Raw genomic sequence first — 47,718 nt, 5'->3', positions numbered from 1 at the left:
ACCCGCAGTCGCGTATGGCGGGAAGGGGACGTGTCGGGGGGTGTCCGCCCGCAGCGGTTGGCGCGTCGACGCCGGTCAGTTGGTGACCGACCGATTCCGCGCGGTTCCGAGGACGGACACCCCCCGGCGCGGCCCCGACCCACCACACCACGGACAGCGCTACGCGCACCCCCACCGCACCCGCACAGGCCGCCGCAGGCATCCCGCCCGAGCGCCGCAGGCACCCGCCCCCTCCCGGCACGTGAGATGGTCCGCCGACCGGTTCGCTCCCGGCGCCCCCGGGCGGTTAAGTTGCCACCATGACCGACACGACTGCTCCCCGCACCACCGGCGCCGTTGCCGCCGGCCTCGCCACGATCGCCGCCGACGGCACCGTCCTCGACACCTGGTACCCGGCCCCCGAACTCTCCGACGCGCCCGGCCCGTCCGGCACCGAGCGGCTCTCCGCCGAGCGCGCCGCGGAGCTGCTCGGCGGCGGCGCCACCGCGGCGGTCGGTCCGGACACCCGTCGCGGCGTCGAGGTGGTCGCGGTCCGTACGGTCATCGCCTCGCTCGACGAGAAGCCGGTCGACGCCCACGACGTCTACCTGCGTCTGCACCTGCTCTCCCACCGCCTGGTCAAGCCCCACGGCCAGAGCCTGGACGGCATCTTCGGCCACCTCGCCAACGTCGCCTGGACCTCGCTCGGCCCGGTCGCCGTCGACGACATCGAGAAGGTCCGCCTGAACGCCCGCGCCGAGGGCCTGCACCTCCAGGTGACCTCCATCGACAAGTTCCCGCGCATGACGGACTACGTCGCCCCCAAGGGCGTCCGCATCGCCGACGCCGACCGCGTCCGTCTCGGCGCGCACCTCGCCGAGGGCACCACCGTCATGCACGAGGGCTTCGTCAACTTCAACGCGGGCACGCTCGGCTCCTCCATGGTCGAGGGCCGCATCTCCGCGGGCGTGGTCGTCGGCGACGGTTCGGACATCGGCGGCGGCGCCTCCACCATGGGCACGCTGTCCGGCGGCGGCAACGTGATCATCTCCATCGGCGAGCGCTGCCTGATCGGCGCCGAGGCGGGCGTCGGCATCGCGCTCGGCGACGAGTGCGTCGTGGAGGCGGGCCTGTACGTGACCGCCGGCACCCGCGTGACCATGCCCGACGGGCAGATCGTCAAGGCCCGCGAGCTGTCCGGCGCCTCCAACATCCTCTTCCGCCGCAACTCGGTCACGGGCGCGGTGGAGGCCAGGCCGAACAACGCGGTGTGGGGCGGCCTGAACGAGATCCTGCACAGCCACAACTGACGGACACCGCCCCGAGTGCCCTCCCGACGGCCCGTACAGGCCCGTCGGGAGGGCACTCAGCGCTTCAGGGCCCGGTACCGCCGCAGCAACGCGGTGATCCTCGCCTGGTCGGCCGCCCCGTTCAGCTCGGTCAGGAGATCGTCGGGACACAGTTCGTAGAGGTCGCCCCACCAGCGGCGCCCCCGGTTGTCCCAGATCCGGTAACCGCCCGGTACGCCCCGGGCCACATAGCGTCTTCTGCTCACCGCAGGACCGTAGGCGGGCGCCGGCGGACCCGCCACCCCATCAGGGGGGCCGTGAGCCGCCCGCGCACGTACGGATGACTCCGCGTGACCTCGCGGTGGTCCCGGCGGATGAACAGGTGGACGCAGAGTCCGATCAGACGCCGATCCGACGAGACGAGGGGCTGGTATGACGAACGAGCGGGCGAGGGCCGTGGCGCGTTGGCTGACCGGGGCGGGCGCCGCGGTGCTGGTGTGCTGGCTTTCGGCGGGGAGCGCGCACGCCGACGAGACCACCAACGGTTCGCACAACGGCCCCCGGGTCGGTCTCCTCAACGTCAACGCGGGCCAGATCGACGACCCCATGGAGGACGTACTGGAGCACACATTGCTGCTCGGCGACGGCTACACCTGGAGCTGACAGCTGTCGGCGAGCAGATCCTCGTACGCCCTCAGCAGCCCGTCGGCCGTCTCACGGCCGGCGGGCCGCAGCGGCGCGCGGACCGGCCCCGCGGGCAGGCCCAGCGCGCCCAGCAGGGCCTTGGCGGTGACCGTGCCCGGCAGGCCCGCCGCCATCATCAGCTCGATGAGGGGCAGCGCCCGCCGCTGCAGCCGGGCCGCCCGCCCGGTGTCGCCCGCGTCGAAGGCGTCGAGGACCGCCCGGAGCCGGTCCGGTACGACGTTCGCGACCGTGCTGACGTAGCCCGCGGCACCCACCGCGTACAGGGCGAGGATCTGTTCGTCGCAGCCGGCGTAGTACGCGAGATCCGTGCGGGACAGCACCTTCTGCGTGCCGAGGAGGTCGTAGGAGCAGTCCTTGACGGCCACGATCCGCGGGTGCCCGGCCAGCCGGACGATCGTGTCGGGTTCGATCCGGGTGCCGGTGCGGCCCGGGATGTCGTAGAGCGCGAGGGGCAGTCCGCAACCGTCCGCGACCTGCCGGAAGTGCGCCTCCAGCGCGTCCTGCGGGGGCTTGCTGTAGTACGGCGCGACCACCAGCAGCCCGTCCGCGCCGGCCTTCTCGGCGGCCACGGCCAGCTCCACGGTGTGCCGGGTGTCGGACGTGCCGACCCCGGCGAGGAGCGCGGCCCGGTCCCCCACCGCCTCCCGCACCGCGGTGACCAGCGCCGCCTTCTCGGCGTCCGAGGTGGTCGGCGACTCGCCCGTCGTACCGGACAGCACCAGGCCGTCGCAGCCCCCCGAGACCAGCCGGTCCGCGAGTCGCTGGGCGCCGTCGAGGTCGAGGGCGCCGGTCTCGGTGAAGGGCGTGACCATGGCGCAGAGGGCGCGGCCGAAGGGAGGTGAGGGGCGGTCGTCCGTCGTCATGGGAGTAGTCTCGGCCGGGTGATCGTGTAGCTCCACTTAATTCTTCTACGAGGTATCCATAAGTGATGCTGAGATATGGGGGTGGCTGTGACCGGCATCGAGCGACTCGACCTCGGGGAGGTCCCGTACGAGGAGGCGGTGGAGGAGATGGCCGACTGGGTCGTCCGGCGCCGTGCGGGGCGGATCCGGGACCGGCTCGCCCTGCTCACCCACCCGCCGGTCATCACCTACGGCTCCCGCACCCCGCCCGCCGAACTCCCGGCCGGCCCGACCGTCCCCCTGGTCGCCGTCGACCGCGGCGGTCAGGCCACGTACCACGGGCCCGGCCAGCTCATCGGCTACCTGGTGCTGAACCTGCGCGAGCGCGGCCCCGGCGACATCGTGCGCTGGGTGGAGAACGGGCTGATCGACGCCTGTGCGGCGCTCGGATTCGAGACCGTGCGCCGCGACACCCCGCCCGGTGCCCAGTCACTGGTGGGGGTGTGGACGCCCGACGGCCGCAAGCTGGTCTCGATCGGCATGCGGATCCGCGGGGGCGTCACCAGCCACGGTTTCGCCCTGAACATCAACTCGGACCTCGTGGAGTTCACCCGGTTCACGGCCTGCGGCCTGCCCGACGTCGCCATGACCTCCCTCGCCGAGCTGGCGGCGGAGGCGGGCCGGCCCGCGCCCTCCGAGAAGGAGGTCAGGGACGCGGTGGCCCAGGCGCTCGGAGCGCGGTAGGCGCCGGTCCCCGGGCCGTAGGCCGCCGGCGAGGCCCTATGTCCAAGGCGGCCCCCGTGGGTCACCATGGTCTGGACGGTCATCGACACCACGTCATGGTCCACGGTCATGGGAGGCGTCATGAAGCTCGGCAAGGCACTCGCCACCGGAGTCGCCGAGGAGCGGCCCGAGGTCCGCGAGCCGGAGTTCCACGAGGAGGAACTCCGGCTTCCGCGGACCGTGGAGCCCGCGGCCTCGGTGCCCGAAGAGGTCCCGGCCGCCCGATGAGGCTGCGGCTCCCGGAGGAACGCCCGACGGAGCCGCCGACCGGTTACAAGATCGCCCACGCGGTGCTGTCCCAGGACGGCACCCGGGCCGCCTTCACCGGTGTGTCGCTGGGCGGTGCGCTGCCGTACGGGGTCCTGGCCGACGCGTCCTGCGTCTACGGCCTGCGGCACCGGCCGCCGCACCGCCGCTGCGACTGCGGCTTCCACTGCGTGCACGACCGTACGGCGGCCGAGGCGCTGCTGTGCACGGCCGAGCACCGCACGGCCGTCCTGCTGGAGGTCGCCGTCCTGGGCGCCTACATCCGCTTCGAGCACGGCTTCCGCTCCGCCCGCCAGCGGGTGCGCACCGCGACCGTCGGCCCCTGCGCCTGCGGCGCACGCGCGGCGGCGCTGGCCGACGCCGGCTGGGGAAGACCCGGCTGGCGGGCACTGGCCCCCTCCTGTACGGGCTGCCTGCGCGGCCGCACCTCCGTGCCGCTCGCCTCCTACGCGCGGCTCGCCGGGGACGGGCTGCGCGTGGTGGCCGGCGCCGGTGCGGCGGGGGCCGAGGGACTCGGGGTGCCCGAACTGGCGGCGGAGGCGGCACTGTTGCAGGCCCGCCTCGACTGGTTCCAGACCCAGCTGGTCCGGCTCGGCGACCGCGAGGGCGGCGGCGGTGCCCGCGGAGGCGGCGCAGGAGGGCAGGGGTAGCGGGGGCCGGCCAGGGGTACCCGGGGTGTTCCTGACCGAGAGGAGGCGGAACACCGTGACCGGGACCATGCACACCAGGCCCGTGCACGACGAGCACCACTCCGTGGGCCAGCTCGTCGGCCAGGCCACCGAACAGCTCTCCCGGCTCGTACGCCAGGAAGTGGCCCTCGCCAAGCTGGAGCTGGCCGAGAAGGGGCGGCGCGCCGGACGCGGCGGCGGACTGCTCGGCGCCGCCGGCGCGATCGCCTACGTCGGCGTGTTCGCGCTGGCCGGATCGGCCGCCGCGGCGCTCTCGCTGGTGCTGCCCGTCTGGGCCGCGGCGCTGATCGTGACGGCGGTGCTCTTCGTGGTCGCGGGCGTGCTGGCCGTGATCGGCCGCGCCCAGCTCCGCCGCGCCGCACCCCCCACGCCCGAGGTCACCCTCGGCAGTGTCAGGGCAGACGTGGACGCGATCAGGGAAAGGGCGCACCGATGACGAACGACGCGACGAGCGGGGACGGCACGAGGCCCGGCTCGACCGCCCGGCCGGGCGGCGGGGCCAAGGGGCCGGACGAGCTGCGGCAGCAGATCGAACAGACCCGCAGCCAACTCGGCGACACCGTGGAGGAGCTGGCGGGGAAGGCGGATGTGAAGGGGCGTGCGAAGGCCCGGGCCGCCGATCTCAGGGACAAGGCCGGTGCCATGTCCGTGCAGCTGCGCAGCTCCGCCGCCCAGGCCGGTCACACCGTGCACGACAAGGCGAGCCGGGCGGGGCACACCGCCGGGAACGGCGTGCCGGAACGGATGCGCGGCGCGGCGCGGTCGGGGCTCAGGCACCCGGGCCCGGTACTGGCCGTCGGCGCGGCGGCGAGCGCGGTGGTGGCGGCGGGCGTGCTCAGCCGCCGGAGCCACGGGCACCGCATGACGGCGGGCATGCTGCGGGGGCGGAGCCAGGGACATCGCCTGACGGCGAACGTGCTGCGCGGCCGAAGCCAGTGGCACCGTATGACGGCGGGCGTGCTGCGGGGCCGTAGCCACTGGTACCGCTGAGGCGGCCGGCCCTCGGACGGGCCTGCGGAGGGGCCCCCGACGCCGGGGGCCCCTCCGCAGGCCGAGCGCACGGCGTGCCCCCGCCGGCCGGCCTTGGGGGCGCGAGCCCGTGGGCCGACGACGCCCGCCCGAAGCCCGCGAGCCGGCGGGCGGCGACCGGCGACCACGACCGGTGTTCGCGGCCCTCTTCCACGGGCGCTCGGACAGGGGTCCGAAGAGCACTTGACCTCAATCTTGGTTGAGGTCGGAGGGTGGTGTCCGTACCCGACGCCCAGCGACAGTGGAGGCCGGCATGACCCGCCGTACCGACGCACACCCCGATCTCGTCCACCCGGACGTCCAGGCACCCTTCTTCAGCACCTGGCGGGTCGGCACCCCCGAGCGGCAGCGGCGGACCGTCGAGGCGATCGCCCGGACCTGGGAGCGCCGCCCCTGGCCCGCCGACGACCTGCGGAGCTACCACGTCTACACCGGACACGACGGCAGCACGCTGCTGCACCACTCGCAGTGGGCGAGCGAGCAGGCGTACGAGGCGTTCGTCAGGACGCACCGCCAGGACCGCGTCGACGAGATCGACACGGCCGTGCCGGGCATCGAACGGCTGGGCCTCGGACGGTACCGGCACTACCGCAGCGGCACCCGCCGGGACGGGGCGGTCCCCGTCACGGGCTGCATCGTGATCGTCGACGTCGAGTTCGAAGGACCCGACCCCGAACGGCAGCGCGCCTGGGTCGACGCGGTCTTCGAGGCCCTCGAGAGCGAGCCGGAGCCCCGTCCCGGCGGCATCTCCGCCCACTTCCACCTCAGCACCGACGGCACCCGGGTCCTCAACTACGCGGAGTGGGAGAGCGCCCAGGCCCACATCGACGCCCTCTCGGCGCCGGGCGACGGCATCGGCTCGGCGACAGCGCAGTGGGAGCGGGTGCAGAACTGGCCGGGGCTGAAGAGCAGTTCGGTCAACCGCTACGACCACGCCCTCGGCCTCGTGCCGGGCTGAACCCGCTCCCCGGCGGGCCGCCGGTTACGGACGGAACCGCAGCACCTGCGGGTCGTGGTCGCTGATCTGGTCGTGGAACTCGGCGTTGATGTGCACGCTGTCGTAGGACAGGTGGCCGCCGTGCCGGATCGACGGGCTGACCAGGATCTGGTCGAGGACCTGGCTGTTGCCCTGGTAGACGTAGGAGTAACGCTCGCTCCGCGGAAGCGACTTGACCGCCGACCACAGCGCGCCGTCGTCCTCCAGGATCCGGGTGGTCCCGGAGAACTCGAAGTCGTTGATGTCGCCCAGGGCGATGACATCGGCGTTCTTCTGCGCGCCGAGGATCTCCTTGACGAAGGTGTTGACCGCCTCCGCCTGCAGGTGGCGCTGGGTCTCCGAGCTGCGCGCCGGCGGCTGGTACTGCGCGGTCAGACCCTGGTCGCCGCCCTTGGAGTTGAAGTGGTTGGCGATGACGAAGACCGTCCGGCCATCGAAGACGAACTCGCCGGCCAGCGGCTTGCGGCTGTCCGCCCAGGCGGGGTTCGCCGGGTCCACGCGGCCGGGGGAGAGCGTCAGCGCGGCCTTGCCCCGCACCTTCGTCACGCCCGTGGCGGTGGTCGCGTCGCCGCCGCTGCGGTCGGTGAAGGAGACCCGCTCCGGGTTGAACAGGAACGCCTGGCGGATGTTGCCGCCGGGCTGGCCGCCGTCCTCGCCGTCGGCCGGGTCGATGGAGCGCCAGTCGTACCGGGGGCCGCCGGCCGCCACGATGGCGTCGATCAGCTTGCCCACCGTCCGGCCGGCGGCCACCGTGCCGTCGTCCGTGGCGCCGTTGTCGTCCTGTATCTCCTCCAGCGACACGATGTCGGGGGAGGACAGGTTGTGCACGATCGCGGCCGCGTGCGCGTCGAAGGTGTCGTCGGACGGGTCGAGGTTCTCGACGTTGTACGTCGCCACCGCCAGCTCGTCGCGCGCCTGCTCGCGGGTGGTCTCGCGCTCCAGGCCCCCGCTCCTCAGCGTGCCGATCCCGCCCGCGACCAGCGTGTATCCGCCGTACTGGTTGTAGTCCAGCGGGCCGGTGGTGGCGCCGGCGAGGGTGTCGCCCACGTTGGCGTCGGGGAAGTCGGCGGGCTTGCCGAGGGACTGGATCTGCAGCCGGCCGGTGTTCTGGGAGTCGTAGGTGCCGTAGACCGTGCCGCCGCGGCGGTTCGCGTTCTCCCAGGGCTTCACCGTCACCCACAGCTCGGTGTACGGGTCGGAGGCGCCGACCACGCGGGCGTCGGCGACCTGGACGTTCATGCCCTCCAGGGACTCGTAGTAGTCCAGGGCGTAGGTCGCCGGACGGAGCGGCAGGGCGTTGACCGAACCGCCCGCGGCGGGGTCGCCCGCGGGGGCGTACGCGCGCGGCACGGACCGGGCGGAGACGACCGCGGCGGCCGGGACCGCGTTGCCGGTGGAGACCACGGTGACCGTCGGGCGGGTGATCTCGGTCAGCGACTGGTTCCCGGAGGAGGTGCCGCCGGGGACGTACTCCGAGACCGTGCCGGACACGGTGACCGCGTCGCCGACGGCGACCTTCGGGGTGGAGCTCGTGAAGACGAAGACGCCCTCGCTGGTGGCCGGGTCGGCGTCCGGCTGCGGATCCTGGATCCAGAAACCTCTGGAGGAGCCGTAGCCGCGGACGCCGGTGACGATTCCGGCCACGTCCGTGACCTGCCGGCCGGCGTACGGGGACGTCCGGGTGGTGCCCTGGATGTCGTGGACGCGCACGGCGTCGGCGTGCGCGGGCGAGGTGAGGACGACGGTGGACGCCGCGGAACAGACGGCGGCGACGGTGAGCGCGGCGAGGCGCGCGGAGGACTTGCTGGCCAACGGATCCCTCCGGGGACGTGACGAAGCGCCGGGACGAGGGTGGGGCTAGGGGCAGGAGGGATTCAGGTGTACTGAGTGAACACTTGTCCCCCCGCTTTCTACGCGCGTCAATCTCCTGCCTGGTCAGGCCAGTTGTCAAGGTTTCGGCCATGTACGGCGATCGACGAGGAGATGAACCGGGCGGCATGGGTGGAAACCCGTCTAGGCTGAGCGGCTGAGCCGTACGGCGCCCGGATGGCCGTACGGCCGACGAGGCGCGCGAGGAGAAACAGCAGATGTCAGACAGCTCCACCCTGCCGCCCGCGCGGCTGCGCCCCGAAGCGGAGCTGGCCCGCGATGCGTTGTCCACCCCGTTGCTCTCCCGGGCCGCGCGGCTCGCCCGCTGGGCCGGCCCCGGCACCCGCGTGGACGCAGGGGGCGGGCTCGTCGAGGAGCAGCTGCCCGCGGCGGCCGAGGTGCTCGGGCTGAGCGGGGACGACGCCGCGGCGTACGCGAGCGAGGCGTGGCGGGTCGCTGTGGACACCGGGCTCGTCGAGATCACCGACGAGGAGGCGGGCACGGTCGCGGCGGGCGAGGACCTCGCCCTGCTCACCGGCGGCTCCCCGCAGGACGTGCTCGGGGTGTGGCTCGCGGCCCTGGAGGCGGTGCTCGCCGACGCGAGTGTGCCCGACCTCGGCGGCCTGGTCGACGCGATGGCGGAGGGCGAGGGCGAGCTCGACCTGTCGTCCCTCGACTGGGACCCGGAGGCCGAGGCGGAGTTCCTCGACGGGGTGCTCGGCAACCTGTACGTGCTCACCGCCGGTGAGGACGGTCCCCAGGGCGCCCCGGTGCCGCTGCCCGCGCTGGCCGCCTCCGTCCTCGTGCCGAGCGACATGGGCGAGCCCACCAACGACGTCCTGGAACAGGTGTCGGACGCGATGATGCGGCTGGACGACCAGTTCCGGTTGCTGGAGCCGTCCGGCCTCGTCGAGTACCAGCCGGTCGACGAGGCCCTCATGGCGGAGGCCGAGGAGGAGCCCGCCGCCCCCGTCGACGAGACCGACGTCTCCCGCTACGGCATGGTGCGGCTGACCCCGCTCGGACTGTACGGACTGCGGGCCCGGCTGCTGGAGGCCGGGTTCACCGCACCGGCCGTCGGGGACCTGGCCGACAAGGGCGCCGACGCGCTGCTCGACGGCACCGCTCCCTACCCGCCGGCAGCCGCCCACGCCGAGACCGAGCAGTGGCTGGCCCGCCGGGAGCCCCTCGCCGCGGCGCGCGAACTGCTGGCCGCGGCGCGCGGCTCGGACGCCGGCGCGCCGCTGCGGCGGCTGCGCTGCCAGCAGGCGCTGTCCCTGGTCGGCGCCGAGGCCGAGCCCGCCCTGCGGGAGGTCCTCGACGACGCCGAACTCGGCGGGCTGGCCCGGGTCTGGCTGACCGAGCACGGTGCCCGGGACGTGCCCGCGCCGCCGGAGACGATGGTCTTCTGGCTGACCATCGACACCCTGGCCGCACAGCTCGCGGCCGAGGGCAACTCCGAGGAACTGCGCGCCCTGGTGCAGGGACTGGCCCGGCAGCACAGCGGCTTCTTCGACACCGTCTGGCGGGTCGAGCACCCGGCCACCGCGGACGTCCTGGAGGCGATGGGCCGGCTGCATCCGGACAAGAAGATCGCCAAGGAGGCCCGCAAGGCGGCCTTCAAGGCCCGCTCCCAGCACGGGACCTGACCTGACGCCACGGGGGCCGGTGGGCTGCGGGGGTGCGGTGCGTGGGGCCGGTGGTCGTGCTGGCCGGGGGTGTGCGGTGGCATCGTCGCGGGCGGGTCGGCCGGGTGACGTCGCTGGGGGATGTGACCCCGGCGCGACAGGGGCGCGGTCCACTGCGGAGTGCGGCACATGGGCGCGCGTTCGATGGCCGGACCACCCGGGGTGCGCGGCGGCACCGTCGTGAGCGGGTCGGCCGGGAGCGACCGGAGTGGGCCCGGTGGTGTCGTCCGGTCGGCGCAGGGCGGGCGTGAGCCGGACGGGTGGAGGGGCGAGCGCCGTCCGGCCGAGGCTCGCGCGGGTGCGTCCACGGCAGGACCTGGAGGGGCCCGGGCGTCACCGGGCGGGCCCCGCCCGGATTCACGCAAGCGAGCCGGGAGAGGTCGTCCTGCGTTCAACTCGCGTTCAGGCATGAGCGGGACGGTGACGCCGGACCGAAGCCCGTCACCCTCCACGGAACGCCCACCGTCACAGGAGACACCATGTCGCTCACCCGCAGGGACTTCGCCAGACGATCCGCGCTCACCGGCGCCGGCGTCGCGCTGGCGGGCAGCGTCGGCGCCCTCGCCTCCGCCCCGAACGCGCTGGCGTCCACGGACACCGAGAGCGTCGGCGAGGACCACGGTTCCGGGCACGCCGGGGTCGGCTACGGACCGCTGCTCCCCGACCCCGACGGCATCCTCGCCCTGCCCGCCGGCTTCCGGTACGAGATCATCACGTACTGCGGCCGGACCCGGCTGGAGTCGGGCGAGTTCACCCCTTCCAACCACGACGGCACCGCCACCTTCGACGGCCCGCGCGGTTCCACCCTCCTGGTCAACAACCACGAACTGGGCGGCCCCCGCGCCGACTGGCCCCACCCCGTCCCGCTGACCGAGGGACTCGTCTACGACCCGGCCGCCTCCGGCGGCTGCACGGTCGTCGAGGTCCGCCCCGGCGGCCACGTCGCCGAATGGGTGGGCATCGCCGGCACGTCCACCAACTGCGCGGGCGGCAGCACCCCGTGGGGTACCTGGCTGACCTGCGAGGAGACCGAGGACAAGGCCGGCGAGGAGGGGATGACCAAGGACCACGGCTACGTCTTCGAGGTCGACCCCGAGGACCGGCGGGCCAACCGCGACCCCGAGCCGGTCAAGGCGCTCGGCCGCTACGCCCACGAGGCCGTCGTCGTCGACCCCAAGCGGGGCCACCTCTACCTCACCGAGGACGCCTCCGGCCCCAACGGCTTGCTCTACCGCTGGACGCCGCCGGAGGGCTTCCGCCACGGCCGCGGCCGGCTGCGCACCCTCGCCGACGACGCCGGGCGCCTCGAGGCCTTCAAGTGCTTCGACTCCGGCGGCAGGTTCGTCGACGACCTCTCCCGCGCCACGAAGACCGGCACCGTCTACGGTGTCGACTGGATCGAGGTCCCCGACCGCGACGCGCGGACCGTCTCCGTGCGCAAGCAGTTCACCGCCGGACAGGTCACCCGCGCCCGCAAGCTGGAGGGCATGTGGTGGGCCGACGGCGGCGCCTACATCGTCTCCTCCTACGCCCGTGACGAGAGCCCCGGCCGGCCGCACGACGGCCAGGTCTGGTTCTACGACCCGAAGCGCCGCACCCTCACCCTCAAGGTCCTCCTCGGCGTCAACCCCGACCCGTCGGCGGACGGTGCCTTCGACGGCCCCGACAACATCACCGTCTCCCCGTACGGCGGCCTGGTCATCGCCGAGGACGGCGACGGCGTCCAGCACCTGTTCGGTGCCACCGACAGCGGGCGCACGTACCCCATCGCCCGCAACGAGCTGAACATCGGCACCGAAGAGGAGCCCGAATACAGCGAGTTCACCGGCGTCACCTTCTCGCCCGACGGGCGGACCCTGTACGCCAACATCCAGGACCCGGGCATCATGCTGGCCGTCACCGGCCCCTGGAAGCGGCAGAAGCGCCGGTGATTAAATCGTTCGCTCGCCCCGCGACCCGCCGCCTAAGGTAATTCTCGTCCAGGTGCGAAGGCAGGACCTACTTCCACTGATAATGGGGCGGTCGCGGGTTCGAGTCCCGCCACCGGCACAACGCGCCGGTGTAGCTCAGGGGTTGGAGCACCTTGTCGGTTCCGCCGACCTGAACTCTGGACACCGAAAACTTCATGCACCTCCCGGTGCGCGGGCTGCGGCTACTTCTTCTCTCAAAAGAATCCGATGCCGCCGCCGACTTGATCTCGGGAGGCGCAGCAGATGGCAGGGTGCCCGGTGCGCAGGCAGCGGTTACTTCCCTTTGTCCGGACGGTTGCGGGTTCGACTCCCGTCACCGACTTCGGGTCGGTGTAGCTCAATCGGCAGAGCATCCGTATGTTCCCGTCGCCGATCCCGACCTCGGGCACCTGCCATGTGCCACGCCTCCCTCCGGACGAATTCGGGGGAATTCATCATGGCGCGATTCAACATCAGGGGCGCGAAGGCGCAGCCCACCTCGCGCGTGACGTCGACCGGGCGCGTACTGCGCACCCACGAGGGCGGCCGGGGCCGTGAGCGCGACGCGCGCTCCGAGCTCTTCCTCCTCGCGGTCGGCAACTTCGTGTCGCAGCAGACCTTCTACGAGACCGGCGCCGACCGCGACGACCGGTTCGCCACGCTCGTGCGCGAGCTCGCCGTCACCGACCCGTCGTGGACGGCCGGCCTGCTCGGCTGGCTGCGCGGCGAGGGCAACCTGCGCACCGCCTCGATCGTGGGCGCCGCCGAGTACGTCAAGGCCCGCCTCGACGCCGGAGCCACCGACGGTCCGGCCAACCGGCAGGTCGTCGCCTCCGTCCTCCAGCGGCCCGACGAGCCCGGCGAGCTGCTCGCGTACTGGACGGCGACGTACGGGCGTGCCGTGCCCAAGCCGGTCAAGCGGGGCGTCGCCGACGCCGTACGGCGGCTCTACCACGGCAAGTCGCTGCTGAAGTACGACACCGCGTCCAAGGGGTACCGCTTCGGCGACATCCTCAACCTGGTGCACGCGGCGCCGGACCCGGACAAGCCGTGGCAGGGCGAGCTGTTCCGGTACGCCCTCGACCGCCGGCACAACCCGGACACCGCGGTGCCGCCCGCCTCGGTCCGTGTGCTCACCGCGCACCGTGAGCTGATGGCGCTGCCCGTCGAGGAGCGGCGGGCGGTCGTCACGGCGCCCGACGGGGCGGAGCGGCTCGCGGCGGCGGGCATCACCTGGGAGATGCTGGCGGGATGGCTCCAGGGACCGATGGACCGGGCGGCCTGGGAGGCCGTGATCCCGTCCATGGGCGCGATGGCGCTCGTCCGCAACCTGCGCAACTTCGACGAGGCCGGCGTGTCCGACGAGGTCGCGGCCCAGGTGGCGGCACGGATCAGCGACCCCGCCGAGGTGGCGCGTTCGCGGCAGTTCCCCTTCCGCTACCTCGCCGCGTACCGGCACGCGCCGTCGCTGCGCTGGGCGTACCCGCTGGAGCAGGCGCTCGGGCACTCGCTGGCCAACGTGCCCGCGCTGCCCGGCCGCACGCTGGTCCTCGTGGACCGTTCGGGCTCGATGTTCTACTCGCGGATGTCGGACCGCTCCGAGCTCAACCGGGCCGACGCCGCGGCGGTCTTCGGCACGGCGCTCGCGCTGCGGGCGGCGGAGGCGGACCTCGTCGAGTTCGGTACGTCCAGCAACCGCGTGCAGTACCGCAAGGGCGAGTCGGTGCTGAAGATCCTGGGGCGCTTCGGCGACCTGGGCGGCACCGACACGACCGAGGCGGTCCGCCGGCACTACAGGAAGCACGACCGGGTACTGATCGTCACCGACGAGCAGTACGCGTACAACCGGCACGGCGACCCCACCGAGCAGGTCCCGCCGCACGTGCCGGTCTACACCTGGAACCTCGCCGGTTACCGGGCGGGCCACGGCCCGTCGGGCAGAGCGAACAGGCACACCTTCGGGGGCCTCTCGGACGCCGCCTTCCGGATGGTCCCGCTGCTGGAGGGGGCCCGGGACGCCGACTGGCCCTGGGCGGCCTGAGCCGGGCCCACCGGCCACCACGGCCCGCACCCGCGCGCACGGGTGCGGGCCGCACCCTTGTCCGCAGCAGAACTGGTATCTAACATTTCAGTCGTGGAGGCCATCCGACCCGTACCCCGCACCCTGCTCAGGGACCGCGCCTACGAGGCCATCCGGGACGCCATCGTGGCCGGGGAGATCGAACCCGGCGCGGTCGTGCGGGACGCCGACCTGGCCGAGCGCCTGGGGCTGTCCCGGGCGCCGGTGCGAGAGGCGTTCTCCCGGCTCGTGGACGAGGGCCTGCTGGAGAGCAAGCCGCAGAGCTACACCCGGGTCACCCCGGTCGTGGCCGCCGACGTGCGCGACGCCGCGGCCGTCGTCGGCGCCATGCACGAACTGGTCACGCGCGTCGCCGTCCCCCGGCTCCGGGAGGCGGACCTCGACGAGATGCGCGCGGCCAACGAGCGGTTCGCGGCGGCCGTCCGCGCGGGCGACGTCGACGGTGCCCTGCGCGCCGACGACGCGCTGCACCACGTCCTCGTCCGCGCCGCCGGAAACCGGGCCGCCGCGGCCACCGTCGCCCGCTACACCCCGCTCATCCGCCGGCTGGAGCGCCGCCGCTTCGGCGAGGGTGGCACCTGCCGTTCCGCGGGGCTGCACGAACAGCTCATCGGGGCCTGCGCGGCCGGTGACACGGAGGCGGCGCTCCGTGTGACGGCGGACATCTGGCGCGGCCTCGAAGAGCTCGCCGACCCCGACTGAACCGGGAGGACCCGTGTCCCTTTCCTCGTACGAGCGCTACCCGCTGCTCCTCGGACCCTCGCCCGTGCACCGGCTGGAACGCCTCACCGAGCACCTCGGCGGGGCCTCGCTGTGGGCGAAGCGCGAGGACCTGAACTCCGGCATCGCCTACGGCGGCAACAAGACCCGCAAGCTGGAGTACCTGGTCGCCGACGCGCTCGCCCAGGGTTGCGACACCCTCGTCTCGATCGGCGGGGTGCAGTCCAACCACACCCGCCAGGTCGCCGCCGTCGCCGCCCGGGCCGGACTGAAGTGCGTGCTGGTGCAGGAGAGCTGGGTGGACTGGCCGGACGCCGTGTACGACAAGGTCGGCAACATCCTGCTCTCCCGGCTGGCCGGGGCCGACGTACGGCTGGTGAAGGCCGGGTTCGGCATCGGTTTCAAGGAGAGCTGGGAGCAGGCGCTCAGGGAGGTCGAGGAGGCGGGCGGAAAGCCGTACGCCATCCCGGCCGGCGCCTCCGACCATCCGCTCGGCGGGCTCGGCTTCGCCGGCTGGGCGTACGAGGTCGCCGAGCAGGAACGGGAACTGGGCGTCTTCTTCGACACCGTGGTGGTGTGCTCGGTGACCGGGTCGACCCAGGCCGGCATGGTCGCCGGATTCCGGGCCCTGGAGGAGGCGGGCGGCCGGCCCCGGCGGGTGATCGGCGTCGACGCGTCCGCGGAACCCGCCCGCACCCGGGAGCAGATCGCCCGGATCGCGCATCGGACCGGGCAGCTCATCGGCGTGACGAAGGAACTGACCGAGGCGGACGTCGAACTGGACGAGCGGTACCACGCGGGCACCTACGGCATCCCCGACGACAGCACGCTCGCGGCGATGCGGCTCGCAGCCCGGACCGAGGGCATGGTCACCGACCCGGTCTACGAGGGGAAGTCGATGGCGGGGCTGGTCGACCTGGTCACCCGCGGCGAGATCGGCGGCGACGCCACCGTGCTCTACGCCCACCTGGGCGGGCAGCCGGCGCTCAACGCGTACAGCGCGCTGTTCTAGGGTCCCCACCGGCTGCCGGAGGCCGCCGGTCCCGACCGGATCGATGCGACCGCGGCGCGGGCCGGCGCGGTCGCGGCCGCTCGGGCGCCGGGCGAGGCGGCTGGGCCGGCGGCCCGGCGGTGGACACCGCGTGCGGCGACCGTGTGCGGGGCGCGGCGGGGCGGCTGGTCCGGGCGGCGCGGGAGGAGGGCATGCTGCGGCGGGACGTCGGGCGATCGAAGGTGCCGCGGCCGGTGCACGCGGGGGCCACGGCGTCCGAGTCGGCCGGCCGGGGTGACGGGGGAGCCGGTCCGCCGGTACCCGTCGCCGGTGCTGCGGGGACTGCGGACGCAGGGGCGGCGCTCCCGGTGCCCCGGGTACCGGGAGCGCCGCCGTCGGCCGGCCGCCTACAGCGCCTGGGCCGCGGGCTTCACCATCCCCCGGACCGTGCGGGACTTGACGAAGTCGCCCATGGCGGTCATCTCCCACTCGCCGGAGAACTGGCGGATCAGCTTCGCCATCATCACGCCGGTCTGCGGCTCGGCGCTGGTGAGGTCGAAGCGGACCAGTTCCTCGCCGGTCGCGCCGTCCAGGAGACGGCAGTACGCCTTGGCGACCTCCGTGAACTTCTGGCCGGAGAAGGAGTTGACCGTGAACACCAGCCCGGTGACGTCCGGCGGGAGGGCGCCGAGGTCGACGGTGATCACCTCGTCGTCGCCGCCGCCCTCGCCGGTGAGGTTGTCGCCGGAGTGCCGGATGGCGCCGTTCACGATCTGGAGCTTGCCGAAGTAGCAGCTGTCGATGTGGTTGCGCTGCGGGCCGTACGCGATGACGGAGGCGTCCAGGTCGATGTCCTTGCCGCGGTACGCCGGCTCCCAGCCGAGGCCCATCTTGACCTGTGAGAGGACCGGACGGCCGCCCTTGACCAGGGAGACGGTCTGGTTCTTCTGCAGGCTGACCCGGCCCTTGTCCAGGTTGATCTTCCCCGTGCCCGGGGCGGGGGCGGGCGGTGCGGCGGGCGGCGCGGGCGGTGCGGCGGGCATGGTGGGAGCGGCGGCGGGCGGGGCCGGCGGCGGGGTGACCGCCTGGGGCGGGGCCGCCGGCTGGGCCGGGGCGGCCGGTTCCTCCACCGTGACGCCGAAGTCGGTGGCGATGCCCGCGAGACCGTTGGCGTAGCCCTGGCCGACCGCGCGGGCCTTCCAGGCACCGTTGCGCAGGTAGATCTCCACGATCACCAGGGCCGTCTCGGCGCCGAGCTGCGGGGGCGTGAAGGTGGCGAGGACGGAGTTGTCGTCCGCGTTGCGGATGGTGGCGGTCGGTTCGATGCCCTGGAAGGTCTGGCCGGCGGCGTCCGGGCTGGCGGTGACGACGATCTTCTCGATGCCCGGCGGGACGGCGGAGGTGTCGACCGTGATCGCGTCCGGGGCGGTGCCGCCGCCGGAGCGGTACGTCACGCCCGGGCCGGTGGGCTGGTTGTAGAAGATGAAGTCGTCGTCGGAGCGCACCTTGCCGTCGGCGGTGAGCAGCAGGCCCGATACGTCGAGCCGCACGGGCGCGGCGACGTCCACCGTCACGCGGGCGGCGGAGAGGGGGATGTTCGAGCCGGGGGTCATAGCTGTCATGCCCGGTGAACGAGCGAGGCCGTTTTACCGTTCCCTTACCCGTGGGGCGATCGGGTCGGGCCGGTGGGGCGGTGGCGGCCGGTGTTCTTCGCCCCCGCCGCCCCTTCCCTTCCCGTCCCCGGGGGCGGCTGCGCCCCCGGACCCCCTTGTCGGCCTTCGGCCTCGTCCTCAAACGCCGGACGGGCTGGAGATGCCGGCCAGGCCTACGGCACCACCACGATCTTCCTGCCCACCCCCGCCGCGAACTGCTCCAGCGCCTGCGGGTAGCGGTCCAGCGGGATGCGGTCGCTGATGAAGACGTCGGGGTCCAGCACGTCGTTCGCGAACAGTTCCGCAGCGCGCTCGTAGCTGTGCAGGACCGCCATCGAGCCGGTGATGGTGATCTCCTGGTTGTAGATGCGGTACGGGTCGATCGTCACCCGCGTCGCGTAGTCGGCCACGCCGAACTGCAGGAACGTGCCGGCCTTGGCGACCCGCCCCAGGCCGTCCTGGATCGCCGCCGCGTTGCCGGTCGCGTCGATGACCAGGTCCCAGCCCTGCGGGCGGTCCAGTTCGTCCGGGTTCGCGGCCGAGGCGGAGACACCGAGGCCGCGGGCCGTCTCCAGGCGGGCCGGGTTCACGTCGACCACGTCGACGCTCGCCGCGCCGGTCCGCTTGGCCAGTTCCAGCATCATCAGGCCCATCGTGCCGGAACCGTAGATCAGGACGTGGGCGCCGAGGCGGGACCGGAGTACGTCGTAGCCGCGGACCGCGCAGGAGAGCGGTTCGATCAGGGCCGCGTCCTGGGTGCGGACGTGCTCCGGGAGCTTCACGCAGTTCGCCACCGGCGCCACCGCGTACTTCGCCGCGCCGCCCGCCGTCGTGACGCCGATGGCCGCCCAGCGTTCGCAGAGGTTGTTGTGGCCGGTGCGGCAGTAGCGGCACTCGTAGCAGTAGAGGGACGGGTCGACGGCGACCTGGTCGCCGACCGCCACCTCCGTGACCTGGGCGCCGACGCCGACCACCTCGCCGGCGAACTCGTGCCCCGGCACGATCGGGAGCTTCGGCGCGAACTCGCCCTGGAGGATGTGCAGGTCGGTGCCGCACAGACCGCAGGCCGCGACCTCGACGACGACCTCGCGCGGCCCTGGCGTCGGGTCCGGGACCTCGGTGACGACGGCACGGCCCACGGACTCGATGACGGCGGCCTTCATTTCACGGCTCCCAACGACAGGCCCTGGACCAGTTTGTCCTGGGCGGCGAACCCCGCGGCGAGCACCGGCAGGGAGATGACGAGCGACGCGGCGCACACCTTGGCCAGGAACAGGCCCTGGCTGGTGATGAAGCCGGTCAGGAAGACGGGGGCGGTCTCGGCGACCACGCCCGTCAGCACCCGGGCGAAGAGCAGTTCGTTCCAGCTGAAGATGAAGCAGATCAACGACGTCGCGGCGATGCCCGGGAGGGCGATGGGCGCGACGACGCGCGCCAGGATCGTCGGCAGTCTCGCGCCGTCCACCCGGGCCGCCTCGATGACGGCGACCGGGACTTCGGCCAGGAAGGACTGCATCATCCACACCGCGATCGGCAGGTTCATGGAGGTGTAGAGGATGACCAGCAGCCAGATGTTGTCGAGCAGGCCGGCGTTCTTGGCGAACAGGTAGATCGGCAGCAGGCCCGCGACCACCGGCAGCATCTTGGTGGACAGGAAGAAGAACAGGACGTCCGTCCACTTCTTCACCGGCCGGATGGAGAGCGCGTACGCCGCAGGAAGGGCCAGCAGCAGGACGAAGAGCGTCGACGCGATCGACGCCACCGCCGAGTTGATCAGCGCCGGCCAGGGGCTGGCGCCGCCGTCCGCGCCGAAGAACTCGCGGTAGCCGTCCAGCGTCAGCGACGCCGCGAAGGACGGCGGGTTGGTGGCCGCGTCCTCCTCCGAGTGGAAGGAGGTCAGGGCCATCCACGCGATGGGCAGGAAGAAGACGATGCCGGCCAGCCAGGCCACCAGCCCGAGGCCCACACCGCCCCTGCGGCCCACTCGTACGGCCATGGCGCTCATGCGCGGGACACCTCCTCGCGGAACAGGGACGACACCACGCGCAGGGCGAAGGTCGCGATGACGATCGAGCCGATGACGACCAGGACGCCCGCGGCCGAGGCCAGGCCGTTCTCGTGGGCCTGGTAGAAGCTCTGGTAGACGGTGTAGGGCAGGTTGGCCGTGCCCAGGCCGCCGGACGTGATCGTGAAGACCGCGTCGAAGTTCTGCACGATGTAGATCGAGCCCAGCAGGGCGCCCAGTTCCAGGTAGCGGCGCAGGTGGGGCAGCGTGAGGTGGCGGAAGATCTGCCAGTCGCTCGCGCCGTCCACCCGGGCGGCCTCGATCTGCTGCTGGTCCCGGCTCTGCAACCCGGCCAGCAGGATGAGCATCATGAACGGCGTCCACTGCCACACCAGGGAGGCCTCGACGGCGAGCAGCGGGGTGTTGGAGATCCAGTCGGGCTGCGGTCCGCCGACGTAGTGCAAGAGGCCGTTGAACAGGCCGTATTCGGGGTTGTAGAGCACGTGCTTCCACAGCAGGGCCGCCGCCACCGGGACGACCAGGAAGGGGGCGATCAGCAGGGTGCGGACCACGCCCCGGCCCTTGAACCGCCGGTCCAGCAGCAGGGCCAGCGCCAGTCCGAGGACGAGGCTGGCCAGGACCACCGCGACGGTCAGCAGGACGGTCGTCCACACCGACCTGCGCAGGTCGGGGTCGGTGAGGACGTCGCCGTAGTTGCTGAGGCCGGTGAAGTGGCGGGCGTCCGGGTAGAGGGCGTTCCAGTCGAAGAAGGAGATCACCAGCGTGGCCACGAACGGCAGCTGGGTGACCGCGATCATGAAGATCAGGGCGGGGAGGAGCGGAGCCCGGGTGGCCCAGGCGCGCAGCCGGGTGGCGGGCGGGCGGGCCGGGGTGCGGACGTCGGGGGCGGCCACGGGGGCCGTGGTCGTGGCGGTCATCGTCCCTCGTACTCCTCGGAGATCTTCTCGGCGAGCGCCTGCGACTTCTTCAGGGCCGACTCGACGGACTGGCGTCCGGCGATGGCCGCGCTGATCTCCTGGGAGACCTTGGTGCCGAGGTCGGTGAACTCGGGGATGCCGACGAACTGGATGCCGGGCGCGGGGCGCGGCTGCACGCCGGGGTCGCGCGGCTTGGCTCCCTCGATGGCCTCCCTGGTCATCTCCTGGAAGGCGGCGGCCTCCGCGCGGTAGGCCGGGTTGTCGTACGTCGAGGCCCGCTTGCCGGCGGGGACGTTCGACCAGCCGATCTGGTCGCCGACGAGCTGTTCGTACTCCTTGCCGGACGCCCAGGAGACGAACTTCCACGCCTTGTCGGGGTTGCGGGACGCCTTCTGGATGCCCCAGGCCCAGGTGTAGAGCCAGCCGGAGGAGTCGGTCCTCTCGACGGGAGCCGGAGCGTAGCCGATCTTTCCCTTGACCGGGGACTTGGCGGACTCCAGGGAGCCGGCCGCCGACGTGGCGTCGTACCACATGGCGACCTTGCCCTGGGTGAGGTTGTTCAGGCACTCGGCGAAACCGGACTGGGCGGCGCCGGACTCGCCGTGCTCGCGGACGAGGCCGACGTAGAACTTCGTCGCCTTCTCCCACTCGGGGGAGTCCAGTCGCGCCTTCCAGTCCTGGTCGAACCAGGTGCCGCCGAAGGTGTTCACGACCGTCGTCAGGGGTGCCATCAGCTCGCCCCAGCCCGGCAGGCCGCGCAGGCAGATGCCCTTCATGCCCGGCTCGGCGCCGTCGACCTGCTCGGCGAGCTCGGCCACCTGGGTCCAGGTGGGGTGCTCGGGCATCGTCAGGCCCTTCTTCGCGAAGACGTCCTTGCGGTACATCAGGAAGGACGACTCGCCGTAGAAGGGCTGGCCGTAGAGCTTGCCGTCGTCGCCGGTGAGGGACTCGCGCATCGGCGCCAGGACGTCCTGCTCGTCGTAGGACGGGTCCTTCGCGACGTAGGAGCCCATCTCGTGCAGCCATTCGTTGCGGGCGTAGATGGGGATCTCGTAGTTGGACAGGGTGGCGACGTCGTACTGGCCGGCCTGGTTGGCGAAGTCCTGGCTGATCTTGTCGCGGACGTCGTTCTCCGGCAGGACGGTGAAGTTCACCTTGATGCCGGTCTCCTTGGTGAAGTGGTCGGCGGTGAGCTTCTGCAGTTCGACCATCTGGGGGTTGTTGACCATCAGGACGTTGATGGCGTTCCCGCCGGATCCGGCCCCGCCCGCCCCGACCCAGCAGCCGGAGAGCAGCGGGGCGAGCAGCGTCCCTGCGGCGGCCGTGGCGAGCGTGGCTCGCGGCCTCCGTCGGCTCTGGGTTCGCATGGATCGCTCCTGGACGTATGAGGATATAAAGGGCAGTGAGGGGTGTCGGGGTGCCCCGGAGGGGCATGGTCCGGTGTCTCAGACGCGGATGACCTGCGGCCCGAGCAGCGAGTAGCGGTGGGCCTCGGCCGCGGGGAGCAGGGTGCTGGTGACGATCGCCTCCAGGGCGCCGATCTCCGCGAACCGGCAGAAACTGACCGCCCCGAACTTCGTGTGCGTGCCCGCGAAGACCGTGCGGCGGGCGGCGCGGATGGCCTGGGCCTTGACCTCGCCGACCGCGGGGTCGGGTGTGGTCAGGCCGTGTTCACGGGAGATGCCGTTGGCGCCGATGTACGCCAGGTCGATGACGAACCCGGCCAGCATCCTGGTCGTCCAGTGGTCGACGGTCGCCAGGGTGCCCGAGCGGACCCGGCCGCCGAGCAGCAGCACGGAGGTGTCACCGGCCTCGGCGAGGGCGCCGGCGACCGGCAGGGACGCGGTGACCACGGTCAGCGGCCGGTCCCTCGGAAGCGCCTCGGCGATGAGCTGGGGGGTGAATCCCTCGTCGACGAAGACCGTCTCGGCGTCACCGAGCAGTTCGGCCGCCGCGGCGGCGATCCGGCGCTTCTCGGGGACGTGGCTGGTGGCGCGGAAGGCGAGCGTCGTCTCGAACCCGGCGCTCTCCACCGGATAGGCGCCACCGTGGGTGCGGCGCACCAGGCCGTGGTCCTCCAGGGCGCGCAGGTCCCGCCGGACGGTCTCCTTGGCCACGCCCAGTTCGGCCGCGAGCGCGGTGACGTCGACCGAGCCGGTGGCGCGGGCGACCCGCACGATCTCGCGCTGGCGCTCTTCCGCCGTTCTCGTGCCCATGCCGAACACCTGCCTCACCGCCTCGTTGCCCGTTCGGGCCCGGTACGGCCCGTGGGGGAAGTTCTACAGCGGCAGGGCGGCACTGACCAGGTCTGTTGCGGGCCCGATGCTGCCCGCTTGTGCCCGCTTCCCGCGCCGGGTGCCCGCCGCGGACCTGGGAGGGGAGCGGGACGGCAGGTGGGAACGGGCAGCGCGGATGCCCGCATGCGGAGGCGGGCGGGCCCGTTCGGTGCCCGCCCGCCCCTCGTGGCGGCGACTTCCGGTCAGTACGGCCAGATCGGCGGGTCGGTCACGAAGTGGCCGCCCAGGCGGGCGTGTGCCGGATTGTCCGGGTCGAGTTCGCCCTGTTCGGCGATGAGCTTCTCGGCGTACGGCTCGGAGTCGTCCTGCGGTTCGTAACCGAGCGCCCGCGCGGTGGACAGGTCCCACCACAGGCGGGTGTTCGCGGAGGAGCCGTGGACGACCGTGTGGCCGACGTTCTCGGCGGTCAGGGCCGCGTGGAAGAGGCGGGCGCCGTCGGCGGGGCTCATCCACACCGAGAGCATGCGCACGCTGGTCGGCTCCGGGAAGCAGGAGCCGATGCGGACGGAGACGGTCTCGATGCCGTGCTTGTCCCAGTAGAACTGGGCGAGGTCCTCGCCGAAGGACTTGGACAGGCCGTAGAAGGTGTCCGGGCGGCGCGGGGTGTCGACCGGGACGAGAGGGTCGTCGCCCTGCGGGCGCGGGGTGTAGCCGACGGCGTGGTTGGAGGAGGCGAAGACGATGCGCCGGACGCCTTCCTCGCGGGCGGCCTCGTAGAGGTGGTAGGTGCCCTCGATGTTCGCCTTCAGGATCTTCTCGAAGGGGGCTTCCAGGGAGATGCCCGCGAGGTGGATGATCGCGTCGACGCCCCGGACGGCCTCGCGCACGGCCTCCTTGTCGGCCAGATCGGCGGTGATCGCCTCCGGCTCGCCCTCGACGGGGCGCAGGTCGAGCAGGCGCAGTGCGTAGCCGTAACCGGGGAGCAGGTCCCGCATGAGGGTGCCGAGACCGCCGGCGGCGCCGGTGAGCAGGACGGTGCGGGGAGCGGGCATCCTCGGGACTCCTAGGTCTCCTTGAATCGGCAGCCGTGCGTATGAGTGCACGGTGTTCATATTCGTGGACACGCTAAAGATCCCCGGCCTCGGCCGTCAAGAGGGCTTGCTTGACGGCCCCTCAAGGTCGGCTTAGCGTGGCTGCGTTCAGAAACATGGACGCAGATCACGAATATGGAACCGGAATCGGGAGCGCCCGTGACCTCAGCCTCTCTCGCCGCTCGACTCGCCCTTCCCCGCGGGCCGCTGTTCTTCCCCGTCACGGCGTACGGACCCGCCGGCGAGGTCGACCTCGACGTCTACCGCGAGCATGTCCGCCGGGGGGTCGAGGCCGGGGCCGCCGCCGTCTTCGCCTGTTGCGGCACCGGGGAGTTCCACGCGCTCACCCCCGAGGAGTTCCGCGACTGCGTACGGGCGGCGGTGGAGGAGACGGCCGGACGGGTGCCCGTCGTGGCCGGCGCGGGGTACGGCACCGCGCTCGCCGTGCGCTACGCCCTCCTCGCCGAGGAGGCCGGGGCCGACGGGCTGCTCGCCATGCCGCCCTATCTCGTGCTCGCCGGCCAGGAGGGGCTGTTGCGGCACTACCGTGAGGTGGCCGCGGCGACCTCCCTGCCCGTGATCGTCTACCAGCGCGACAACGCCGTGTTCACCCCCCGGAGCGTGGTCGAACTGGCCCGCACGGACGGCATCGTCGGCCTCAAGGACGGCCTCGGCGACCTCGACCTCATGCAGCGCGTCGTCAGCGCGGTACGCACCGACGCCCCGGGCGACTTCCTCTACTTCAACGGGCTGCCCACCGCCGAGCAGACCCAGCTCGCCTACCGGGCCCTCGGCATCACCCTCTACTCGTCCGCCGTCTTCTGCTTCGCCCCGGAGATCGCCCTCGCCTTCCACCGCGCGCTGCGCACGGGCGACGAGGCCACCGCGCACCGCCTGCTGGACGGCTTCTACCGGCCGTTCGTCGAACTGCGCGCCCAGGGCCGCGGTTACGCCGTCGCCCTGGTCAAGGCCGGCGTACGGCTGCGCGGGCTGGACGTGGGGGAGGTACGGCCCCCGCTGCACGAACCGACCGAGGATCACGTCAAGCAACTCGCTCAGGTGACCGAGCGGGGCTACGCGCTGCTCGACGAGGAGGGCAAGTGAAGACGTCGGCGTTCGTCTATCCCTGGGACGTCAACGGGGACCCGGGAGCGGCGGAGTTCGTCGCCGGAACCGGGGTGGAGCAGGTGACGCTCGCCGCCGCCTACCACTCCACCCGCGCCCTCACCCCGCGCCACCCCCGCCACCGCGTCGTCACCGCCGAGCACGCGGCGGTGTTGTATCCGCCGGACGGCCGCTGGGAGGGGCGCGCGATCCGCCCGTACGAGGCCGGCGACTGGGCCCCCGGCGACGCCTTCGGGGAAGCGGCCGAGGCGCTCGCGGACGCGGGTCTGGAGGTGCACACCTGGGTGGTGCTCGCCCACAACTCCCGCCTGGGAGCGGAGCAGCCGCACACCTCCGTCGTCAACGCCTACGGCGACCGCTACCCGTGGGCGCCGTGCATCGCGCAGCCCGGCACGCGCGCCTACCTCACCGACCTCGCCGCCGAGGCGGCGGTGCGCCCCGGGGCGCACGGCACCGAACTGGAGTCCCTCGGCTGGTACGGGCTCGCGCATCTGCACGCCCACGACAAGACCGGCGGAGTCGGCCTCGGGGACGCCGGGCAGTACCTGATGTCCCTCTGCTTCTGCCCCGACTGCCGGGAGGGCTACGGCCGGCAGGGCCTGGACGCCGACTCGCTCGCCGCCGCCGTACGGGCCGCGCTGGAGCCGGTGTGGCGGGGGGCGCCGTCCGACGGGGGCTGGGCGGGGGTGGAGAAGCTGCTCGGCGAGACGACGGCGAACGCCACGCGCGCCTGGCGCGACGCCACCGCCCGCTCGCTGCAGGAGGCGGCGGTCGGGGCCGTCCGGGCCGCCGCGCCCGACGGCTTCCAGGTGCTGGTGCACGCCGACCCGGTGTCGTACCACTGCGGTGCCAACGCGGGCGTCGACCCCGCGCACATCCTGTCCGTCGCGGACGGCGTGGTCGTCCCCTGCACGGGCGGCGCGGACCCGCTGACGGCGTTCGCGCAGCAGGACCGCGCCGGGGCCGTCCTCGCCGCCAACCTCACCGTGGTGTCCGGCATGGGCGGCAGCCCCGGCACCCTCGCCTCGGACGCCGCCCGCGCCCGCGAGCGGGGCGCCACGGAGCTGCGGCTTTACCACGCCGGGCTGGCGTCGGACAGCGACCTGGAGGCGGTGCGGTCGGTGCTCGTGGGGCGGTGAGTCGGTGGTGTCGGGGGTTTCCGGTGCGGGGGTGCCGGGTGTGTTCGTGGTGGGGGTGGTGTGCGGACGCTCGCGCCGGGTGAGTCGCGGACGTCTCACGTCCGGCCGGGGTCGGACGGTGACCTGGAGGTGGTGCGGTCGGTGCTCGTGGGGCGGTGAGTCGGTGGTGTCGGGGTGCCGGGGTCAGGGTGCCTGGTGTGGGGGTGGTGTGCGGACGCTCGCGCCGGGCGAGTCGCGGACGTCTCACGTCCGGCCGGGGTCGGACGGCGAGCCCGCGCCGGTGTGCTCGGGCGCCGGGCGGTGAGCGAGTGACGCCGCGGTCGCCGACAGGGCGAGGCCGAGGGTGATCAGCAGCAGCCGGAGGTCGGCCAGTTCGACCAGGGCCGCGCCCGCGGCCAGCCCGATCACGTTCGGCGTGAACACCAGGGAGTTGGCCGTGGCGGTGACCCGGCCCAGCAGTGCGTCCGGCGTCTCGTGCTGCACGGCGGTCAGCGAGGCGATCAGCACCGCGGGCAGCCCCGCGCCGATCGCCGCGCTGGTCACCAGGGCCACGGAGTCGTGCGCAACGGCCCGCACCGCCACCGCCACCGCCAGGAGCGCGATGCCGCACACCGCGAACCGGCGCCCGCCCAGCCGCCGCAGGGCGGGTCCGGCCAGCAGCCCGACCGCCACCGAGCCGGCTCCCTGGACGGCGTACAGCACACCGGCGTACGCGGGGGAGCGCCCGAGGGCGTCGACGACGGCGTAGGCCGTGGCGCCGTTGACGCCCGCGCAGAGCATCGTGAGCCCGCCCGCGAGGACGAGCGGGCGCAGCCGGGGGTGCGACCACAGGTGGCGGGCGCCCTCGGCCGTCCGGCGCCGCCAGTCCGCCGCGGGCCGTTCCGGTCGTGCCTCGCGCACCCGCAGCCCGGCGTACAGTCCCGCGGCCAGCACGAACGTCAGCGCGTCGAGCAGCGCCACGCTCGGGCCTCCGTACGCCGCGTACAGTCCCGCCCCGGCCAACGGTGCGACCAGTTTCATGCCCTCGGTGGCGGTCATGCGCAGCCCGTTGAAGTCGCCGAGCAGGCGCTTGCCGACGGCGGAGGCGATGAGCGCCGACTCGGCCGCGTCGTGGACGACGCCCGCGGCGCCGTACACGAAGAGCACCGCGAACAGCAGCCACGGGCCGCCCCGGGAACCGGCGGCGAAGAGACCGAGCAGCAGGGCGGCGAGCACCAGGTTCGTGGCGATCAGAAGGGGTTTGCGGCGGGTGCGGTCGGCGAGCGTGCCCAGCGCCGGGCCCGCCAGGGTCGGCGCCCACATGGCGAACATGCACAGCGCGGCCAGCCCGTCGGAGCCGGTGACGTCCTTCACCCACACGCCGGACGCCAGCCACAGCGCCGAGGTGCCGAAGCCGGAGACCACCACCCCGGCGAGATACAGGCCCGCGGTGCGGTCGCGCAGGACCCGTGCCGCGGTCCAGGTCCTCTTCGTCGTCGTCATGCCTGGCCATCGTGGGACTAAGGAGGCGGGGCCGGCATCGGGAAAGTGCCCCGGCCGGGGGACCGGCGGCCGATGAGTTCCGGTGCCGGAGTCGGTCTACCTCCCGATGGAGCACCGCATCCGCGAGGAGCAACCGATGACAGCCGACACCACCACCCTCGACCTCGGGCCGCAGACCCGGATCGTGGCGCGCCTCGCACGGGGCGTGAGCGACGGGCAGCTCATGGACCCCACGCCGTGCCCGGACATGGCCGTCCGCAACCTCCTCGGACATCTGACCGGCCTGGCCGCCGCTTTCCGGGACGCCGGGCGCAAGGACCTGGGCGTCACGACCGACACCAGTCCCGACACCGTCGTGCCGGACATCGGGCCCGGCTGGCGCGAGGACCTGCCCGAGGTGCTCGGCGAACTCGCCGACGCCTGGCGCGACCCGGCGGCCTGGACCGGCGCGACCCGGGCCGGCGGCGTCGACCTGCCCGGCGCGGTCGCCGGTGCCGTCGCGGCCGACGAACTGGTGATCCACGGCTGGGACCTGGCCCGGGCGACCGGCCAGGAGTACACGCCCGACCCGGCCGCGCTCCGCGTGTCCTACGACCTCCTCGCCGCCGCGGCCGAGGAGCCCGACCGGAGCGGTGGCGGCCTCTTCGGCCCCGTCGTCCCCGTCCCGGCCGACGCCCCGCTGCTGGACCGCGCGGTGGGACTGAGCGGACGCGACCCGGGCTGGACGCGGCTCGCCTGAAACCGGAAGGCGTGTGCGCGGACGCCGGTACGCTCCGCGCATGACGCTCAGCCTCACGGTCCTGGGCACCGCCTCCCCGCACCCCGGGGCCGGGCCGGCCCTGCTCCGGTCACCTGGTGCGCGGCGGCGGCGCCGAGGTGTGGGTGGACGCCGGTCCGGGGACCTTCGCGGAGTTGCAGCGGCACACCGAACCGGCGCGGCTTAGCGCGAGCTGGATACCACCTGCACGCCGACCACAGCGCCGACCTGCTCCCTGCCCTGTACGCCTTCGCGTACGGAGGGCTCACACCCGAGGCGCCCGTTCCGGTCTACGCGTCAGCGGACTGCGCCCGGCGCCTCGCGGGCTTCTTCGGACGTCCCGACACCGGGTTCCTGACCGGGGTCTTCTCGTTCCGGACGCTGTACGACGGACACACGGCCCGCCACGGCGGCCTGCTCCTCACCTCCCGCGCCGTCCGGCATGACACCGAGGCGTACGGGCTGCGTACCGAGTGCGGGGGCCGGGTCCTGGCCTACTCGGGGGACAGCGGACCGTGCGCCGCGCTCACCGGCCTCGCCCGCGACGCGGACCTCTTCCTGTGCGAGGCCGACATCGACGAGCATCGCCAAGGCGAACAGGTGCACCTGACGCCCGAGGACGCGGGGAACACCGCCCGCGCGGCCGGAGCGCGGCGCCTGCTCGTCACGCACGTCGGGCCCACGCTGAGCCCCGCGGAGCCGACGGCCGGCTCCGCACCGAGACCCTGCCGGGCGTCGGGCACACCTTCACGGACCGCGTGCAGGACGACGTCCTCGCCTGGCTCGACGCCGTCCTGTGAGACATGCCGGCCGAACTCGCCGGAGGCGTCTAGCCCTTGAGCGCCGCCTCCATCATCGCCTTGGCCACCGGCGCCGCCAGGCCGTTGCCGCTGACCTCCGAGCGGGCCGCGTCGGACTGCTCGACCATGACCGCCACCGCGACCTGCCGGTCCGAGGAGTCGGACTTGGCGTACGAGGTGAACCAGGCGTACGGGGTCTTGCTGTTGTTCTCGCCGTGCTGGGCCGTGCCCGTCTTGCCGCCCACGGTCGCGCCCGCGATCTGCGCGTTCGACCCCGTGCCCTCCTCGACCACGGTCCGCATGGCCGAATGGAGCTGCTCGGCGGTGTCGGAGCCGACGACCCGCTGCGTCTCCGCGTCGTCGTCGTAGTCCTTCAGCACGTCACCGCCGCTGTCGGTGGTCTGCGACACCATGTGCGGCGAGACCAGCTCGCCGCCGTTGGCAATGGCCGCCGACACCATGGCCATCTGCAGCGGAGTCGCCGTGACGTCGAACTGGCCGATGCCCGTCAGGGCGGTCGACGGCCGGTTCATGTCCTTCGGGTACACGCTCGTGTAGGCCCGCACCGGCACGTCCTGGGTCTCGTCGTTGAAGCCGAACTTCTCGGCCATCGCCCGCACCTTGTCCTGGCCCAGGTCGACGGCCATCTTCGCGAAGACGTTGTTGCACGAGTACTGCAGCGCGGTCCGGATCGTGGCGTTCTCGCAGGGCGCGTTCGGGTTCTCGTTCGTCAGGTTCGTCGTGGTGTCCGGCAGCCGGTACGGGTCCGGGCTGTCGGTCCGCTCGTCCACCGATCCGTACAGCCCGTCCTCCAGGGCGGCCGCCGCCACCACCAGCTTGAACGTGGAGCCCGGCGGCAGCGGCTGGCGCAGCGCACGGTTGGTGAGCGGCTTGTCCTCGTCCTTCGTCAGGCTCTGCCACGCCTCACCCGCGGTGTTGGCGTCGGTCAGCGACGCCGGGTCGTACGACGGGGTCGACACCACCGCGAGGATCCGGCCCGTCGCCGGGTCGATCGCGACGGCGGCGCCCTTCTTCCCGCCCAGCGCCTCGTACCCGGCCTTCTGCACCTCCGGGTCGATGGTCGTGACCACGTTGCCCGGGTCGGCACGCTGGTTGGTGACCGTGTCCATGACGGTCTTCAGCTGCGGGTCGGTGCCGTTGAGCAGGTCCTCGTAGATGCCCTCCAGCTGTGTGGGCGCATAGGCCTGCGAGGCGTAGCCCGTCACCGCCGCGTAGAGCCTGCCGTCGTCGTAGGTGCGTTTGTACGCGAGGTCACCGTCCTCCGTCCGCGCCGAGCCGGTGATCGACTTCCCGGCCACGATGATGTTCCCGAGCGGCTCCGCGTACGTCTCGATCGCGTTGCGCCGGTTGTCCTTGTCGTCCGCGAGTGCCTGGCCGTCGTAGAACTGCACCCAGGTCGCCCTGACGAGCAGAGCGAACACCAGGAGCAGCGTGAAGACCGAGGCACGCCTGATCGTCTTGTTCATCCCGCCCACAAGACGAACGGGCCGGAGCGAATCGTTCCCTTCCGGCCGGTCCGGCCTGATTTCTCATCGTCCGTTCATGAAGCCGGCCTCGTAGGCCCGGATGACCGCCTGGGTGCGGTCCCGGGTGCCGGTCTTGGCCAGCACCGACGCCACATGGGTCTTCACCGTGGCGGGGCCGACCCCCATGCGCCGGGCGATCTCCGCGTTGGTCAGCCCGGTCGTCATCAGCCGCAGCACCTCGCCCTCCCGCTCCGTGAGCCGTGCCACCCAGGCCGGCGGCGCGGAGCCGGCCCGCGCGTGCTCGACCGCGAGGGTCCGTACGGCCGACGGGAACAGCAGGGTGTCGCTGTGCGCCACCAGCCGCACGGCCTGCACGAGCGTGTCGGCGTCGGCACGCTTGAGCAGGAATCCGGCGGCACCGGCACGCAGGGCGTCGTAGACGTAGGAGTCGTTCTCGAAGGTGGTCACGACGACGATCCTGGGCGGTTCGGCGAGCGTGGCGAGGATCTGCTCGGTGGCCCGGATGCCGTCGGTCCCGGGCATGCGGACGTCCATCAGGACGACGTCCGGCCGCAGCTCGCGCACCACGGACACGGCCTCGGCCCCGGTGGCCGCCTCGCCGGCGACCTCCAGGTCCGGTTCGGCGGAGAGGATCGCGCGCAGGGCGGTGCGCACCATGCGCTCGTCGTCGGCGAGGACGATCCTGATCGGCGGGCGGGTCATACGGATCCTTTCAGCGGCAGGCGTACCTGGAGGCGCCACGTCCCCTCGGCGGCGCCCGCCCGGGCCACTCCGCCCAGCAGCCGGGCCCGGTCGGCGATGCCGCGCAGGCCGTGACCGCCGCCGGGGCGCGGGGCGCCGGCCTCGCCCAGGGGGTTCTCGACGGTGATCCGCAGGTGCTCGTCCACCACCTCGATGTCGACTGCCACCGCGGCCCGGTCACCGGCGTGCCTGAGCGCGTTGCTCAGGCCCTCCTGCACGATGCGGTACGCCTCGCGGGAGATCAGGGGCGGAACCGCCGCGGGGTCGGCGGCGACCGTGGCCGTGACCCGCAGCCCGCCCGCGCGGGTGCGGCGCAGCAGGCCGTCGAGGTCGGCGGCGAGCGTCGGCGCGGGGGCGGTGCCGGGGGCGTCGCCGTCCCGCAGCACGCCCAGTACGGCGTCCAGTTCGCCGACCGTGCGCCGGGTCGTGTCCTCGATCGCGGCGAGGGCCTCGCGGGCGAACTCCCGGTCGGTGTCCAGGACTCGGCGTGCCGCGCTCGCCTGGAGCATGACCGCGCTCAGGGCATGGCCGACGGAGTCGTGCAGCTCCCGCGCCAGCCGGTTGCGGACGGCGAGGTCGGCGGCGCGCGCCTCGGCCGCCGCGAGCCGGTCCTCGGCGGAGGGGCCGAGCAGCGCGGGCGCCCAGCGAGCCAGCAGCGCGCCGCAGCCGGCCGCGCACCCGGCGAGCGCGACGAGCATCGCGGCACCCGCGACCGGCGCCAGCGCGAGCGCCCATGCCTGGTCGAAGACGGCGGGCAGCCCGAGCCGGCTGTCGCGCAGCCCCGCGAAGACCGGCAGCACGATCAGCACCGCGGCGAACGGCGGCACCGCGAGGGACATCCCCGCGACGATCCCGCCGAGGCCCAGGTGCAGCGTGAACCAGGCGGCCGTACGCCCCTTCTCCCCCTTCGTCCGGGCCGGGCCGTAGGCCAGCCGGTCCTCGTCGACGCCGCACAGCCACCGCACGACCCCCGCCTCCAGCGGCCGGGTCGGCGGGAACAGCGAGGTGACGGCGGCCAGCGGCAGGCCGACGCCGAACGACGCGAACTGCATGGGGACCGAGCCGAAGAGGTTCGTGGCACCCATGGCCGGACCGACGACGACGGAGCCGACCAGCACGTACGGCATGGCGAGCGCGCCGCCGAGGATCAGATGGACCCACCGCAGACGCGCCCGCCGGCCGCACAGGAGTCGGGCGAGGGACCGGGCACGGGCCGGGGAGGGCGTGGTCACGGCCGCTTCGGGGCGGTGGCCGACCGTAGGGCGAGGAAGCGGGCGCCGACGGAGGCGAGGAGGAGGCCGACGGTCATCTGGCCAGCGTAGGTGAGCAGCATCAGCCGTGTCGGGCGGTCGGCGGGATCGTCCGTCCCGGCCAGTGAGCCGAGGAGCATCCAGCCGCCCCAGCAGGCCACCGCCGCGGAACAGATCCAGGTCAGGGCGAGGGGCACCGTCACCGGCAGGGCGAGTCCGCGGCGGAACGCGAGCAGCAGGCCCCCCACGGCGGCCAGGACGAGAAAGGCGACGTACAGGCCCTCCAGCACGTAGAAGTCACTGGTGCGGTCCGCGACCCGGCCCTCGCTGAGCCCGTCCGTGCCGCCGCACGCCCAGAACAGCCGCACGGCGAGCGGGAACAGCGCGAGGACGGCCGCAGCGACAGCGGTGACCCGCCGGCCCGCCCCGGCGACGCCGAGCGGCAGGTCCCACACCCGCCCGCGCCACAGATGCCCCCAGCGGCCCCGGGCGTGGAGCACGAACAGCGACCCCAGGGCGAGCCCCTGAAGGATGAACCCGCCGTACACGACCCCGAACACCCACTCGTGCAGGAAGGGCTCGCGTCCCGGGCCGGACGCCGTCGCGGTGTCGCCGACGACGATCCGTGCGAGAAGCTGCAGCGGGAACCCTGCCATGATCGGCGCGAGCAGCCCGGTGGCGATCCACACCGGAATCGCCAGCAGCCAGGCAGGCACCCTGAGACCCCACGGCCGGGTCAGCACCAGCGCCAGCACGATCACGCAGCTGTCCATCAGCAGGGAGAGCCCGTTGGCGACGGCCATGGCCGCCCGGTGGTCCAGCAGCGGGCTGCCGTCGGGGATCCCGACGTGACTCCCGGCGATCCAGGCGGCCTTGAGCCCCAGGTACGGCAGGCACGAGACGACGGCGACCGCACGCAGCAGCCGACGGGGACGGGAGAGGCCGGCGGCGGTCACCGGGGCGGCGGGAGCGAGTGACTGCGTCATGCCCAAACGCTCCCGCGGGACGGGGCCCGGGCACGTCCTGCGCCCGGTCGATCCGCATCCGCCGCGCGGGGGAGGGCCGTCTCACCCCGCGAGGTGCAGCACGACCTCGTCGATCTCCTCGCCGCGGGCCTCGGCGAAACCCCGGGCCCGGGCCGACGCCCGGAAACCGCACTTCTCCAGCACGCGCAGCGACCCGGCGTTGTCCGCCGCCGCCCGCGCGTACAGCGGCCGCTCCGGCACCTCGGCCAGCAGGGCACGCAGCGCGGCCGTCGCCACTCCCCGTCCCCAGTACGCCCGGTCCACCCAGTACGTCACCTCGCGCTCGCCCGGCTCCCCGTACACCGCCGCGCTGCCGATGACGTCACCGTCGCCGAGGATCGTGCGGACCACGTCGTCCGACGCCCGCAGCCGTTTCCAGTGCGCCTCGAAGGCGTCCCGGTCGGCCGGGTCCGCGGGGGTGAAGGCCGCCATGCGCAGCGCCTCCGGGTCGTTCAACTGGCGGTAGAAGACGGGCAGGTCGCTGTCGTGGACCTTGCGCAGTGCGATGTGCATGGCGCAGAGCCTAGTCAGAGCCTGCGGGTGGCCAGGGTCAGCCGGTCGCGCGCGTCGAACAGCGCGTCCTTCACCATCTGCTCGTGGGCGGGGGTCAGCCGGGCCACCGGCACCGAGCAGCTGATCGCGTCCCGCGCGGGCGTGCGGTACGGGATCGCCACACCGAAGCAGCGCAGCCCCAGCGTGTTCTCCTCGCGGTCCACGGCGAAGCCCTGCTCCCGCACCTGGCGCAGCTCCTCGATGAGCTTCTCCCGGTCGGTGATGGTGTTCTCGGTGAGCGCGGGCAGCGTCTCGGGCAGCATCTTGCGGACCTGCTCGTCCGTGTACGTGCTCAGCAGCGCCTTGCCCAGCGACGTCGAGTGGGCGGGGAGCCTGCGGCCGACCCGGGTGAACGGGCGCAGGTAGTGCTGAGACTGGCGGGTGGCCAGGTACACCACGTTCGTGCCGTCGAGGCGGGCGAGGTGGATCGTCTCCGTCGTGTCGTCGGAAAGGCGGTCGAGCGTCGGCCGGGCCGCCGCCACGACCTCGTCGCCGTCGATGTACGACGTCCCGACCAGCAGCGCCCGTACGCCGATGCCGTACCGCGTGCCCGTCGCGTCCGTCTCCACCCAGCCCAGCTCCACCAGCGTGCGCAGCAGCATGTAGAGGCTGGACTTCGGGTAGCCGACGGCCTCCTGGACCGATGCGAGGGAGTGCATACCAGGGCGTCCGGCGAAGTACTCGAGCAACTCCACGGTCCGTACCGCGGACTTGACCTGCGCTCCACCACCCGTCTCGCCTGCCGACATCGCCCTTGACCCCTTCGTTGGACGCGAAATAGTCTCCACCCATTCACCCATAGAGACAGCGTTCAGTATATCGAACGTCCCTAGATCTGGAGGGACCCGCGGTGGCAACAGCACCAGTCTGGAGTGTCGACCCCCGTACCGGGAAGCAGCGTGAGCAGGTTGCGGTGGAGGCCACGGCCCAGGAGGTGGACGCCGCCGTCCGCGCCGCGCACGCCGCCCGGGACGCCCTCACCGACCGCACCGTCCGCGCGGCCTTCCTGCGCACCGCCGCCGACGAGCTGAAGGCGGCCGAGGCCACCCTCGTCGAGGTGGCCGACGCCGAGACCGCGCTCGGCCCGGTCCGCCTCACCGGCGAACTCGCCCGCACCTGCTACCAGCTGCGGGCCTTCGCCGACATCGTCGACGAGGGAGCCTTCCTCGACGTCGTCGTCGACCACCCCGACGACACGGCGACCCCGCCCGTCCCGGACCTGCGCCGCTACAAGGTGCCGCTCGGTGTCGTCGCCGTCTACTCGGCGTCCAACTTCCCCTTCGCCTTCTCCGTCCCCGGCGGCGACACCGCGAGCGCCCTCGCGGCCGGCTGCCCGGTCGTGGTCAAGGCCCACCCCGACCACCCGGCCCTGTCCGAGCTGGTCGCCAAGGTGCTGCGCCGGGCCGCCGGCCGCCACGGCATCCCCGACGGCGTCCTCGGCCTGGTGCACGGCTTCGGGGCGGGCATCGAGCTGATCAAGCACCCGCTGGTCGCGGCGGCCGGCTTCACCGGTTCGGTGCGCGGCGGCCGTGCGCTCTTCGACGCGGCGGCGGCCCGGCCGGTCCCGATCCCCTTCCACGGCGAACTGGGCTCGCTCAACCCGGTCGTGGTCACGGAGGCCGCCGCCGCCGAGCGGGCGGAGGCCATCGGCGCCGGGCTCGCGGGCTCGATGACGCTGGGCGTCGGCCAGTTCTGTGTGAAGCCGGGCCTCGTCCTGGTGCCGTCGGGCGCGGCGGGCGACGGCCTGGTCAAGTCCCTCACGGACGCCGTCAGCGACACCGACGCCGGAGTCCTGCTCGACCACCGCATGCGGGACAACTTCGTCGCCGGGGTCGCCGAGCGGGCGGCGCTGCCCGACGTCGACAGCCCGGTCACGCCGGGCGCGGGGGGCGAGCACACGGTCAGCGCCGGGTTCCTCACCGTGCCGGCGAGCCGGCTGGCCGCGGAGGGGGAGCACGACCTGCTGCTGGAGGAGTGCTTCGGGCCGGTCACCGTGGTGGCCCGCTACGAGGACGAGGCCGAGGTGCGGGGCGTGCTGTCCCGGCTGCCGGGCAACCTCACGGCGACCGTGCAGCTCTCCGCCGAGGAGGCGGCGGGTCAGGGTCGCGGGTCGGAGATCCTCGCGGAGCTCACGCCGCTTGCGGGGCGGGTGCTCGTGAACGGCTGGCCGACCGGGGTCGCCGTGGCTCCGGCCCAGCACCACGGGGGGCCGTACCCGGCCACGACGTCGACGTCCACGTCGGTGGGCGGGACGGCGATCGAGCGGTGGCTGCGGCCGGTGGTCTATCAAGGCACGCCTGAGGCGCTGCTGCCGGTGGAGTTGCGGGACGACAACCCGCTGGGGCTGCCTCGTCGGTTCAACGGGGTTCTGGAGCGGTAGCGCCGTAGGGGTGCGGTTGTTCGCCGGCTGTGGGCGCGCCGTGGCTGGTCGCGCCCACGCGGCGGAGCCGCATGTCGATACAGCCACGCGCCCCTCAGCGTGTTGTCCCTCGCCTGCGACAATCGGCCCATGGACGTCACCCTCCCCGAACTGCCCTTTTCCCTCCGCCCCTACGGGCCCGAAGGACACTGGTCCTACCAGGACGGTGTTCTCACCGGACGGGCCGGGCCCCGGCAGGACCGGTTCGTGCCGCCTGCCGGTGAGGGGCTGGAGTCCGCTTCCGACGCGCCCCGGCTGCTCGGTGCGCCCGAGGGCGACTTCCAGCTGATCGCCCGCGTCACCGTCGGCTTCCGGGCTGCCTTCGACGCCGGCGTCCTCTACGTCCACGTCGGCGAGCGGGCCTGGGCCAAACTGTGCCTGGAGTACTCCCCGGACGTGCCCACCGTCTGCACGGTGGTCACCCGGGGGCACTCGGACGACGCCAACTCCTTCACCGTGGACGGCGATTCCGTCTGGCTGCGGATCAGTCGCACCGGCCGCGCCCTGGCCTTCCACGCCTCCCACGACGGCGAGCGCTGGACCTTCGTCCGCGTGTTCACCCTCGGCTACGAGAAGGAGACGGGCGCGGCCCTGGTCGGGTTCATGACCCAGTCGCCGGTGGGGGAGGGGTGCGTCGTGTCGTACGACCGCATCGCGTTCCGGCCGTACGGGCCCGCGGACCTGCGGGACGGCGGCTGAGCGCAACCGGACGGCCGGAGTCCGCGTCCTCCCCATCATGATCGGTGAACGTGTGACCGGAAACCTGGTGATCCGTACCGTCCTGCCCGCCGAGGCGGAGACCGTCGCCGCACTGCACGCCCGCGCCCGGGCCACGTACTACCCGGACGGGCTCCCCGACGACGGCTTCGACTGGTCCGCCGCCTGGCGCACCGCCGCCGAGCGGCCCGACGGGCACGTGCTGTGCGCCGTCGAGCGGGGAGGCATCGTCGGCATCGCCTCCTTCCGCGTCCCCGAGGGCGCCCCGGCGGACACGGTCAGGCTGTTCCAGTTCCACGTCGACCCCGGCCACTGGCGCTCCGGCATCGGCACCGCCCTGCACGCGGCCTGCGTCGAGCAGTGGCGGGCAGACGCCAGGCGGACGGCCGCCCTCGACGTGCACGTCGACAACCGGCGTGCCCAGGCGTTCTACGCCCGGCGGGGCTGGGTGCCCGACCCCGGGAACCCGCCCGCCGAGGCCGATCACCACCTCTCCCTGCGCTTCGGCGTGGCGGGGGAATGACGCGCACCGGTTGAACGTTCACGTACGTGCCGGAGAGAGTCTCCGTACCCGTACGACCTGGAGAGAGCCGAGACCATGCGCGTCGAGATCTGGAGCGACATCGCCTGCCCCTGGTGCTACGTGGGCAAGGCCCGCTTCGAGAAGGCGCTGGCGGCCTTCCCGCACCGGGACGGGGTCGAGGTGGTCCACCGGTCGTTCGAGCTGGACCCGGGGCGGGCCAAGGACGACGTCCAGCCCGTGCTGACGATGCTCACCGCCAAGTACGGCATGAGCGAGGCGCAGGCACAGGCCGGCGAGGACAACCTCGGTGCCCAGGCCGCCGCCGAGGGCCTGGACTACCGCACCAGGGGCCGTGACCACGGCAGCACCTTCGACATGCACCGGCTGCTGCACCTGGCCAAGGAGCAGGGCAGGCAGGAGGCGCTGCTGGACGGGCTCTACCGGGCCAACTTCGCCGACGAGCGCTCCGTGTACAACGACGACGAGCGGCTGGTGGAGCTGGCCGTCGCCGCCGGGCTGGACGCGGACGCCGTCCGCGAGGTGCTCGCCGACCCCACCGCGTACGCCGACGAGGTGCGCGCCGACGAGCGCGAGGCCGCGCAGCTCGGGGCCACGGGCGTGCCGTTCTTCGTGCTCGACCGGAAGTACGGCGTCTCCGGCGCCCAGCCCGCCGAGGTGTTCGCCCAGGCGCTGACGCAGGCGTGGGGCGAGCGCGCACCCCTGACGCTGATCGAGGAGGCGGGCGGCGCGGACGTGTGCGGCCCGGACGGCTGCGCGGTGCCGCGGAACTGAAACACCAGGTGAGCGGTCTCGTATAAGCAGTCCTAAGAGGAATCGCGCAGAAACCGGCAATGGACGGGGAGGTCCCGGAGCCCCAGAGTGGTCCCATGGAGAGCTTCGAGAACCTCGTCCGTGCCGAGTTCGCCCCGAAGAACACCTACCTGAACACCGCCAGCACCGGCCTGCTCCCCGCCCGGACCGTCGTCGCCGTGCGCGACGCCGTGGCATCGGTCGCGGCCGGCCGGCCGGGCGACATGTTCGCCGACGTCGAGGCGTGCAGGTCCGCCTTCGCCCGGCTCGCCGGAGTGCCCGCCGCCCGGGTCGCGGCCGGGGCGTCGGTCGCCACCTACAGCGGTCTCGTCGCGGCCTCGCTGCCGACGGGCGCCGAAGTCCTCACCGCCGAGGCCGACTTCAGCTCCCTGGTGAACCCCTTCCACGTCCGCGGCGACCTGAAGGTGCGCAGCGTGCCGCTGGAGCTGGTCGCCGAGTCGGTCGGCCCGGACACCGCCCTGGTCGCGGTCAGCTCCGTGCAGTCGGCGGACGGACGGCTCGCCGACCTCGGCGCGCTGCGGGAGGCCGCTCTGGCGCACGGCGCGCGGACGCTGGTCGACGCCTCCCAGTCCGCCGGATGGCTGCCGCTGGACGCGAACGGCTTCGACTACGTGGTGGCCGTCGCCTACAAGTGGGTGCTCTGCCCGCGCGGCGTCGCCTTCCTCGTCGTCCCGCAGGACCTGGGCGCCTTGCCGCCGCTGTTCGCCGGCTGGGCCGCGGGCGAGCACCCCTGGGACAGCTGCTACGGACCCGTGGAGGAACTCGCGCACTCCGCACGGCGGTACGACGAGAGCCCCGCCCTCTTCTCCTACGCCGGCGCCCGGCACTCCCTCGCCCTGATCGAGGAACTCGGCGTCGACGCCGTGCACGCCCACGACACCGCTCTCGCCGACCGGTTCCGCGAGGGCCTGGCCTCCCTGGGGCACGAGCCGGTGCCCGCACCGGGCTCGGCCATCGTGTCCGTGCCCGGACTCGGCCACCGGCAGGGCGAGTTGAGCCGGGCCGGCGTGGAGGTCTCCGACCGGGCGGGCAATCTGCGGGCCGCCTTCCACCTCTACAACACCGCTGCGGACGTCGACCGGCTGCTGGACGTCCTGTCCGGCTGAGACCTGCGGGCAAGGCAACCGGGCCGGTGCCTCCCGTCCCACACGAAGAGGCCCGGCCCGGTGGTCCCGTCACACGGTCACTTCACCGGCGTGAAGTCCCGTGCGCCGATGAACTCCGGCCGCCGCACCGGTGCCGCGAACGGCTCGACCGCCGTGTTCTCCACGCTGTTGAACACGATGAAGACGTTGCTGCGCGGGAACGGGGTGATGTTGTCGCCCGAACCGTGCATGCAGTTGCAGTCGAACCAGGTCGCCGAACCGGCCTTGCCCGTGAAGAGCTTGATGCCGTAGTCCGACGCCATCTTGGTCAGCGCCTCGTCGGAGGGCGTGCCCGCGTCCTGCATCTGCAGCGACTTCTTGTAGTTGTCCTTCGGCGTGGCCCCCGCGCACCCGAGGAACGTCTTGTGCGACCCCGGCATGATCATGAGACCGCCGTTGGTGTCGTAGTTCTCGGTGAGCGCGATCGACACGGACACCGTGCGCATCCGGGGCAGACCGTCCTCGGCGTGCCAGGTCTCGAAGTCGGAGTGCCAGTAGAAGCCGCTGGCCCCGAAGCCCGGCTTGACGTTGATCCGCGACTGGTGGACGTACACGTCGGAGCCGAGGATCTGCCGGGCCCGGCCGACCACCCGCTCGTCGCGCACCAGGTTCGCGAACACCTCGCTGATCCGGTGCACCTCGAAGACGGACCTGATCTCCTTCGACTTCGGCTCCACGATGGAGCGTTCGTCCGCCCGGATCGCCGGGTCGGTGGTGAGCCGTTCCAGCTCACGCCGGTAGACCTCGACCTCGTCCGGTGCGATGAGCTGGTCGATGGCGAGGAAGCCGTCGCGCTCGAAGGACTGCAGACCGGCCGGGTCGATCGGACCGGGCGCGTCGGGGGCGCCCCAGACGACCGGGTCCTGCCGGGGAGTGGCCACCTCGGTGGCACCGCGGCTGGGGTAGAGATCGGTGACGGTCGTGGTGGTCACGGTGACTCACACCTCCTCGGTGAGCAGCGGGTAGACGCCGTTCTCGTCGTGGTCCTCCCGTCCGGTCACGGGCGGGTTGAAGACACAGATGCAGTGGAAGTCCTCCTTGACCTTGAGCGTGTGCCGCTCGTGGCCGTTCAGGAGGTACATGGTGCCGGGCGTGATGTGGTAGGTCTTCCCGGTCTCGCGGTCGGTCAGCTCGGCGTCGCCCTTGGTGCAGACGACGGCCTCGATGTGGTTCGCGTACCACATGTCGGTCTCGGTGCCCGCGTACAGGATCGTCTCGTGCACGGAGAAGCCGACCTTCTCCTTGGCGAGGACGATGCGCTTGCTCTCCCAGGTGCCGGACGCCGATTTCACGTGCCGGTCGGTGCCTTCGATCTCCTTGAACGAACGGACGATCACGGTGTTGCGATGCCTCCTAGGTGGGTGTTGCGTGGGCCTGCCGGGCGGTCCCGGTCAGGCGGTCTCGCGTACGGAGCGCGCGAGGATCTTGAGGCCCTCGTCCAGCTCGTCGGGCGTGACGGTGAGGGCGGGCAGCAGCTTGACGACCTCGCTCTCGGGACCGGAGGTCTCGATGAGCAGCCCGAGGTCGAAGGCACGCCTGGCGACGCGCGAGGCGCGCTCCTTGTCGTGGAACTCCAGGCCCCACACGAGCCCGCGGCCGCGGTACTCCTTGACGTCGGCGAGGTTCTCCTCGGTGATGGCGATCAGGTGCTGCTCGACCTGCTCGCCCCGGGCGCGGGTCTGCTTCTCCATCGCCGACCCGTCGGCCCAGTACGTCTCCAGCGCGGCGGTCGCCGTGACGAAGGCGGGGTTGTTGCCGCGGAAGGTGCCGTTGTGCTCGCCCGGCTCCCACACGTCCAGCTCGGGCTTGAACAGGCACAGCGACATGGGCAGGCCGTAGCCGCTGATCGACTTGGAGACGGTGACGATGTCCGGCGTGATGCCCGCCTCCTCGAAGGAGAAGAAGGCGCCGGTACGGCCGCAGCCCATCTGGATGTCGTCGACGATCAGCAGCATGTCCTGGCGCTCGCACAGATCGGCCAGGGCGCGCAGCCACTCGGGCCGGGCCACGTTGATGCCGCCCTCGCCCTGCACGGTCTCCACGATCACGGCGGCCGGCTTGTTGAGGCCGGAGCCCTGGTCCTCCAGGAGCCGCTCGAACCACAGGAAGTCCTCGACGGTGCCGTCGAAGTAGTTGTCGAACGGCATGGGCGTGCCGTGCACCAGCGGGATGCCGGCGCCGGCCCGCTTGAAGGCGTTGCCGGTCACGGCGAGGGAGCCCAGGGACATCCCGTGGAAGGCGTTGGTGAACGACACGATCGCCTCGCGCCCCTTCACCTTCCGGGCCAGCTTCAGCGCGGACTCCACGGCGTTGGTGCCGGTCGGGCCCGGGAACATGACCTTGTACGGCAGGTCGCGCGGCCGGAGCAGCAGGTTCTGGAAGGTCTCCAGGAAGCGGCGCTTGGCCGTGGTCGACATGTCGAGCCCGTGCGTGACGCCGTCCCGCTCCAGGTAGTCGATCAGGGCCCGTTTCAGTACGGGGTTGTTGTGCCCGTAGTTGAGGGAGCCCGCTCCGGCGAAGAAGTCGAGGTACTCGTGGCCGTCCTCGTCGTACATGCGGCTGCCGTGCGCACGGTCGAAGACGGTGGGCCAGCCGCGGCAGTAGCTGCGCACCTCGGATTCGAGGGTCTCGAAGACACTGAGGTCGGGCTGGGTGATGGTCACGACGAATCGCTCCTCGATGCGTGAGGGTCGGTGAGGGGTCGGGGAGGTCCGGTGTCAGCGGGAGTCGGGAAGGGGGCCGATGCGGTACAGGACCTCGGGGTCGTGCGGCCCGTCCGGGAACAGGACGCTGTCGAACAGCACCTCGCGCTCCAGCCGCGCGCCGTGGCGCTCGGCGAACGAGGTGAACAGCCGTTCCGACGCGGTGTTGCCCGGGGTGATGGTGGTCTCCAGGGTGGTCAGCGCCTGCTCGGCCACGGTGCGCGCGACCAGACCGTCGAGCAGAGAGGCGGCGAGTCCGCGACCGCGGTACGCCTCGTCCACCGCCACCTGCCAGACGAGCAGGGTGCGGGGGCGGTCCGGCCGCACGTAGCCGGTGACGAAACCGATCGCCTCGCCGCTCTCGGCACGAGCGACGGCCGAGGTGGCGGCGAAGTCCCGGCACCACAGCAGATAGCTGTAGGACGAGTTCAGGTCGAGGACCTTCGAATCCCTTGCTATCCGCCAGAGCGCGGCTCCGTCCGCCACTCTCGGGCGGTCGATTTGCAGGTCTGCTTGTGCGGCAGTCATGCAAATTGAACTTACCCAGGGAAATTCAAAATTGCATCGCCGGACGGGGTTACGAATGGCGAGGCCGTGTGTTATCACGCGGGCGCGTGGGTCCGCGCGAGGTCTCGGAGATTTGCCCTGATTTGGGCGTTACATAGCGCGCAAAACGGGCGGGCTGTGTAACGGGTCACAATCATGTAACCCGCTGGAAGCCCGCCCGAAATGCTCCGGTTCGCGTTATCCGAATCTTGGTGTTTAGCCCCGCGGAAAGCGGGCAGAAGAATACGGGAAGCTATTCTTCAATTAATCCCGGAATTATGTCTGTCGGAGCTGTGGCAATAACTCTGAATTCAGGTCCCGGAAAGGCCGGCCCGCTCAGCCGCGCCAGGCGTCGTCGGCGGCCCGGCGCGCGGCCACCAGGTCGGCGTGCAGCCCCTTCGCCGCGAGCGCGGCACCGAGCGCCGCCAGGCAGCCCTGCACGGCCCCCGTGGTGGCGTCCGGCCCGTAGTGGTTGACGCGGATCATCTCCTTGGCCAGCGCGCCCCCGCCCGCGGCCAGCGGCAGCGCCGGGTCGGACGCCAGGGCACCGGCCACCAGCTCCGAGGCGTCGACCCCGGCCGGCGCCCGCAGCGTCGTCGCGACCGGCGCCGCGTCCCCGGCCTCGTACACGTACGGCTCCAGGCCGCCACCCAGGGCGAGCGCACCGGCCCTGGTGGCCGCCGCGGCCGACGCGTGCCGCGCCATCACCGTCTGAAGGCCCTCCGCCTCGATGCGCTCGACGCACGCCTCCAGCGCCAGCATCTCCAGCTGCGCGGGGGCGTGCAGCAGCGCCTTGCGGCCGCCGTCGATCCACCGCTCCTTCCAGTCCAGCAGGGAGAGGTACGACCGCCGGGGCGCCCGCGGGTTGGCCGCCATCCGCGCCCACGCCCGCTCGCTCACCGAGACCGCCGACACCCCGGCCGGGCCGCCCATCGCCTTCTGTGCGCCGATCACGCACAGGTCCACGCCCCAGGCGTCCGGCAGCACCGGCTCGGCGCCCACGGAGGCGACGGCGTCCAGGTAGAACAGCGCGCCGTGCTCCCGCACCACCGCGCCGATCTCCGCCACCGGGTTGGTGTTGCCCGTCGCCGCCTCCGCGTGCACCAGGGACACGAAGTCGATCTCCGGGTGCTCGGCGAACGCCTCGCGGATCCGGTCGGCCGTCACGGCCGTGTGGAACGGCACGGCGAGGTCGTGCACCGTCGCGCCGCAGTCCCGCAGCCAGTTCCCGAACGTCTGCCCGTAGGGCCCGGTGATCACGTTCAGCGCGACGGTGCCCGGCCCGGCGGCGGCGCGGATGGCGCCCTCCAGCGGCAGCAGCGCCTCGCCCTGCATGATCACGACGTCCTGCTCGGTGCCGAGCAGGCGCGCCACCCGGTCCTCGATCGCGGCGAAACGGTCGGCGCTCAGCGGGGCGAGGTCCAGGAAGGGGTGGGTCACGGCGGTGCTCTCTTCGGTAACGGGCAGGTGTGCGGACGTACGGAGTCGAGAGTAACCATGGCCTTCGCCGCCACTCGCGCCGGAGGGCTTCCGTTGCGACACTCCCACGCCCGGAATTATGGCTTCCGCCATAGCCGCGGTGATCGTCGGGCTGATGGACTCGGACGCGTGGTCGCTCTCCTGCTGCTCGTTCTCGTCGCTGTGGTGACGGCCGTCTTCCTCGGCCGGGGCGCCGGCACGTACGCGCGCCGCCCCTGCGGGGAGACGGGCCCTGCGGTCGCCGGGCCCGCGTCGCCCAGGGCGGGCGCGCCCTTCCGTGTCGTCGCCGCAGTCGCCGGCGCGGCCGCCGCCCTGCTGTACGCCTGGGGCGTGCTGTGCGTGGGCTTCGCGGTCATGGGGGCGGAGGACGGCGGTGCGGGGTCCGCGCCGCTGCTGCCCTGCCGTACCGGCGTGCCCCCGGAGCTGTCCGCGCGGATCGTCGACTACTCGGTCTCCTACCTGCCCCTGAGCTTCCGCTGCGAGACCGCCGACGGTGACGGCTACGCCTCCGCCGACATCCCCGGCTACGTCAACCCCGGGGTCGCCGTCCTCGCCCTGACCGCCGTGGCGAGCGCCGTCGCCGCCGGGTACGCGGCCGGGCCGCGCGCCCGCGCGGCCGGCCGGTGACCGGCCTTCGAACACCCCGTCGCAGCGGTCTAAGGTGCGGGGCATGAGCGATCGCGCGGTGCTGCACGTGAAGGGTCGGGTGCTCGTCGGACCCGAGGAGGTCCGCGACGAGTTGTGGGTGATCGACGGCAGGATCTCCTACGACCGTCCCGCCGGCGCCGCCGACGTCCGCACCGTCGAGGGCTGGGCGCTGCCCGGCCTGGTCGACGCGCACTGCCACGTCGGCCTCGACCAGCACGGCGCGGTCCCCGAGGACGTCGCCGAGAAGCAGGCGCTGACCGACCGGGACGCGGGCACGCTGCTGATCCGCGACGCGGGCTCGCCCTCCGACACCCGCTGGATCGACGACCGTGAAGATCTCCCGAAGATCATCCGGGCCGGGCGGCACATCGCCCGCACCCGCCGCTACATCCGCAACTACGCCTGGGAGGTCGAGCCCGAGGACCTCGTCGCGTACGTGGCCCAGGAGGCCCGGCGCGGAGACGGCTGGGTGAAGCTGGTCGGCGACTGGATCGACCGCGACCTCGGCGACCTGTCCGCCTGCTGGCCGCGCGGTGCCGTCGAGGCGGCCATCGCCGAGGCCCACCGCCTGGGCGCCCGCGTCACCGCGCACTGCTTCGCCGAGGACTCGCTGCGCGACCTGGTCGAGGCCGGCATCGACTGCGTCGAGCACGCCACGGGCCTGACGGACGACACCATCCCGCTCTTCGCGGAGCGGGGCGTCGCCATCGTGCCCACCCTCGTCAACATCGCGACCTTCCCCGCGCTCGCCGACGGCGGCGAGTCGAAGTTCCCGCGCTGGTCGGCCCATATGCGCAGGCTCCACGAACGCCGCTACGACACCGTGCGGGGCGCCTACGACGCCGGGATCCCGGTCTTCGTCGGCACCGACGCGGGCGGCTCGCTGGCCCACGGCCTGGCGGCGGCGGAGGTCGCGGAGCTGGTCACCGCCGGGATCCCGCCCGTCGAGGCGCTTTCGGCGGCGACCTGGTCCGCCCGGCGCTGGCTCGGCCGTCCCGGCCTGGACGAGGGCGCGCCGGCCGACCTGGTGGTGTACGAGCGCGACCCGCGCGCGGACGTGCGCGTGCTCGGCGCTCCGCGCCGGGTGGTGCTGAACGGGCGGGTCGTCGGATAGCCGACGTGGGTGACGCAGGGGAACGCCCGTGCCGTGCGATTCGAAAAGGTTCACGGAAACCCCACGATGGGGTGAAGTGACCCGGGATCGCTGACGGTTCGGCGCGGGCGGGGACATCCTTTCCGGGTCCCAAGCACGTCGCTCGTGCATGTCCCTCATGCATGTCCTCATGCATGTCTTCCTGGGGGTCCCACCACCTTGAACGGCAACACCTTCCGCATGCCCGCACGCCGCCTCGCCACCGTCGCGGCGGCCACGGCCCTGGCCGCCGGTCCCACGGCCCTGGCCGGCGCGGGCACCGCCCACGCGACCGACGACCAGGGCCGGGCGAGTGCCGCCGTCCTGCGCACCGGGCTCGACGTGTCCCTGCTCAACAAGACCGTGAACGTGCCGCTCACCGTCTCCCTCAACGAGGTGCAGGCGCCCGAGAGCGCCCGGAAGACCGCGCTGACCGCCCAGTTGGACGGCGTCGACGGCGGCAGGCCCTTCCAGGTGCTGCGCGCCGACGTGGCCGACGCCGGGGCGACGGTGACCGACACCAAGGCCGAGGGCCACACCGATCTGGCCCGGGCCAGGGTCCACGTGCCCGGACTGCCGCTGCTGTCGGTCGTCGAGGTCGAGCAGGTCACCTCCAAGGCGACCTGCGAGGCCGGGAAGAAGCCGGTCGCCTCCGCCAACCTGCTGGGATCGGTGACGGTCCTCGGCAAGAAGGTGACACTCACCACCGGCGGGCCGACGGAGGTGAAGGTGCCCGGCGTGGGAGAGGTCAGGCTGGACCTGTCGAAGACGGAGACCACCTCCCGCACGGCCGCCGCCACCGCCCTGGAACTCCGGGTGTCCGTCAACCCGCTGGATCTGAACGTGGCCGAGGTTCACGGCACCGTGACCCTCGCGACGGCCACTTGCGAGGCGCCGGCGGCACCCGAGGCCCAGGCCGCGCAGCCGCCCGCGAAGGCCGACGAACCAGCCGCCGGACCGGCCCCCGACGTCCAGGCCCAGGGCGAGCGCACCGAGGCGGGCCTCGCCGAGACCGGCGGCAGCTCCGCGACCCCGTACGTCGCGGGCGGCGCCGTGGCGCTGGTCCTGGCGGGCGGGGGAGCACTGGCCGTGACCCGCCGCCGACGCGGCTGACCGCACGGCGGAGCAGGGGGCAGGCGCGGTGGTCGGGAGCACACCGGCATCCGCCTCCGCGGCCGGTCGACGGGGTGTGGGGTGGCCGGAGGCGAGGGTCGGGTTGGGGGGTGTGTCCCGTCCGGTCGCTCGGTCGTGGCGGTCGGCCGGGGGTGTGGGGAGGCTCCTGTCCCTTCCGCCCGGTTGACGGGGTGTGGGGTGGCCGGTGGCGAGGGTCGGGTTGGGGGGTGTGTCCCGTCCGGTCGCTCGGTCGTGGCGGTCGGCCGGGGGTGTGGGGAGGCTCC

General features: G+C 72.9%; 45 protein-coding genes, 1 tRNA gene and 2 pseudogenes. 26 read left to right on the top strand and 22 right to left on the bottom strand.

Features of this window, described 5'->3' with window-relative positions; translation table 11 throughout:
• The first annotated feature begins 299 nt into the window (after nucleotides 1-299).
• Nucleotides 300-1,289 (top strand): 2,3,4,5-tetrahydropyridine-2,6-dicarboxylate N-succinyltransferase, encoded by a 990-nt coding sequence (dapD, locus tag IE260_RS10035; protein WP_189870175.1) that lies wholly within the window; start codon nucleotides 300-302, stop codon nucleotides 1,287-1,289.
• Nucleotides 1,290-1,345: 56 nt separating this feature from the next.
• On the opposite strand, the gene IE260_RS10030 is transcribed toward dapD, so the two are convergent.
• Nucleotides 1,346-1,534: a hypothetical protein gene (locus tag IE260_RS10030; RefSeq protein ID WP_189870174.1), complete on the bottom strand. Its 189-nt coding sequence runs from the start codon at nucleotides 1,532-1,534 to the stop codon at nucleotides 1,346-1,348.
• A 166-nt stretch (nucleotides 1,535-1,700) separates the two neighbouring features.
• On the opposite strand from IE260_RS10030, the gene IE260_RS10025 reads away from it, so the two are divergent.
• Nucleotides 1,701-1,931, top strand: coding sequence for a hypothetical protein (locus tag IE260_RS10025; RefSeq protein ID WP_189870173.1), 231 nt, complete (start codon nucleotides 1,701-1,703; stop codon nucleotides 1,929-1,931).
• On the opposite strand, the gene dapA is transcribed toward IE260_RS10025, so the two are convergent.
• Complete coding sequence (gene dapA / locus IE260_RS10020) at nucleotides 1,916-2,836, bottom strand: 4-hydroxy-tetrahydrodipicolinate synthase (protein ID WP_189870172.1); 921 nt, start codon at nucleotides 2,834-2,836, stop codon at nucleotides 1,916-1,918. The genes IE260_RS10025 and dapA overlap by 16 nt on opposite strands.
• Before the next feature lie 87 nt (nucleotides 2,837-2,923).
• On the opposite strand from dapA, the gene lipB reads away from it, so the two are divergent.
• The 6 genes and pseudogenes from lipB to IE260_RS09990 all read left to right on the top strand — a co-directional run bounded on the left by lipB (nucleotide 2,924) and on the right by IE260_RS09990 (nucleotide 6,541).
• On the top strand, nucleotides 2,924-3,559 hold the full coding sequence (lipB, locus tag IE260_RS10015) for a lipoyl(octanoyl) transferase LipB (RefSeq protein ID WP_229880603.1): 636 nt from the start codon (nucleotides 2,924-2,926) through the stop codon (nucleotides 3,557-3,559).
• Between the two features lie 66 nt (nucleotides 3,560-3,625).
• The gene (locus IE260_RS10010; RefSeq protein WP_189870489.1) at nucleotides 3,626-3,826 is read left to right on the top strand and encodes a hypothetical protein; all 201 of its coding nucleotides are present in this window, start codon (nucleotides 3,626-3,628) and stop codon (nucleotides 3,824-3,826) included.
• On the top strand, nucleotides 3,823-4,515 hold the full coding sequence (locus tag IE260_RS10005; RefSeq protein WP_189870170.1) for a hypothetical protein: 693 nt from the start codon (nucleotides 3,823-3,825) through the stop codon (nucleotides 4,513-4,515). Before IE260_RS10010 ends, IE260_RS10005 begins: the two co-directional genes overlap by 4 nt.
• Nucleotides 4,516-4,570: 55 nt before the next feature.
• Entirely contained in the window at nucleotides 4,571-4,990 is a 420-nt protein-coding gene (locus IE260_RS10000; protein ID WP_189870169.1) for a phage holin family protein, read from the top strand.
• A pseudogene (locus tag IE260_RS09995) lies at nucleotides 4,987-5,409 on the top strand (DUF3618 domain-containing protein); the annotation flags it as partial. The gene IE260_RS10000 and the pseudogene IE260_RS09995, both read left to right, overlap by 4 nt.
• A gap of 427 nt (nucleotides 5,410-5,836) precedes the next feature.
• Nucleotides 5,837-6,541, top strand: a complete 705-nt coding sequence (locus tag IE260_RS09990; RefSeq protein ID WP_189870167.1) for an antibiotic biosynthesis monooxygenase — start codon at nucleotides 5,837-5,839, stop codon at nucleotides 6,539-6,541.
• 24 nt (nucleotides 6,542-6,565) lie between these two features.
• Here IE260_RS09990 and IE260_RS09985 read toward each other — a convergent pair whose 3' ends face one another.
• Complete coding sequence (locus tag IE260_RS09985; RefSeq protein ID WP_189870166.1) at nucleotides 6,566-8,392, bottom strand: DUF8508 domain-containing protein; 1,827 nt, start codon at nucleotides 8,390-8,392, stop codon at nucleotides 6,566-6,568.
• Nucleotides 8,393-8,667: 275 nt separating this feature from the next.
• Here IE260_RS09985 and IE260_RS09980 point away from each other — a divergent pair, with 275 nt between their 5' ends.
• The 6 genes from IE260_RS09980 to IE260_RS09955 all read left to right on the top strand — a co-directional run bounded on the left by IE260_RS09980 (nucleotide 8,668) and on the right by IE260_RS09955 (nucleotide 15,898).
• Nucleotides 8,668-10,098: a hypothetical protein gene (locus IE260_RS09980; RefSeq protein ID WP_189870165.1), complete on the top strand. Its 1,431-nt coding sequence runs from the start codon at nucleotides 8,668-8,670 to the stop codon at nucleotides 10,096-10,098.
• Nucleotides 10,099-10,616: 518 nt separating this feature from the next.
• A complete protein-coding gene (locus tag IE260_RS09975) occupies nucleotides 10,617-12,068 on the top strand; it encodes an alkaline phosphatase PhoX (RefSeq protein WP_189870164.1) in 1,452 nt (483 codons plus the stop codon).
• Nucleotides 12,061-12,186 (top strand) — tRNA-OTHER (locus IE260_RS09970). The genes IE260_RS09975 and IE260_RS09970 overlap by 8 nt, the downstream gene beginning before the upstream one ends.
• A gap of 357 nt (nucleotides 12,187-12,543) precedes the next feature.
• Nucleotides 12,544-14,127, top strand: a complete 1,584-nt coding sequence (locus IE260_RS09965) for a TROVE domain-containing protein (protein ID WP_189870163.1) — start codon at nucleotides 12,544-12,546, stop codon at nucleotides 14,125-14,127.
• A 93-nt stretch (nucleotides 14,128-14,220) separates the two neighbouring features.
• Nucleotides 14,221-14,868 carry a GntR family transcriptional regulator gene (locus IE260_RS09960; RefSeq protein WP_189870162.1) on the top strand — a complete coding sequence of 216 codons (648 nt, stop codon included), beginning with the start codon at nucleotides 14,221-14,223 and terminating at the stop codon, nucleotides 14,866-14,868.
• Between the two features lie 13 nt (nucleotides 14,869-14,881).
• On the top strand, nucleotides 14,882-15,898 hold the full coding sequence (locus IE260_RS09955; RefSeq protein ID WP_189870161.1) for a 1-aminocyclopropane-1-carboxylate deaminase: 1,017 nt from the start codon (nucleotides 14,882-14,884) through the stop codon (nucleotides 15,896-15,898).
• Between the two features lie 386 nt (nucleotides 15,899-16,284).
• On the opposite strand, the gene IE260_RS09950 is transcribed toward IE260_RS09955, so the two are convergent.
• The 7 genes from IE260_RS09950 to IE260_RS09920 all read right to left on the bottom strand — a co-directional run bounded on the left by IE260_RS09950 (nucleotide 16,285) and on the right by IE260_RS09920 (nucleotide 23,761).
• Nucleotides 16,285-17,490 carry a TerD family protein gene (locus tag IE260_RS09950; protein ID WP_189870160.1) on the bottom strand — a complete coding sequence of 402 codons (1,206 nt, stop codon included), beginning with the start codon at nucleotides 17,488-17,490 and terminating at the stop codon, nucleotides 16,285-16,287.
• Between the two features lie 212 nt (nucleotides 17,491-17,702).
• On the bottom strand, nucleotides 17,703-18,692 hold the full coding sequence (locus tag IE260_RS09945) for a zinc-dependent alcohol dehydrogenase family protein (protein WP_189870159.1): 990 nt from the start codon (nucleotides 18,690-18,692) through the stop codon (nucleotides 17,703-17,705).
• Nucleotides 18,689-19,534: a carbohydrate ABC transporter permease gene (locus tag IE260_RS09940; protein WP_189870158.1), complete on the bottom strand. Its 846-nt coding sequence runs from the start codon at nucleotides 19,532-19,534 to the stop codon at nucleotides 18,689-18,691. The genes IE260_RS09945 and IE260_RS09940 overlap by 4 nt, the downstream gene beginning before the upstream one ends.
• On the bottom strand, nucleotides 19,531-20,472 hold the full coding sequence (locus tag IE260_RS09935) for a carbohydrate ABC transporter permease (RefSeq protein WP_189870157.1): 942 nt from the start codon (nucleotides 20,470-20,472) through the stop codon (nucleotides 19,531-19,533). Before IE260_RS09935 ends, IE260_RS09940 begins: the two co-directional genes overlap by 4 nt.
• A complete protein-coding gene (locus IE260_RS09930; protein WP_189870156.1) occupies nucleotides 20,469-21,839 on the bottom strand; it encodes an ABC transporter substrate-binding protein in 1,371 nt (456 codons plus the stop codon). The genes IE260_RS09935 and IE260_RS09930 overlap by 4 nt, the downstream gene beginning before the upstream one ends.
• A 78-nt stretch (nucleotides 21,840-21,917) precedes the next feature.
• Nucleotides 21,918-22,688 carry a DeoR/GlpR family DNA-binding transcription regulator gene (locus tag IE260_RS09925; RefSeq protein WP_189870155.1) on the bottom strand — a complete coding sequence of 257 codons (771 nt, stop codon included), beginning with the start codon at nucleotides 22,686-22,688 and terminating at the stop codon, nucleotides 21,918-21,920.
• A 263-nt stretch (nucleotides 22,689-22,951) separates the two neighbouring features.
• Nucleotides 22,952-23,761, bottom strand: coding sequence for an NAD-dependent epimerase/dehydratase family protein (locus IE260_RS09920; protein WP_189870154.1), 810 nt, complete (start codon nucleotides 23,759-23,761; stop codon nucleotides 22,952-22,954).
• A 198-nt stretch (nucleotides 23,762-23,959) separates the two neighbouring features.
• Here IE260_RS09920 and IE260_RS09915 point away from each other — a divergent pair, with 198 nt between their 5' ends.
• Nucleotides 23,960-24,904 (top strand): 5-dehydro-4-deoxyglucarate dehydratase, encoded by a 945-nt coding sequence (locus tag IE260_RS09915; RefSeq protein WP_189870153.1) that lies wholly within the window; start codon nucleotides 23,960-23,962, stop codon nucleotides 24,902-24,904.
• Complete coding sequence (locus IE260_RS09910; protein ID WP_189870152.1) at nucleotides 24,901-26,064, top strand: hypothetical protein; 1,164 nt, start codon at nucleotides 24,901-24,903, stop codon at nucleotides 26,062-26,064. The genes IE260_RS09915 and IE260_RS09910 overlap by 4 nt, the downstream gene beginning before the upstream one ends.
• A 243-nt stretch (nucleotides 26,065-26,307) precedes the next feature.
• Here IE260_RS09910 and IE260_RS09905 read toward each other — a convergent pair whose 3' ends face one another.
• A complete protein-coding gene (locus tag IE260_RS09905; RefSeq protein ID WP_189870151.1) occupies nucleotides 26,308-27,546 on the bottom strand; it encodes an MFS transporter in 1,239 nt (412 codons plus the stop codon).
• Between the two features lie 136 nt (nucleotides 27,547-27,682).
• On the opposite strand from IE260_RS09905, the gene IE260_RS09900 reads away from it, so the two are divergent.
• Nucleotides 27,683-28,285 carry a TIGR03086 family metal-binding protein gene (locus tag IE260_RS09900; protein ID WP_189870150.1) on the top strand — a complete coding sequence of 201 codons (603 nt, stop codon included), beginning with the start codon at nucleotides 27,683-27,685 and terminating at the stop codon, nucleotides 28,283-28,285.
• Between the two features lie 40 nt (nucleotides 28,286-28,325).
• A pseudogene (locus IE260_RS09895) lies at nucleotides 28,326-29,143 on the top strand (MBL fold metallo-hydrolase).
• Here the strand turns inward: IE260_RS09895 and IE260_RS09890 are convergent.
• The 6 genes from IE260_RS09890 to IE260_RS09865 all read right to left on the bottom strand — a co-directional run bounded on the left by IE260_RS09890 (nucleotide 29,133) and on the right by IE260_RS09865 (nucleotide 34,928).
• The gene (locus IE260_RS09890; RefSeq protein WP_189870149.1) at nucleotides 29,133-30,590 is read right to left on the bottom strand and encodes a peptidoglycan D,D-transpeptidase FtsI family protein; all 1,458 of its coding nucleotides are present in this window, start codon (nucleotides 30,588-30,590) and stop codon (nucleotides 29,133-29,135) included. The pseudogene IE260_RS09895 and the gene IE260_RS09890 sit on opposite strands and share 11 nt — an antisense overlap.
• A 63-nt stretch (nucleotides 30,591-30,653) precedes the next feature.
• Nucleotides 30,654-31,313, bottom strand: coding sequence for a response regulator transcription factor (locus IE260_RS09885; RefSeq protein WP_189870148.1), 660 nt, complete (start codon nucleotides 31,311-31,313; stop codon nucleotides 30,654-30,656).
• Complete coding sequence (locus IE260_RS09880) at nucleotides 31,310-32,584, bottom strand: sensor histidine kinase (protein ID WP_189870147.1); 1,275 nt, start codon at nucleotides 32,582-32,584, stop codon at nucleotides 31,310-31,312. The genes IE260_RS09885 and IE260_RS09880 overlap by 4 nt, the downstream gene beginning before the upstream one ends.
• Nucleotides 32,581-33,588, bottom strand: a complete 1,008-nt coding sequence (locus IE260_RS09875) for a hypothetical protein (RefSeq protein ID WP_189870146.1) — start codon at nucleotides 33,586-33,588, stop codon at nucleotides 32,581-32,583. Before IE260_RS09875 ends, IE260_RS09880 begins: the two co-directional genes overlap by 4 nt.
• A gap of 81 nt (nucleotides 33,589-33,669) precedes the next feature.
• Nucleotides 33,670-34,140 carry a GNAT family N-acetyltransferase gene (locus IE260_RS09870; protein ID WP_189870145.1) on the bottom strand — a complete coding sequence of 157 codons (471 nt, stop codon included), beginning with the start codon at nucleotides 34,138-34,140 and terminating at the stop codon, nucleotides 33,670-33,672.
• A gap of 14 nt (nucleotides 34,141-34,154) precedes the next feature.
• Nucleotides 34,155-34,928, bottom strand: a complete 774-nt coding sequence (locus IE260_RS09865; RefSeq protein ID WP_189870144.1) for an IclR family transcriptional regulator — start codon at nucleotides 34,926-34,928, stop codon at nucleotides 34,155-34,157.
• A 101-nt stretch (nucleotides 34,929-35,029) separates the two neighbouring features.
• On the opposite strand from IE260_RS09865, the gene IE260_RS09860 reads away from it, so the two are divergent.
• From IE260_RS09860 to IE260_RS09840, 5 genes are all read left to right on the top strand, one after another.
• Complete coding sequence (locus IE260_RS09860; protein WP_189870143.1) at nucleotides 35,030-36,559, top strand: aldehyde dehydrogenase (NADP(+)); 1,530 nt, start codon at nucleotides 35,030-35,032, stop codon at nucleotides 36,557-36,559.
• Between the two features lie 129 nt (nucleotides 36,560-36,688).
• A complete protein-coding gene (locus IE260_RS09855) occupies nucleotides 36,689-37,297 on the top strand; it encodes a DUF1349 domain-containing protein (RefSeq protein WP_189870142.1) in 609 nt (202 codons plus the stop codon).
• Nucleotides 37,298-37,334: 37 nt separating this feature from the next.
• Entirely contained in the window at nucleotides 37,335-37,838 is a 504-nt protein-coding gene (locus tag IE260_RS09850) for a GNAT family N-acetyltransferase (RefSeq protein ID WP_189870141.1), read from the top strand.
• A gap of 75 nt (nucleotides 37,839-37,913) precedes the next feature.
• A complete protein-coding gene (locus tag IE260_RS09845) occupies nucleotides 37,914-38,630 on the top strand; it encodes a DsbA family oxidoreductase (protein ID WP_189870140.1) in 717 nt (238 codons plus the stop codon).
• Nucleotides 38,631-38,725: 95 nt separating this feature from the next.
• Nucleotides 38,726-39,775, top strand: coding sequence for an aminotransferase class V-fold PLP-dependent enzyme (locus IE260_RS09840; protein WP_229880600.1), 1,050 nt, complete (start codon nucleotides 38,726-38,728; stop codon nucleotides 39,773-39,775).
• Nucleotides 39,776-39,852: 77 nt separating this feature from the next.
• Here IE260_RS09840 and thpD read toward each other — a convergent pair whose 3' ends face one another.
• The 5 genes from thpD to IE260_RS09815 form a co-directional block, all read right to left on the bottom strand.
• The gene (gene thpD, locus IE260_RS09835; protein WP_189870138.1) at nucleotides 39,853-40,746 is read right to left on the bottom strand and encodes an ectoine hydroxylase; all 894 of its coding nucleotides are present in this window, start codon (nucleotides 40,744-40,746) and stop codon (nucleotides 39,853-39,855) included.
• A gap of 6 nt (nucleotides 40,747-40,752) precedes the next feature.
• The gene (locus tag IE260_RS09830; protein ID WP_189870137.1) at nucleotides 40,753-41,151 is read right to left on the bottom strand and encodes an ectoine synthase; all 399 of its coding nucleotides are present in this window, start codon (nucleotides 41,149-41,151) and stop codon (nucleotides 40,753-40,755) included.
• A gap of 54 nt (nucleotides 41,152-41,205) precedes the next feature.
• Nucleotides 41,206-42,477, bottom strand: a complete 1,272-nt coding sequence (gene ectB / locus IE260_RS09825; protein ID WP_189870136.1) for a diaminobutyrate--2-oxoglutarate transaminase — start codon at nucleotides 42,475-42,477, stop codon at nucleotides 41,206-41,208.
• A gap of 54 nt (nucleotides 42,478-42,531) precedes the next feature.
• A complete protein-coding gene (ectA, locus tag IE260_RS09820; RefSeq protein ID WP_189870135.1) occupies nucleotides 42,532-43,044 on the bottom strand; it encodes a diaminobutyrate acetyltransferase in 513 nt (170 codons plus the stop codon).
• 354 nt (nucleotides 43,045-43,398) lie between these two features.
• Nucleotides 43,399-44,502, bottom strand: coding sequence for a pyridoxal-phosphate-dependent aminotransferase family protein (locus IE260_RS09815; RefSeq protein ID WP_189870134.1), 1,104 nt, complete (start codon nucleotides 44,500-44,502; stop codon nucleotides 43,399-43,401).
• A gap of 168 nt (nucleotides 44,503-44,670) precedes the next feature.
• Here IE260_RS09815 and IE260_RS09810 point away from each other — a divergent pair, with 168 nt between their 5' ends.
• The 3 genes from IE260_RS09810 to IE260_RS09800 all read left to right on the top strand — a co-directional run bounded on the left by IE260_RS09810 (nucleotide 44,671) and on the right by IE260_RS09800 (nucleotide 47,434).
• Entirely contained in the window at nucleotides 44,671-45,168 is a 498-nt protein-coding gene (locus tag IE260_RS09810; RefSeq protein ID WP_189870133.1) for a hypothetical protein, read from the top strand.
• A gap of 43 nt (nucleotides 45,169-45,211) precedes the next feature.
• Nucleotides 45,212-46,303: an amidohydrolase family protein gene (locus IE260_RS09805; RefSeq protein WP_189870132.1), complete on the top strand. Its 1,092-nt coding sequence runs from the start codon at nucleotides 45,212-45,214 to the stop codon at nucleotides 46,301-46,303.
• A gap of 198 nt (nucleotides 46,304-46,501) precedes the next feature.
• Nucleotides 46,502-47,434 (top strand): SCO1860 family LAETG-anchored protein, encoded by a 933-nt coding sequence (locus IE260_RS09800; RefSeq protein ID WP_189870131.1) that lies wholly within the window; start codon nucleotides 46,502-46,504, stop codon nucleotides 47,432-47,434.
• The last annotated feature ends 284 nt before the right edge of the window (nucleotides 47,435-47,718 follow it).

It is taken from the genome of Streptomyces viridiviolaceus (assembly GCF_014650995.1).
Taxonomy (GTDB): Bacteria; Actinomycetota; Actinomycetes; order Streptomycetales; family Streptomycetaceae; genus Streptomyces; species Streptomyces viridiviolaceus.
Note: the sequence above shows the minus strand (reverse complement) of the source record. Positions and strands in the feature narration are given on the sequence as shown.

Excerpts from the sequence above, each read along its gene's own strand:
- dapD (WP_189870175.1), top strand. The coding sequence starts at position 300 with ATGACCGACACGACTGCTCCCCGCACCACCGGCGCCGTTGCCGCCGGC.
- IE260_RS09845 (WP_189870140.1), top strand. The coding sequence starts at position 37,914 with ATGCGCGTCGAGATCTGGAGCGACATCGCCTGCCCCTGGTGCTACGTG.
- IE260_RS09900 (WP_189870150.1), top strand. The coding sequence starts at position 27,683 with ATGACAGCCGACACCACCACCCTCGACCTCGGGCCGCAGACCCGGATC.
- IE260_RS09855 (WP_189870142.1), top strand. The coding sequence starts at position 36,689 with ATGGACGTCACCCTCCCCGAACTGCCCTTTTCCCTCCGCCCCTACGGG.
- IE260_RS09980 (WP_189870165.1), top strand. The coding sequence starts at position 8,668 with ATGTCAGACAGCTCCACCCTGCCGCCCGCGCGGCTGCGCCCCGAAGCG.
- IE260_RS09840 (WP_229880600.1), top strand. The coding sequence starts at position 38,726 with ATGGAGAGCTTCGAGAACCTCGTCCGTGCCGAGTTCGCCCCGAAGAAC.
- IE260_RS09935 (WP_189870157.1), bottom strand. The coding sequence starts at position 20,472 with ATGACCGCCACGACCACGGCCCCCGTGGCCGCCCCCGACGTCCGCACC.
- IE260_RS09975 (WP_189870164.1), top strand. The coding sequence starts at position 10,617 with ATGTCGCTCACCCGCAGGGACTTCGCCAGACGATCCGCGCTCACCGGC.
- IE260_RS09965 (WP_189870163.1), top strand. The coding sequence starts at position 12,544 with ATGGCGCGATTCAACATCAGGGGCGCGAAGGCGCAGCCCACCTCGCGC.
- IE260_RS10005 (WP_189870170.1), top strand. The coding sequence starts at position 3,823 with ATGAGGCTGCGGCTCCCGGAGGAACGCCCGACGGAGCCGCCGACCGGT.
- IE260_RS09875 (WP_189870146.1), bottom strand. The coding sequence starts at position 33,588 with ATGACGCAGTCACTCGCTCCCGCCGCCCCGGTGACCGCCGCCGGCCTC.
- IE260_RS09990 (WP_189870167.1), top strand. The coding sequence starts at position 5,837 with ATGACCCGCCGTACCGACGCACACCCCGATCTCGTCCACCCGGACGTC.
- IE260_RS09945 (WP_189870159.1), bottom strand. The coding sequence starts at position 18,692 with ATGAAGGCCGCCGTCATCGAGTCCGTGGGCCGTGCCGTCGTCACCGAG.
- IE260_RS09950 (WP_189870160.1), bottom strand. The coding sequence starts at position 17,490 with ATGACCCCCGGCTCGAACATCCCCCTCTCCGCCGCCCGCGTGACGGTG.
- dapA (WP_189870172.1), bottom strand. The coding sequence starts at position 2,836 with ATGACGACGGACGACCGCCCCTCACCTCCCTTCGGCCGCGCCCTCTGC.
- IE260_RS09850 (WP_189870141.1), top strand. The coding sequence starts at position 37,335 with ATGATCGGTGAACGTGTGACCGGAAACCTGGTGATCCGTACCGTCCTG.
- IE260_RS09925 (WP_189870155.1), bottom strand. The coding sequence starts at position 22,688 with ATGGGCACGAGAACGGCGGAAGAGCGCCAGCGCGAGATCGTGCGGGTC.
- IE260_RS09920 (WP_189870154.1), bottom strand. The coding sequence starts at position 23,761 with ATGCCCGCTCCCCGCACCGTCCTGCTCACCGGCGCCGCCGGCGGTCTC.
- IE260_RS09940 (WP_189870158.1), bottom strand. The coding sequence starts at position 19,534 with ATGAGCGCCATGGCCGTACGAGTGGGCCGCAGGGGCGGTGTGGGCCTC.
- IE260_RS09805 (WP_189870132.1), top strand. The coding sequence starts at position 45,212 with ATGAGCGATCGCGCGGTGCTGCACGTGAAGGGTCGGGTGCTCGTCGGA.
- IE260_RS09930 (WP_189870156.1), bottom strand. The coding sequence starts at position 21,839 with ATGCGAACCCAGAGCCGACGGAGGCCGCGAGCCACGCTCGCCACGGCC.
- IE260_RS09870 (WP_189870145.1), bottom strand. The coding sequence starts at position 34,140 with ATGCACATCGCACTGCGCAAGGTCCACGACAGCGACCTGCCCGTCTTC.
- IE260_RS09885 (WP_189870148.1), bottom strand. The coding sequence starts at position 31,313 with ATGACCCGCCCGCCGATCAGGATCGTCCTCGCCGACGACGAGCGCATG.
- IE260_RS10025 (WP_189870173.1), top strand. The coding sequence starts at position 1,701 with ATGACGAACGAGCGGGCGAGGGCCGTGGCGCGTTGGCTGACCGGGGCG.
- IE260_RS09865 (WP_189870144.1), bottom strand. The coding sequence starts at position 34,928 with ATGTCGGCAGGCGAGACGGGTGGTGGAGCGCAGGTCAAGTCCGCGGTA.
- IE260_RS10010 (WP_189870489.1), top strand. The coding sequence starts at position 3,626 with ATGGTCTGGACGGTCATCGACACCACGTCATGGTCCACGGTCATGGGA.
- IE260_RS09890 (WP_189870149.1), bottom strand. The coding sequence starts at position 30,590 with ATGAACAAGACGATCAGGCGTGCCTCGGTCTTCACGCTGCTCCTGGTG.
- ectA (WP_189870135.1), bottom strand. The coding sequence starts at position 43,044 with ATGACTGCCGCACAAGCAGACCTGCAAATCGACCGCCCGAGAGTGGCG.
- IE260_RS09905 (WP_189870151.1), bottom strand. The coding sequence starts at position 27,546 with ATGACGACGACGAAGAGGACCTGGACCGCGGCACGGGTCCTGCGCGAC.